The sequence below is a fragment of the Sphingomonas sp. 37zxx genome, from assembly GCF_000786205.1.
GTDB lineage: Bacteria > Pseudomonadota > Alphaproteobacteria > Sphingomonadales > Sphingomonadaceae > Sphingomonas.
In genome coordinates, this window is record NZ_JROH01000004.1 from 113,978 (window position 1) to 170,865 (window position 56,888).

Genomic DNA, 56,888 nt, shown 5'->3' on the forward strand with positions numbered 1-56,888 from the left:
AGCGCGCACCGGCGCTTCGCCCGACGACGACGACGTGCTGGTGGTCGAAGTGCTGCAGAAAATGGTGAAGCAGCGCCGCGAATCGATCGAGATGTTCGAAAAGGGCGACCGCCAGGAACTCGCCGACGCCGAAGCCGCCGAAGTGGTGGTGATCGAGCGCTTCCTGCCGCGCCAGATGGACGCAGCCGAGACCGCGGCCGCGGTCGAGGCGATCAAGGCGGAACTGAGCGCTACGGGCATGAAGGACATGGGCCGGGTGATGGCCGAGCTTAAGGCGCGGCACGCGATGACGCTGGACATGAGCAAGGCGAGCGGCGCGGTGAAGGCTGCGCTGGGCTGAAATGGCGGGCGGCACCCCCCTTCTTCCCCCCTCCCGCTTGCGGGAGGGGTCGGGGGGGGGGACGGTCGAAGGCATCCGCCGCCCCACTGCCCGCGCCCAGGAATTAAGGCGAACCGCCACCCCCGCCGAACGAATGCTGTGGCGCTACATCGGGGCCTCGCGCTTGGGCGTGAAGTTCAGCCGGCAAATGCCGGTTGGCCCATATATCTGCGATTTTCTCTCACGGTCGCATCGGCTGGTGATCGAACTCGACGGGTATAGCCACGATCTGACCATCGACGAGGACGCCGAGCGCGACGCATTTCTGCGTTCGCGCGGATTGCGGGTGCTGCGGTTTGCGAATGCGGATATTTTAGGGAATGTCGAGGGCGTGGTGGAAGCGATACGTGCTGCGTTGTTGATGGCCCCACCCCCGGCCCCTCCCGCAAGCGGGAGGGGGGAAGCGTGAGCGACGCACACCGGTGCGCGACAAAGACCCCCTCCCGCTTGCGGAAGGGGCTAGGGATGGGCATGTCCACCCACGATACGCCCGACGCCCCATGACCCTAACCCCAGCCTTTCTCGACGAACTTCGCGCGCGCACCACGCTGTCCACGCTGGTCGCGCGCACCGTCAAACTTCAGCGTGCGGGCCGCGAATTCCGGGCGTGCTGTCCGTTCCACAACGAAAAATCGCCCAGCTTCTACGTCAATGACGACAAGGGCTTTTACCATTGCTTCGGTTGCGGCGCGCATGGCGATGCGATCCGGTGGATGACCGATCATCAGGGCCTGCCGTTCATGGACGCGGTCAAGGAACTGGCGCAGGTCGCGGGGCTCGACGTGCCTGCCCCCGACAAGCGCTCGGCCGAACGTGCCGAGCGCGCCAAGGGGCTGCACGAGGTGATGGCCGATGCCGCCGCGTGGTTTACCGCGCAATTGCACGGCCAGGGCGGGGGCGAGGCGCGGGCGTTGCTCGAACGGCGCGGGATCAACGCCGCCACCGCCGCAACCTTTGGCCTTGGCTTCGCGCGCGACAGTCGCGGCAAGCTGCGCGCTGCGCTCAAGGACTATGGCGACGCGCTGCTGGTCGAGGCCGGGCTGCTGATCCAGGTCGAGGACAAGGAGCCTTATGACCGGTTTCGCGGGCGGCTGATGATCCCGATCCGCGATCCGCGCGGGCGGGTGATCGCGTTCGGCGGGCGCATCATCGGGGATGGCGAGCCGAAATATCTCAACTCCCCCGAAACCCCGCTCTTCGACAAGGGGCGCACGCTCTACAATCTCGACCTCGCCCAACCCGCCGCTCGAAAAAGCGGCCGGGTGATCGCGGTCGAGGGTTATATGGACGTCATCGCGCTGGCGCAGGCGGGGTTCGGCGAAGCGGTCGCCCCCTTGGGCACCGCGATGACCGAATCGCAGCTCGAACGGCTGTGGCGGATGACCGACGTGCCGCTGTTGTGCTTCGACGGCGATTCGGCGGGGCAGAAAGCGGCGATCCGCGCCGCGACCCGCGCGATGCCGATGCTCGCGCCTGGGCGCAGCCTGGCGTTCGTCACCTTGCCGCAGGGGCAGGATCCCGATGATCTGGTGCGCGCCGCCGGCCCCGCCGCGTTCGAGGCGCTGGTCGCCAAGGCACAGCCTTTGGTCGAGCGGCTATGGGCGCATGAGGTCGCCGCCGAGCCGCTGAACACGCCGGAACAGCGCGCCGGGCTCAAGCGGCGGCTGTCGGACCTGGCGGGCAGCATTGCCGATCCGGGGGTGCGCGACGAATATCATGCCGATTTCCGCAACCGCTTCGACGATATGTTCGCGCGCAAGCCGGCACCGCGCCGCGCGTTCCAGCCGCAGCGCCCCGGTGGCCGCTTCGACAAGGGGCGCGGCGGGTGGAAAATGCCCGATCCGCCCGCGACCGAGGGCACGCGCGACGTCAGCACCGGCGGCATCGATCCCGTTTTGGCACGCGCGGTGCTGGCCGGACTGATCCGCCATCCGACCCAGATTGCCAGACATATCGAGATCTTAGGCAGCCTGAAACTCGCCAATGCGGCGCTTGCCCGGCTGTTCGAGGCGGTGATTGATGTTGCACTGGAAGATCAGGCGCTTGATAGCGGACGGGTGCTCACCATATTAGCCAGATCGGGTTTCGATCAGGTGGCAAGCGACTTGTTGCGCGCCGATAGCCTGCCGTTCACGTTTACCCAGGGCCACGCCGACGAGGCGCAGGCGATGGCCGACCTGAACGAGGCGATCGCAGTGATGGTCGCGCGCCCCCGGGTGGACGCCGCATTGATGGAAGCGACACTGGCGGTACAGACGGGCTTCACCGACGAGGCCTATACGCGGCAGATAGCTTTGGTGCATGAGCGCGCCCGGCTGGAGGCGCGACTTGCAAATCTGATGCTGGCGGACGAAGACGACGAAACGCTTGGGTGATTGAGGGCAGTTAATGGCGAAAGCGAATATGGCGGAAGTTGCCGAAGGTCCTGAATCGGGTGACGCACCGCTGATCGACTTGAATGAAGGTTCGATCAAGAAGTTGGTCGCGCGCGCCAAGAAGCGCGGCTACATCACTGTGGATCAGCTCAACGAGATGCTGCCGCAGGATCAGATGACCAGCGAGCAGATCGAAGATGTGATGTCGGCGCTGAACGACATGGGCGTGAATGTCGTCGAGAATGAAGAAGGCGGCGAAGACGCCGAGGCCGAGGAGGACACACCCGACGAAGTCGAGGCGACCGACGGCCAGGACGATGCGGCTCCCGCCTTTGAAATGGTCAAGAAGAAAGAGACCATCGATCGCACCGACGATCCCGTCCGCATGTACCTGCGCGAGATGGGTGCAGTCGAGCTGCTCAGCCGCGAGGGCGAGATCGCCATCGCCAAGCGGATCGAAGCTGGCCGCGACACGATGATCTTTGGCCTGTGCGAATCGCCGATCACCTTCAACGCGATCATCGGCTGGTCGACTGCACTCAACGAAGGCACGATGCAGTTGCGCGAGATCCTCGATCTCGACGCGATGCTGTCGAAAGACCCGGCACCCGAATCGCTGTCTGAGGATGGCGAGGACGATGGCGAGATTTCGGCGAAAAATGCCGGGCCGACCTTCAAGGAAGAAGCCGAGCCTGAAGAGGCATCGGTCGACGATGATGATGAGTCGGGCGAACGCCGCACCCCGCGCGCATCGGATGACGAGGAGGAGGACAACACCCTCAGCCTCGCGCAGATGGAAGAGACGCTGAAGCCGCAGGCGCTTGAAAAATTCGCCTCGATCACCGCGCTCTACAAGAAATTTTCGAAGGTCCAGCAGAACCGGCTCGACGCGATGTCGGCCGGTGCCGATTTTTCGGCAGCCGACGAGCGCAAATATCACAAATTACGCGAGGAACTGACCGCCGAAGTCGAAAGCGTCCAGTTCCACAATGCCAAGATCGAATATCTGGTCGATCAGCTTTACAGCTTCAACCGGCGGCTGACCGCGCTTGGCGGCCAGATGCTGCGGCTGGCCGAGCGCCACAAGGTCAACCGCAAGTCGTTCCTCGACAGCTATGTCGACCACGAGCTTGACGAGAACTGGCTGACCTCGGTCGCCAAGATCGACAAGAAGTGGAAGGCGTTTGCCGAGAACGAGGTGGATTCGGTCGATCGTATCCGCAACGAAATCGCCGAAATCTCGCAAGCGACCGGCATGGCGCTCGGCGAATTCCGCCGAATCGTCAACATGGTGCAAAAGGCCGAGCGCGAGGCGCGCATCGCCAAGAAGGAAATGGTCGAGGCGAACCTGCGCCTCGTGATCTCGATCGCCAAGAAATACACCAATCGCGGGCTGCAGTTCCTGGATTTGATCCAGGAGGGCAATATCGGCCTGATGAAGGCGGTGGATAAGTTCGAATATCGCCGCGGCTACAAGTTCAGCACCTATGCGACCTGGTGGATTCGCCAGGCGATCACCCGCTCGATCGCCGATCAGGCGCGGACGATCCGTATCCCGGTGCATATGATCGAGACGATCAACAAGCTGGTGCGCACCAGCCGCCAGTTCCTCCACGAGCAAGGCCGCGAGCCCACGCCCGAGGAAATGGCCGAACGGCTGAGCATGCCGCTCGAAAAGGTCCGCAAGGTGATGAAGATCGCCAAGGAGCCGATCAGCCTCGAAACGCCGATCGGCGACGAGGAAGACAGCCATCTGGGCGACTTCATCGAGGACAAGAACGCGATCATCCCGGTCGATGCCGCGATCCAGGCGAACCTCAAGGAAACCGTCACGCGGGTGCTGGCGAGCCTCACCCCGCGCGAGGAGCGTGTGCTTCGGATGCGCTTCGGCATCGGCATGAACACCGATCACACGCTGGAAGAAGTCGGCCAGCAATTCTCGGTCACGCGCGAGCGTATTCGCCAGATCGAGGCTAAGGCACTGCGCAAGCTCAAGCATCCGAGCCGCAGCCGCAAGATGCGGTCGTTCCTCGACCAGTAACGACGTCCCCGGGCCTTCGCCGCACCGCGAGGCCCGGGCTTGTTGAAACACATATGATTGCTCCGAAACGGATTGAACCCGTTGCTCAATAGGGGCGGCATGTGGCGTTGTCGGGCGCATGGCCAACGAACCTCTGCCGATTGATCCGTCCGCTTGCGTCACCGCATCCCAGTTGGTGCGGCAGTTCGGCATGTGGCAACAGCGCGCGATCGAACAGCCGGTCTTCGTGATGCGCCGCGGCCAGCCTAGCCTGGTCATCACTTCGTTCAATCTGATGCGGCGGCTATGCAGCAGCGCCGCCGGCGACGATGCCGGCACCGTTCTTGCCCAATTGTTCAATTCGTTGCGCGAAGCGGTGCTGGTGATCGACCATGACGGCGGCATCATCGACACCAATCGTGCCGCGCAAAAGACGTTCGCAATCGGCGAGGCAGCAGCGCGCGGACGGCCCTTGTCTCGATTGCTGCCGCCCGCCATCGCGCGCGCGTTGATCGGCCATGTTGCAGTCGCAACGCGCAGCAATGTCGCGGGCCAGCTTGCATTGGCGATCCTGGGTCGACGGTTCGCGGTAGTGGTTGCGCCGCACCCCGCCGGCGCGCTGCTATTGTTCGAAGACCGGACGCATGATGCCATTGGCGAAACGCTGGCAGCGATGCTGGCCGCACTCGATGAGGCGTCACGATCGACCGGAGCGGTTGCTGCATTGCGGGTGGATTTGCACGGCTATGTCGATCCACCCTCGCCGTCGCTTGCCGCGTTGACCGGCAGTGCCGATGCCGCCGATGTTCCGCTGCGCTTCACGTCGCTGTTCGATACTGAATCCAAAGCGGCGGTAACCGATGCGATCGCCGCCACGCTGTGGGACGGCCAAAAGCGCACCATCGCGGCCAGGCTTCGCTGCGCCGATGGTGGCACATTGAAGGTCAGTCTGTGTATTGCCCCCGAATGCGCGGGTGCAAGCACGACAGCGGTCGCCGCCATAATGGTCGCAGATCGCCTTGCCGATCGGCACGACTGACCGCTCTCTACACTCCCTATTTACACTCTTGGGCTATCAGGAACCCTTGGGGATCGGATGTTCGCCGAAGCGACACCGTGGGCGCATCCCACCCACAGACTTTCGGAGACATGTATGCTGTTCGAAACCGCGCGAAAGATCGGCACCGACAGCGCGTCACGCGCGCTGTTTTCGCTGATCGGGAGCGAGGGTACCGCCGGGCATCGCTATGCGGCGACGCTGCGGCAAATTGCAGCGCCGACCCGCGACGTCACCGATATGCTGCACATCATCTGCATGCTGCACGGGACGTATCCCGGGATCATCGATCACGCTATCGATCACACCGACCATCCCGACGCCGATGCCTGGCTGGAACAGGCGGCATTGGGCTTTGCCGAAGAGCGGCGAATCCTGGCGATGCTGGTTGCGGCATCCGGCCCGCTGCCCAGCACGCCCGGCCAGGCCGAGACCGAAGCGGCGATCATCGCGCAGCATCACGCGCTAGCCATGTTGTCGCAATCCGATCGCGTCGGCTGCGCGTTCGGCACGGCGGCGGCGCTGGTGCTCGATTGGCACGCGGCGCGGATGATCCTCAATTTGGCGGCGTCGCGCATGGGGCTGGAGATCGAATCCGCTCCCCTGCCCACCCCAGTCGATACTGCCGCCGCGATTGACGTGTTTGCCGAAACTCCGGCGATCGAACGAGCGCTGCTGTTCGGCGCGCAGCAGTTCGTCGCGCAGCAACGCGGGCTGTGGAGTTTGCTCGAAGCGCGGGCGGTTGCGCGCAACCATAGCTGAAGCGCTGGGTTGCACGCCGCACTTGCTTGCCCCTAAGCCTGTTGCCGGTTCGATAATAAGAGGCGAGGATGGCGATGCGCTTTGAAGGCACCAGCGATTATGTCGCGACCGATGACCTGAAGGTGGCGGTGAACGCCGCGGTGACGCTTCGCCGACCCTTGCTAGTGAAGGGTGAGCCGGGCACCGGCAAGACCGTCCTGGCCTATGAGATCGCGCGGGCGGTTGGCGCGCCGCTGATCGAATGGAACGTCAAATCGACGACCAAGGCGCAGCAAGGGCTGTATGAATATGACGCGGTGGCGCGGCTGCGCGACGGGCAATTGGGCGATCCGCGCGTCAATGATATTTCGAACTATATCCGGCGCGGCAAATTGTGGGAGGCGTTCACGTCGCCGCAATTGCCGGTGCTGCTGATCGACGAGATCGACAAGGCCGACATCGAATTTCCCAACGATCTGTTGCAGGAACTCGATCGCATGGAATTCCATGTCTATGAAACCGGCGAAACGGTGAAGGCTGCCGAGCGTCCGATCGTCGTCATCACCTCGAACAACGAAAAGGATTTGCCCGACGCTTTCCTTCGCCGTTGTTTTTTCCATTACATCAAGTTTCCCGATCGCGCGACGATGCAGGCGATCATCGACGTGCATTTTCCCAACATTCAAAAGCTGTTGGTGAACAAGGCGATGGATATTTTTTACGACCTGCGCGACGTGCCGGGCCTGAAGAAAAAGCCGTCTACCAGTGAATTGCTCGATTGGCTCAAGCTGCTGCTGCACGAAGACATGCCGCTGGAAGTGCTCCAGTCGCGTGATCCGACCAAGGCGATCCCGCCGCTGCACGGCGCGCTGCTGAAGAACGAACAGGATGTGATGCTGTTCGAACGGCTCGCCTTCATGGCCCGGCGGCAGAACTGATGCCGACGAAGGCATGCCGGTCTTCGCCGAGTAACGCTTGATTAACCGGCTTCGGTAATAAGCTGGCAGGTGGCCGGGGGTGGCGTGCTACCGAAACAGGGAGTGAGCGATGCGAAGGTTCGCTGCAATCTCGATGCTGTTTGCATCTGTGCTAGCGGCTCCGGCTTTGCGGGCGCAGTCGATCATTCAGGACTATGTCGGCGAATGCGTGCCGTTCGCTCGCGCGGTTTCGGGTATCCAGATCTGGGGCAATGCCCACAGCTGGTGGGAGCAGGCCGCCGGCAAATATGATCGCGGCAATCGCCCGCGTATCGGCGCAGTGCTGGTGTTCGCGAGCACCGACCAGCTCAAATTCGGCCATGTCGCGGTGGTCAGCCGGATCATCGAGGATCGAACGGTGATGGTCACCCACGCCAATTGGTCGCGGATCGGCGGCAAGCGCGGACGCGCCGAACAGGATGTGACGCTGTTCGACGTGTCGTCGCGCGGCGACTGGAGCCGGGTAAAGGTCTGGTATCGCGACAGCGACGGCCTGGGTGGCAGCAGCTACCCGGTATATGGCTTCATCTATGGCAAGGGCGGAAAAGCCCCGCCTGCACGGCCAGCCCCCGAACTCACCAGCAACCGCCCCGATTATGTCGGATCGCTGATCGACGCCTATGCCCGGTAGCGGCGGGTTGGCGCGTCGATAATCACCGCTTGCGTGGGCTTGGCGGCACGGCCACACTTTCAACCATGTTTCACGGCTTCATCGACGCGCTGCGGAGCGCCGGCATTTCCGCCAGCCTGAAAGAGCATCTGGTGCTGCTCGAAGCGCTGGATCGCGACGTGATCGATTCCACGCCCGATGCCTTTTATTATCTCGCGCGCGCCACCTTCGTGAAGGACGAAGGGCTGCTCGATCGTTTCGACCAGGTTTTCGCACAGGTTTTTCGCGGGATCGCCGCTCCCGGCACCGACAGCGCCGCTGTGCCCGACGAATGGCTGCGGGCGATCGCCGAGAAATATCTGTCGCCCGAAGACATGGCCAAGATCGAATCGCTCGGCAGTTGGGATGAGATCATGGAGACGCTCAAGCGGCGGCTTCAGGAACAGAAAGAGCGGCACGAGGGCGGCAGCAAGTGGATCGGCACGGGCGGCACCAGCCCCTATGGCAATTCGGGCTATAATCCCGAAGGCGTTCGTATCGGCGGCGAATCAAAGCATAAGCGCGCGCTGAAACTGTGGGACCAGCGCGAGTTCCGCAATCTGGACAACACTCGCGAGCTTGGCACGCGCAACATCAAGGTGGCGATGCGCCGCCTGCGCCGCTTCGCCCGTACCGGGGCGGCGGACGAGCTCGATCTCGATGCCACGATCGAGGGCACCGCGAAGCAAGGCTGGCTCGACGTACAGATGCGTCCCGAGCGGCATAATGCGGTCAAATTGCTGCTGTTCCTCGACGTCGGCGGGTCGATGGACCCGTTTGTGAAGCTGTGCGAAGAATTGTTCTCCGCCGCGACCAGCGAGTTCAAGAACCTCGAATTCTTCTACTTCCACAACTGCCCCTATGAGGGCGTGTGGAAGGACAATCGCCGCCGCTCGACCGAGCGCACGCCGATGTGGGACGTGCTGCACAAATATGGCCATGATTATAAGTTGGTTATCGTCGGCGATGCCTCGATGAGTCCCTATGAGATCACCCACCCCGGCGGATCGGTCGAGCATTTCAACGAAGAATCGGGCGCGGTGTGGCTGCAACGGCTGACCAACACCTATGGCTCGGCGGTGTGGCTCAATCCGCTGCCAAAGGACCAATGGGGCTATACCCAATCGGTGCGGATCCTGCGCGAGCGGATGCGGGAGCGGATGTATCCGCTGACATTGGCCGGGCTGGACGAGGCGATGCGCGAACTGGGGCGCAAGGCCTGACTGCGGCGATTACAGCCGCTCGACCGCGCGCTTTAGCTTACGCAGCATCGCAAGATCGCCTGCCGGCATCGCCGCGGCTTCATCCGCCACCGCCATCAGCCGCACCGCGCCGAAGCTGGCGGCCAATCCCTTGAGGCGCCATGCCCCTGCGGTCCATGCATCACCGGTTTCAGCGAGCGTCAGGGCGGCCAGTGCGCGTTGCGTGCTGTCGAGAAACGCCTCGCGCAGTTCGGCGATCAGTGCAGGCTCATCGCCTACCGCAGCTGCCAACGTCGCATCGATTGCACCAGGATCATAAGCCATTGCGCCAAGACCTAGCCCAATCCGGTTAACGCATGGTTTCGCTATCGCGGGCGCAGAAACATGGTACACCAAGGCTATGAACGGGGGTTCTCGCATCATCGACCTGCGCCACGATCGCACCCATGAACCCGAGGAATCGGCGCTGCCGCCCGATCATGATTCGGTGGCAAGCGTCGAAGATCACGAAACGCCGCCCATGCGTGATTCTCGCTTGCCGGCGATCCTGGCTGCGGCGGCGCTGATCGGGTGGATCGGCTTTGCCGCATGGCTGCTGCTGCGATCGCCCGCCATGGCGCTGGAGCCTGTGGCGCTGGTCCAGTTGATTGCAGCGCTTTGCGTCCCGCCCGCGCTGATCGCTATCGTCTATTTGCTTTCGACCCGTAACGGGCGTGCCGAAGCGCGTCGTTTCGGTGCCACCGCGCAGGCGATGCGCGTGGAAGCCGCAACGCTCGAAGTGCGGATCGCCGCGCTGTCGGATCGGATCGAGGCCAATCGCGCGGCGCTGAACGAACAAGCGCACGCGCTGATCGCCGCCGGCGACGAGACGAGCGAGCGGTTGCAGCATGTCAGCAACGTCGTCGTCCGCGACGTCGCCTCGGTCCACGCCGCCGCGCGCACGCTGGGCGAATCGGCGGACACTGCCAGCAAGCGGCTGGCGGTGCTGATCGCCACGATGCCGCGCGCCAATGCCGAAGTGCAGACGATGACCGAAACGCTCGACCGGCTCGGGCTGGCAGCTGGACAACAGGTATCCGGGCTCGACGCACAATTGGCAGCGCTCGCCGAGCGTGGCCGGGTCGCCGACGAACTGACCGGCGGTGCGGCGCAGCGGCTGGCGGCACATATCGCGCGGATGGAGGCGACCAGCGAAAGCGCGGGCGCGCGGCTTGAGGCGGTGACCGCCGACACCTCCGCTGCGGTCGATGCGGTGCTCGATCGCGCGGCGCAGGCGATCGATGAGGCGCGACGCGGCATCGCGGCGCAGGGCGATGCGATGATGGCGATGCTCACCTCGAACCAGGCAACGCTCGACCGCGTGGGCCGCGAAGGGATGGATACGCTCGTAGCGCGGCTCGCCACGGTCGAGGAAGTGATCGCGCGGATCGCGGCGGTGCTCGAGCGCGAACGCGACCATGCCGACCTGTTGTTCGACACGCTCGACACCAATGTCGCCGGGGCGACGGCGCAGCTCGATCTGCTGCACGAAACCGGCGTTCAGCGCACCGGATCACTCGCCCAATCGGTGGCGGCGGTCACCATCGGCCTCGACGCGATGCGCGATTCGATGCGCGCGGGCGACACCGTCGCGGCATCGACGATCGACCGTGCCGAAGGGCTGTTGACCGCGCTCGACGCCGCCGTGCGCGAAATCGACGAAACCCTGCCCGAAGCGTTGGCGCGGCTCGACGCGCGCGTGGGGCAAAGCCGGTCGATCGTCGGCGCCGCCAAGCCCGAGTTGCTCGCGCTGGTGAACGCCGCCGAGAGCACGCACGACGCAATCGATGCGATCAACGCAACGGTTATCGCGCAGCGCGATACGCTGGTGGCGCTGTCTGCCGCATTGGTCGAGGCGCTCGGCACTGGCAGCGACCGAATCGACGGTATCCAGCAATCGATCGAAACGACGATCGCGCAAACCCGCGACTTCGCCCATGAATCCGCCCCGCAATTGGTCGAGGCGCTGATCAGGATCCGCGAAACCGCCGCTGCGGCGACCGAACATGCCCGCACGGCGTTGGCCAGCGTCATTCCCGAAGCCGCCACCCGCCTTGAAACCGCATCGGTGCAGGCGCTGGCCCGCGCGATCGACGAGGCCGTCACGCGGCAATTGGGGTTGCTGGGGCAAGCCGCCGACGATGCCGTGCGCGCCGCCACCCGCGCGTCGCAGCAAGTGGGCGCGCAGATGGAAAGCATCGCCGAGGCGACCGCGCGCATCGACGACCGGATCGACGAGGCACGCAGCGAACGCGAAGCCGCCGACCGCGACGGCTTTGGCAGGCGCGTATCGCTGTTGATCGAGGCGCTCAATTCGGCGTCGATCGACATTGCCCGCGCCTTGTCGTCGGATGTCTCGGACACCGCCTGGTCGGCCTATCTGAAAGGCGATCGCGGCGTATTCACCCGCCGCGCCGTAAAGCTGATCGAGCCCGGCCAGCTTCGCGAGATCACCCAGTTGTACGACACCGACGCCAATTTCCGCGACCAGGTGAACCGCTACATCCACGATTTCGAGGCTATGCTGCGCCAGGTACTGGCGCATCGCGATGGCTCCCCGCTGGGGGTGACCTTGCTATCGTCCGATGCTGGGAAGCTGTATGTGGCGCTGGCGCAGGCGATCGAGCGATTGCGGGCCTGACGAGAAAGCCCCTCCCTGGCAAGGAGGCAGCGCCTGGCTGCTGCGCGCCGAGCTTTACCGCCGGCGGGCGTTGACGAAGTCGAGCATCTCGGCGGTTACCCACCCGTTGACGTAATTCGCATAAAACGCGCCGAACAGCACCGCCGACACGATCGTCGTCAACAGCGCGACGCGGCCCATGTTGAAATGTGTCGGCGCGCTGTCGGCCTGGCCCGGCACGCGCTCAATCCCTGCTTCGTCGGTGGTCCGCACGCCGAACGGCAGCACGAAGAACACCGACAACGCCCAAAACAGGAAATAGATCGCCATTGCCGATTGCCAGGCCATCGCGTCAGCCCTCGATCAACAATACGTCGACCACCGGCTTCTTGCCGGTCCAACGGGTCGCCACCCGCCGCGTGGCAAGGCGGATCGCCTCGGTCCGCTTTTCGGCATTGCGCTCGCTGGTCGACAGCACCTTGATGATCGCGCCCTGCACTTCGGCGAGGAAGGGTTCGCGGTCTTCCTCGACCGGCACGCCCTGCACCTTCACCTGTGGCTGGCCGATAATGCGTCCGCCCTTGCCGATCGCCACCGCGACCGACATCTGACCATAGGTCGCAAGCCGCCGCCGCTCGTTGATCGTCGAACCATCGGCAGGCAGGATCACGTCACCGTCGAGCAACAGCCGGCCGACCGTAGCAAAACCGATCCGCTTGGGCTCACCCGGCGACAGCCGAAGCACATCGCCATTTTTTTGCACGACCGAGCGCTTGATGCCCTGTGCCGTTGCGAACTTGCCATGTTCGGTGAGGTGACGACCCTCGCCATGTACCGGCACCACTATTTGCGGGCGGATCCACTTGTACATCTTGGCGAGTTCGGGACGCCCCGGATGGCCCGATACATGCACATGCGCCTGCTTGTCGGTGATCAGTTCGATCCCGCGCTCAGCGAGCGTGTTCATGATCTTGCCGATCGCGACTTCGTTGCCCGGAATCTGCTTCGACGAGAAAATCACCCGATCGCCCGATTCGAGCTTGAGCTGATGGCTGCCCGACGAAATCCGCGACAGCGCAGCGCGATCCTCGCCCTGCCCGCCGGTGCCGATGATCAACAGCTTGCCGCGCGGCAGCCGCATCGCGGTGTCGAAGTCGACCGTCTCGGGGAAGTCCTTGAGATAGCCGGTCGCCTTGGCAACCTTCAGGATGCGGTCGAGCGAACGCCCGGCGACGCAGACCTGACGGCCATTGGCGATGGCGCAGCTTGCCAGCGTCTGCAGCCGCGCCGCGTTCGACGCGAAGCTGGTGACCAACACCCGCCGGCCCTCGGCCCGCGCGATTTCGGCGTGCAGCCCGGCGCGGACGTCTTCTTCCGAACCCGATGCGGTTTCGTTGAGCACGTTGGTCGAATCGCACATCATCGCCAGCACGCCCTTGTCGCCGATGGCGGTCAATTGCGCCGGGCTGGCCGGGGTGCCGACTTGCGGCGCATCGTCGAGCTTGAAATCGCCGGTGTGGAACACGCGGCCATATTTGGTCTCGATCACCAGCGCGCTTGGCTCGGGGATCGAATGCGCCATCGGTACGAAGGTAACGCCGAACGGCCCCACCTTCACGCTGCCGCCGATTTCGATGATCTTGAGCTTCACCTGCTTGGCAATGCCCTCTTCCTCGAGCTTGCCGCGGATCAGCCCCGCGGTAAACGGCGTGGCATAGATCGGCACGCCCAAGTCGGCGGCGAAATAGGGCAAGGCACCGATATGGTCCTCATGCCCATGCGTAATGACGATACCCGCCAGATCATCGACGCGATCTTCGATGAATTGCAGGTCGGGCAGGATGATGTCGATGCCCGGATAGGCAGGGTCGGCGAAAGTCACGCCGCAATCTACCATCAACCATTTACCGTCCGCGCCATACAGGCTGACATTCATGCCGATTTCGCCCGAGCCGCCAAGGGCGACATAGAGCAGTTCTTTTCCTGGAGTCACTTCGTTCCTGTTCTTACTTCTAGTGGAATGAAGGCCCCCGCCGCCGCCCGATTCCTGAGCTTGTCAAAACGCCGGAAAAACCGGCGGCGTTTTGACAAACGCATGAGGGGGAAGATGGCGGAGGCCGTTTCGGTGCTATACCGATCCTTGCGCTATATGGCGACGCGACCACAAAATCGCCAGCCCCTGAATGGTCAGGTCCGATTCAATCGTGTCGAATGCCTCAGTTTGTTTCTCGAACAACATCGCCAGGCCGCCGGTGGCGATCACTTTTACCGGCCGACCGATCTCGGCGCGCAGCCGTGCGACCAGCCCCTCGATCATCGCGATATAGCCCCAGTAGATGCCGATGTGCATTTGATCGACCGTGGTGCGGCCGATAACGCTGGCATTGCCCGGTGCCTCAATCGCGATACGCGGCAGTTTGGCGGTGGCGTTCACCAGCGCGTCGAGCGACAGGTTGATGCCCGGCGCGATGATCCCGCCCTTATATGCGCCGGTATAGTCGGCGACGTCGAACGTGGTCGCAGTGCCGAAATCGATGATGATCAGGTCGCCCGCATGGCTTTCATGCGCGGCAATCACGTTGAGCGCGCGATCGGCCCCCACCGCATCGGGTTCATCGACATCGAGCGAGATGCCCCATGGCGCATCGCCCTTGCCCGCGATCACCGCATCGGTCTTGAAATATTTCGATGCCAGCACTTGGAGGTTATGCAGCGCGCGCGGCACGACGGTGCCGACGATCACCCCGGTCACTTGGCTCCGCTCATAGCCTTCGAGCGCCAGCAACTGGCTCAGCCACACCGCATATTCATCAGCGGTGCGGCGCGGATCGGTGGCGATCCGCCAGCGCGCACGGATCACGCGGTCGGCATCGACCAGCGCAAAGACGATATTGGTATTCCCGGCATCGATCGCGAGCAGCATTGGCAGTCCCTTACGTCACGCTGGCGAGGTTTAGCGGCCAACCCCTACGCCGTTCGCCCCTGGCTTGTCGAAGTGCCGTCCTGTTTTTCGGGTCGCGAACATCGGGCGCAGCGCAGCGATCAGACAAGAAACACATCCCCCGCATGCATGACATGCAACCGCCCATCGGCCAACCGCAGCATCAATGCGCCGTCGCTGCTAAGCCCTTCGAACAGGCCGTCGACTACGCCGCCGTCGGGCAGCCGCACCTGCAACGCCGTGCCAACGCGGTGCGCGTGCGCGGTCCAACGATCGCGCACCGGCCCCAAGCCCTCGCCGCGCCAGCGTCGGAGCCAATGGCCAAAGCTGTCGGCCAGCGTTTCGATGAAGTCGGCAGGTGCCACCACCGCGCCATGCACGGCAAGGCTTGTCGTGGCCCGGTCGGCCAGATCGGGATGGTGCGCCAGATTGACGCCGATGCCGGCGACCACGGCGTTGTCGGCGCGCTCCAGCAGGATACCCGCCAGCTTCGCTCGCCCGACCAGCAAATCATTGGGCCATTTCAGCGCGACGCCGCATCCCGCCCCTACATAGGAGAGCACGACCTCGGCCAGCGCGACCCCTGCTACCAGCGAAAGCGTGGCAGCGGGCGGATCGGTGGGGCGCAGCCGAACGAGCGTGCTGGCGTATAAATTGCCGACCGGCGACTCCCACGCCCTGCCCTGCCGCCCGCGCCCGGCAGTCTGTCGCTCGGCGCGAAGCCAGCTCGCCTCGGGCGCGCCGCTGGCGGCCAAGGCGAGCAGGTCGACATTGGTCGACCCGGTTTCAGCGACGCAGCGTATTTGGCTCAGAACAATGCTCGCGCCGCCAGGACGCTCCACCCGCCCAGCAGCGGGATCGCGAAATAGCCAAGCGGTGAAATGAACGCAGCGGTCACCGCGATGATGCCGTTCTCGACGGTGCTGCAGCTGCGCGGGAAGGCCGGGGCCGGTGCATCGAAATACATCGTCTTGATCACGCGCAGGTAATAATAGGCACCGATCACCGAAGCCGCGATACCGATCACTGCCAGCGGAAACAGACCGGCGGAAACCGCAGCGTCGAACACCGCGAACTTGGCGTAGAAACCGAACAGCGGCGGGATACCGGCAAGGCTGAACATGAACATCGCCAGCGCCAGCGCAAGGCCGGGGCGCGTCTGCGACATGCCCGACAGGCTGCTGAGCGTTTCGACCGGCACACCGTCATCATCGCGCATCTGCAACACGATCACGAAGCTGCCAAGCGTCATCGCAACATAGATGGTCATATAGACCAGCACGCTCGCCACGCCCTGTTCGGTGCCGGCCGCAAGGCCGATCAGCGCGAAGCCAACATTGTTGATCGACGAATAGGCGAGCAGCCGCTTGATGTTGGTCTGGCCGATCGCCGCGACCGCACCGAAGATGATCGACGCCAGCGCGGCAAAGATCACGATCTGCCGCCATTCCAGCAGTGCCGGTCCCATCGCCTCGGTCGCGACGCGCACCGTCAGCGCGACCGCGGCAACCTTTTGCGCGGTGGCAAAGCTGATCGTCACTGGGGTGGGTGCGCCCTCATAGACGTCGGGGGTCCACATGTGGAACGGCACCGCAGCGATCTTGAACGCCAGGCCGGCGAACACGAACACCAGCCCGAACAGCAGCCCGGTCGACGTTCCGGCAGCATAGGCCGCCGCGATGTCGGCATAGATCGTCGTGCCGCTGAAGCCATAGACCAAGCTGATGCCGTACAGCAGGATGCCGCTGGCAAGCGCGCCGAGGATGAAATATTTGAGGCCCGCTTCGGCCGAACGCTGGTCGCGTCGCATGAAGCTGGCGAGGACATAAGCGGCAAGGCTTTGCAGCTCGAGCCCAACATACAGGCTGAGCAAATCGCCCGCCGACACCATCATGCCCATGCCAACTGCGCTCAGCAGGATAAGCACCGGATATTCGGGCCGCAAGTCATCGCCCGAGGTCTGCTGGAAAAAGCGCGGGGCAATGACGATCGCCGCCGCCGACGCGATATAGATCAGCACCTTGGCAAAGGTGCCGAACGCATCGGCGCGATACAGGCCGTCAAACGCTTCACCGCCGGTCGATGCCGGGCCGATCAGCGAGATGCCCGCGCCCAACAATACGGCAATCGCCGCCCAGCTTACCGCGCGCGTCGATGCCTGGCCGCCCCAGGCCCCCACCAGCATCAGCGCCAGCGCACCGACCGTCAGTACCAGCTCGGGCAGGATCATCAGGAATTGGCTAGCGTAAGACATCAATGCTCTCCGCCTTCGGCACCGGCCGAATGCGCATAGGCGCTCGCAACCGCCGCGCGCTCGGCAACAGCGGCGCGGGCTTCGGGAGTACCAGGGGTCGGTCGGGAATCACTCGGCGGCGCTGCGCGATCCAGTCGTGCCAGCAATGTCGTGACGTCGGCGCGCATCGGGGCCAGGAATGGCTCGGGATAGACACCCATCCACAGCACCGCGGCAGCGATCGGGGCAAGCAAGGCAATCTCACGCCTCGACAGATCGGGCATCGCGCGGACATCGTCCTTGGTCAGCTCACCCCACACCACGCGGCGGTACAGGTACAGCATATATGCCGCGCCCAGGATAATCCCGGTGGTGCAAAGCAGCGCGATCGTCGTCGACACCTGATAGGTGCCCGCAAGGCTCAGGAACTCACCGACAAAGCCCGAGGTGCCGGGCAAGCCGATCGACGCCATCGTGAACAGCAGGAAGAAGATCGCATAGCGCGGCATGTTGTTGGCAAGCCCGCCATATCGTCCGATCTCGCGGGTGTGCAGCCGGTCATAGATCACGCCGACGCACAGGAACAGCGCAGCCGACACCAGGCCATGCGACAGCATGACGATCATCGCGCCCTCGATCCCCTGCTGATTGAACGCGAACAGCCCGATCGTGACGATCGCCATATGCGCGACCGAGGAATAGGCGATCAGCTTCTTCATGTCCTGCTGCACCAGCGCCACCAGCGACGTATAAATCACCGCTACCGCCGACAGCCCGAACACCAGCCAGGTCAGTTGCCCCGATGCTTCGGGAAACATCGGCAGGCTGAAGCGAAGAAAGCCATAGCCGCCAAGCTTGAGCAGCACGCCCGCCAGGATCACCGAGCCTGCGGTCGGTGCCTGAACATGCGCGTCGGGCAGCCAGGTATGCACCGGCCACATCGGCATCTTCACCGCGAACGAGGCAAAGAATGCAAGCCACAGCCATGTCTGCACATCCGCCGGGAAATCATATTCCATCAACGCCGGGATCGACGACGTGCCCGCATTGACGCTCATATAGAGCATCGCAATGAACATCAGCACCGAGCCGAGCAGCGTGTAGAGGAAGAATTTGTAGCTGGCGTAAATCCGGTTTGCGCCGCCCCAGATGCCGATGATCAGATACATCGGGATCAGGCCACCTTCAAAGAAGATGTAGAACAGGAACAGATCCTGCGCCGCGAAGGTGCCGATCATCAGCACCTCTACCAGCAGGAACGCCGCCATATATTCTGGCACGCGCTGCGTAACCGCTGTCCAGCTCGCGCCGATGCAGATCGGCATCAGGAACACGCTGAGCATGATCAGCATCAACGCAAAGCCGTCGATCCCCAGCGCCCAGGAAAAGCGCCCGAACAGCGGCGCATATTCGACGAACTGCCATTGCGCGGCCGCACCGCCAATGTCGAAATTGGCCCACAAAATACAGCCGAGCGCAAAATCGATCAGCGTCGCGACCAATGCCGTCAGCCGCGCCGTCCTGGCATCGACGAACAGGCAGGCAATCGCCGCCAGCGCAGGAACCGCTAGCATTACCGAAAGAATGGGAAAGCCTTCCATCAGCCTTGCCCCGCAATGGCCCAGGTGACCGCGGCGGTAAGCCCGATCAGCATGACAAACGCATAGGAATACACATATCCCGATTGAATGCGGCCCGCGAGCCGACTGGAAAGCGCGACGACCGCCGCCGACCCGTTGGGACCGAACCGATCGATGGTCCCCTCGTCACCCGCCTTCCAAAACAATCGGCCGATGGCGAATGCAGGACGCACGAACAACAGGTCGTAAAGCTCGTCAAAATACCATTTGTTGAGCAGGAACCGGTAGAGCACGCGGAAGGTCTCGGCGAACTTCGCCGGGAAAGCGGGTGCCCAGATATAGGCGAGCCACGCCACCACCAGCCCGATGACCATCACGATCGTCGCCGCCAGTTTCACCAGCAACGGTACTTCGTGCATCTCGTGCGCCAGCGTCGAATCGAAGAAGATCGAACCCTTCCAGAAGGTCGCGCCCGCTTCGGGTTCGAGGAAATAATGGTGGAAGCCAAGGCCAGCGGCGACCGCGCCAACGGTGAGCACCAGCAAGGGGATCAACATCGCGATGCCACTCTCGTGCGGATGATAGCCACCAGTGCCGGTCTTCACCTCATGCGCGCCCGGAGCATGGGCATGCGGATCGGCACTCGCATGTTCGTCCGCAGGCTCGTCATGATGATCGTGCGAGTCATGCAGCGCGTGCTGGATATGCTCCGATGCTGCCCAGCGCGGCTTGCCCCAAAAGGTGAGGAACATCAGCCGCCACGAATAGAAGCTGGTGAGCAATGCCGCGAGCGTCCCGACCCAGAACGCGCCCTGCCCTTCGGCACCCGAAGCCCAGGCGGCCTCGAGGATCGCGTCCTTCGAATAAAAGCCCGCAAAGCCGCCGAACCCGTAGATACCGACACCGGTGATCGCGAGCGTTCCCGCCAGCATCGTCCAGAAGGTCACCGGGATCGATTTCCGCAGGCCGCCATAGAAACGCATATCCTGCTCATGGTGCATCGCATGGATGACCGAGCCCGCGCCCAGGAACAGCAACGCCTTGAAGAAAGCGTGGGTGAACAGGTGGAACATCGCCGCGCCATAGGCACCGACGCCAGCAGCGAAGAACATGTAGCCGAGCTGCGAGCAGGTCGAATAAGCGATCACGCGCTTGATGTCGGTCTGCACCGTGCCGATCGTCGCGGCGAAGATGCAGGTCGCAGCACCAACGCCGGTCACCACCGCCAGCGCCACCGGCGATGTCTCGAACATCGGCGACAGGCGGCAGACCATGAATACGCCAGCGGTGACCATCGTCGCGGCATGGATCAGCGCCGACACCGGGGTCGGCCCCTCCATCGCGTCGGGCAGCCAAGTGTGCAGGCCGAGCTGCGCCGACTTGCCCATCGCGCCGATGAACAGCAGCAGGCAAAGGATCGTCATGGTGTCGAGGCGATAGCCGAGGAAACCAATCGTCGAACCCGCCATTTCGGGCGCGGCGGCGAGGATCTCGGGGATCGAGATCGTGCCGAACACCAGATAGGTGCCGAAAATCCCCAGCATGAAGCCCAGATCGCCAACGCGGTTGACGACAAACGCCTTGATCGCAGCAGCTTGCGCCGATGGCTTTTTGTACCAGAAGCCGATCAGCAGATAGCTTGCAAGGCCAACGCCTTCCCAGCCGAAGAACATCTGCACCAGATTGTCGGCGGTCACGAGCATCAGCATCGCGAAGGTGAACAGCGAAAGATACGCGAAGAAGCGCGGCTGATCGGGATCTTCGTCCATATAGCCCCAGCTATACAGATGGACGAGCGCCGAGACGGTAGTGATGACGACCAGCATGATCGCGGTCAGCGTGTCGACGCGCAGCGACCAGTCGACCGTCATCGTGCCCGACTGCATCCACAGCAATACCGGGGTGACGGTCGCATCGGCGCTGCCCGCGACGAACGACAGGAAGATCGGCCAAGAAAGCGCGCACGAAATGAACAGCGCGCCGGTCGTCACCAGCTTGGCCGGAACATTGCCGATCGCGCGATTGCCGAGGCCCGCGACGATTGCCGCGAGCAGCGGCAGGAAAACGATGATGGAAATCATGCTCACGCATCCCCCTCCCGCTGGCGGGAGGGGTTAGGGGTGGGGCTATCCACGAAGGTTGAAGCCATCAAAGGGCCCACCCCCGACCCCTCCCGCGAGCGGGAGGGGGGAAGATCAAACAAGCGCACCATCACCCCTTCATCCGATTGGCATCGTCGACCGCGATCGAACCGCGCCCACGGAAATAAATCACCAGGATCGCCAGCCCGATCGCTGCCTCGCCGGCAGCGACGGTCAACACAAACATCGCAAACACCTGCCCGACCAGATCACCCAGATACGCCGAGAACGCGACCAGGTTCAGGTTCACCGCCAACAGGATCAGTTCGATCGCCATCAGGATGATGATCAGGTTCTTGCGATTGAGGAAAATCCCCATCACGCCCAGCGCGAAAAGTAGCGCGCCGACGACCAGATAATGGTTGAGGCCGATCACAATTCCACCCCCGTGCCAACCGGCTGGTTGATCTTGCGCACTGCATCCTTGGCCCGGCGATTCACCTGCGCCGAAATATTCTGCACGCGAACCCCGCCGCGCTCACGATGCGTCAGCACGATCGCGCCGATCATGGCGACCAGCAGAACCAGACCAGCACCTTCAAATACGAACAGATAGCGGGTGTAGAGCAGCCGCCCGATCGCCTCGATATTCGGCACCGCCGCGTCAATCGGCGCAATCCGCGTCGCAAGCTCGATGCCGCCGGCGCTCCAGGCACCGACACCGATGATGATCTCCGCCGCCAGCGCCACCGCCAGCGCAAAGCCGATCGGCAGATACCGAACGAAGCCCGCACGAAGCTCGGCAAAGTCGATGTCGAGCATCATCACCACGAACAGGAACAGCACCGCGACCGCGCCGACATATACCACGATCAGCAGCATCGCGATGAACTCGGCCCCGATCAGGATCATCAGCCCGGCGGCGTTCAGAAACGCCAGGATCAGCCACAACACCGAATGCACCGGGTTGCGCGCGGTGATCACCAGCGCGGCCGAAACCACCACGATCGATGCGAACAGATAAAAGGCGATTGCCTGGATCAACGAAGCGACTCCCGCACGCGAACCGTCGCCCCGGCAAAGGTCAGCAACGCGCGGCACAAGCGCGCGTTTCGAAGCCGGGAGGCCCCGGCTTTCGCCCGGGCAACGGTGAAACTCTTGGACATCTTGACCCCTCTGGCCGGTCGCTTAACGATACGGCGCGTCGGCGGCAAGGTTCGCGGCGATCGCGCGCTCCCAGCGATCGCCGTTCGCGAGCAGCTTATCCTTGTGATAGATCAACTCTTCGCGCGTTTCGGTCGAAAATTCGAAATTCGGCCCTTCGACGATGGCATCGACCGGGCACGCCTCGGCGCACAAGCCGCAGTAGATGCACTTGGTCATGTCGATGTCGTAGCGCGTCGTGCGGCGGCTGCCGTCGTCGCGCGGCTCGGCCTCGATCGTGATCGCCAGGGCCGGGCACACCGCCTCGCACAGCTTGCACGCGATGCAACGTTCTTCGCCATTGGGATAGCGACGCAGCGCGTGCTCGCCGCGGAAGCGGGGCGAGATCGGGTTCTTTTCATACGGATAGTTGATCGTCGCCTTGGGCTTGAAGAAATATTTCAGCGTCAGCGCGTGCGCCTTCAAAAACTCCCACAGCGTGAAAGAGCGGACGACCTGGGCGAAACTCATGCCGAAACTCCATAGCGCGTCAGCATCAGATAACCCGACACGAGAAAGACGAAAAACAGGCTGAGCGGCAGGAATATCTTCCAGCCAAGCCGCATCAACTGGTCGTAGCGATAGCGAGGCACCGTCGCCTTGATCCACGAAAACACGAAGAAGAAGAACAGCATCTTGGCAAACAGCCAGATGATCCCCGGTACTATATAGAGCGGTGCCCAATCGACCGGCGGCAGATAGCCACCCCAGAACAGCAGCGCGTTCAGCGTGCACATCAGGATTACATTGGCATATTCGCCAAGCCAGAACAGCGCGAACGCCATCGACGAATATTCAGTCTGATACCCCGCGACCAGTTCGCTCTCGGCCTCGGTCAGATCGAACGGCGCGCGCGCGGTTTCGGCGAGCGACGAGATCAGGAACACCACCGCCATCGGGAACAGCAGCGGATTGAAGCCGAACCCGTTGATGAAGCCGAAAATCGTGCCGCGCTGCGCCTCGACAATGCCCGACAGATTGAACGTCCCTGCCCACAAAACCACCGAAACCAGCACGAAACCGATCGCGACTTCATAGCTGACCATCTGCGCCGCCGCACGCAGCGCCGAGTAGAACGGATATTTGGAGTTCGACGCCCAGCCCGCCATGATCACGCCGTACACGCCAAGCGACGACGCCGCCAAAATGTACAGCAGACCGATATTGATGTCGGCCAGCACCACCCCGACCTGAAACGGTACCACCGCCCAGACGATCAGCGCCACGGTGAAGGTGATGATCGGCGCAAGCAGGAACAGCCCCTTGTTCGCGCTGGTCGGGATGATGGTTTCCTGCAGGAACACCTTCAGCCCGTCGGCGAACGACTGGAGCAGGCCGAACGGCCCGACGACGTTCGGCCCCTTGCGCAGCGCCATCGCCGCCCAGATCTTTCGGTCGGCATAGATGATCATCGCCACCGCCAGCATCAGCGGCAGCGAGATGACCAGGATGCCGACGATCGTTGCGGTGAACCACGCGCCCTCATAGCCAAGGCCGAGCGACTGGAAGAAACTGGTCATCGACGAACCCCTTCCCCCGCCCGGGCCGCGCGCAGGCCGGCCACGGTGAGGGAGCGTAACGGTGTTGAACTAAAACGGCTCATTCCGCCGCCTCGGCAAAATCCTGCCCATGCACCAATTCGGCCGAGCAACGCTGCATCGTCGGGCTGGCGCGGCAAATCGCGTTGGTGAGATAGAAATCGGCGATCGGATAGGTCACGCCGCCCTCTGCCTGACTGGCTAGCGCGGGTGGGTTCCAGTCATACCGGACCAGCCCTTCCTGCCCGAGCGCCGGCACATCGGCAGCCATCGCCGCGCGGAGAGCCTCCAGGCTATCGAACGGCAACCGCCGCCCGAGCACGTCCGAAAGCGCGCGGAAGATCGACCAGTCCTCACGCGCATCGCCCGGCGGGAACACCGCACGATCGCCGCGCTGCACGCGCCCCTCCAGATTGACATAAGTGCCCGGCTTCTCGGCATAGCTCGCCCCCGGCAGGATGACATCGGCATGCGCCGCACCCTTGTCGCCGTGATGGCCGACATAGACCTTGAAGCTATCGGCGAAGCTGGTGAAATCGACTTCGTCCGCGCCGAGGAAGAACACCAGCTTGGGTGCCGCCGCGACGATGTCGGCAATGCCGCCCGCCTGCGCATACCCGAGCATCAACCCGCCCATCCGCGCCGCCGCCGTGTGAACAACGTTGAAGCCGTTCCAACCATCCCGAACCAGATTGAGCGACCCGGCCAGCGCCAGCGCCGCGCCATGCCCGGCCTTCAGCGCGCCAGGCCCGACGATCACCGCCGGCCGTTCGGCCTTGCTAAATACTTCCGCCACCGCCTCGGGCAAATTGCCGAGCAACGACAAATCGTCGCCGAGCCACGTTGCGCGATAGGTCAAATCGACTTCGGGTCCGATCGCGAACACCTTGGCCCCGCGCTTCATCGCCTTGCGGATGCGGGTGTTCACCAGCGGCGCTTCGTGGCGCAGATTGCTGCCCACCAGCAGGATGGCGTCGGCATCCTCGATACCCGCAATCGTGGTGTTGAACGCGACCGCGCCCAGCGAGGTCACGTCATATGCCATGCCGGTCTGCCGCCCTTCGAGCAGCGACGAGCCAAAGCCCTCGACCAGCTTCTTGGCGGCGAACATCGTTTCGCAATCGAGCAGATCGCCAGCGATTGCCGCGACGCTCGATCCGGCACCGGTCGCAACCTGCGCGATAGCGGCGAACGCTTCGTCCCATGACACCGCAACCAGCTTCCCGTCGCGGCGGACATAGGGCTTGTCGAGCCGGCGACGCACCAAGCCATCCACTGCGTGGCGGGTCTTGTCGTGCGCCCACTCTTCGTTCACGTCCTCATTGATCCGCGGCAGCGCGCGCAGCACCTGACGGCCCCGGCTGTCGAGGCGGATATTGCTGCCGACCGCGTCCATGACGTCGATCGCCAGCGTCTTTTTCAGCTCCCAGGGTCGCGCCTCGAACGCATAGGGCTTCGACGTCAGCGCACCCACGGGGCACAGATCGACGACATTGCCGCTCAATTCGCTGGTCACCGCTTTTTCGAGATAGCTGGTGATCTGCATATTCTCGCCGCGATAGATCGCGCCAATCTCTTCGACGCCCGCGACTTCCTCGGCAAAGCGGACGCAGCGCGTGCACTGGATGCAGCGCGTCATCACCGTCTTGACGATCGGCCCCATATATTTCTCGGTCACCGCGCGCTTATGCTCGGTGTAGCGCGAATGGCCGCGTCCATAGGCCATCGTCTGGTCCTGCAGGTCGCATTCGCCGCCCTGGTCGCAGATCGGGCAATCGAGCGGGTGATTGATCAACAGGAATTCCATCACGCCTTCGCGCGCGGCCTTCACCATCGCACTGTCGGTGCGGATGTCCTGTCCTTCGGCGGCAGGCAGCGCGCACGAAGCCTGCGGCTTGGGCGGCCCCGGCTTCACTTCGACCAGGCACATCCGGCAATTGCCCGCGATGCTCAGCCGCTCGTGATAGCAGAAACGCGGGATTTCCTTGCCCGCGGCCTCACAGGCCTGCAGCACCGTAGCGCCCTGCGGCACCTCGACTTCGATTCCGTCGACTTTAAGCTTTGGCATCGTGTTTTAACTCAATGCGAGGTGTCGGTGAGACCGAGACGCTTCTCGATCAGATCGACACGATTTTTCAGGTCGGCAACATCCGACTGCAATTGGTAGATCGACGTCATCATCCCGCGAACATGATCCTCGATCGAAGACAATCGCATCCCTTGCGATAGCTGTTCGCGTTTGATCACTGATATGTCGGCCTGAATATTCTTCAGGATCTCCAGCATCACGTCAGCTCTTTCGTCGGTCACTCCGCCGCCTCCTGATACGACGCCGTCTCACCGCCCTGACGCTCGGTGATCCGCCGCTCCATTTCGGGGCGGAAATGCTTGATCAGCCCCTGGATCGGCCATGCGGCGGCATCGCCCAGCGCACAGATGGTGTGGCCCTCGACCTGCTTGGTCACCTGGTACAGCGTGTCGATCTCGGAGATGTCGGCATCGCCGGTCCGCATCCGCTCCATCACCCGCCACATCCAACCGGTGCCTTCGCGGCACGGCGTGCACTGGCCGCAGCTTTCGTGCTTGTAGAAATAGGACAGGCGCGAAATCGCGCGGACGATGTCGGTGGACTTATCCATGACGATCACCGCCGCCGTGCCAAGGCCCGACCCAAGCTCCTTGAGCCCGTCGAAATCCATCGGCGCGTCCATGATCTGCGCCGCCGGCACCAATGGCACCGACGATCCGCCGGGGATCACCGCGAGCAGATTGTCCCAACCACCGCGAATGCCGCCGCAATGCTTTTCGATCAGCTCGCGGAACGGGATGCCCATCTCCTCCTCGACGACACAGGGCGTGTTCACATGGCCGCTGATCTGGAACAGCTTGGTGCCCTTGTTGTTCTCACGCCCGAAGCTCGAGAACCATTCCGGCCCGCGCCGCAGGATCGTCGGCACCACCGCGATCGATTCGACATTGTTCACCGTCGTCGGGCAGCCATACAGACCCGCGCCTGCCGGGAAGGGCGGCTTCAGGCGCGGCTGACCCTTCTTGCCCTCAAGGCTTTCGAGCATCGCGGTCTCTTCGCCGCAGATATACGCCCCTGCCCCGCGATGCGCGAACACGTCGAAATCATAGCCCGACCCGCAGGCATTCTTGCCCAGAAAGCCGCGATCATAGGCCTCGGCGATCGCTGCAAACAGCGTCTCGGCCTCACGGATATACTCGCCGCGAATATAGATATACGCCGCCCGCGCGCGCATCGCGAACCCTGCGATCAGCGCGCCTTCGATCAGCTTGTGCGGATCGTGGCGGATGATCTCGCGATCCTTGCAGCTGCCAGGCTCGGATTCATCGGCGTTGATCACCAGGAAGTTGGGCCGGTCGGGCTTGGGCTCCTTGGGCATGAAGCCCCATTTCACGCCGGTGGGAAAACCAGCGCCGCCGCGCCCGCGCAGGCCCGATGCCTTGACGCGATCGATGATCGCATCCTGGCCGACGTCCATCAGCGCCTTGGTATTGTCCCAGTCCCCGCGTTTTTCGGCAGCGCCGATATTCCAGGGCTGAAACCCGTAAACGTTGGTGAAGATGCGGTCCTTATCGTGGAGCATTATCGGGCATCCGTTAGATCGAGCCGTCGCTCGATGCGGCCGACCCGCTCGTCGAGGCGATCCAGCCTATTATTAATTCCTGAAACCGACATCATGATGCCGCCCAGATGCTCGTCCGCCGACGTCATCCGCATTTTCAGGTCCACCACTTCGAGTTCGAACTTATCGAACCGAGCGTTGAGGCGGCGAAGTTGTTCAAGGACGAGATTTTCAACGTTTTCCACTATCGCCCCTTCCCAATTGCCCGTTCGGCGAAGAAATATACCCCGACCGCGATAGCGATCGCGATCAATATGCCGACCAGCTTGATCGCGCCGATCAGCAGTTCGACCGCCAGCCACAGCAGCACGATCCCGATGACGATCGCCAGCAGGACTGACGCGATCCCCTTCACGTGCCGATACCCCATTCGTTGCGATAATCATGGTTCGCATCGACCATCGCACGCAGGTTCGTCGTGCCGCCCTCGGCTTCACTGGTGTGGCGGCCATTCTGCGGCCCGGCCTTGGGGCTGTCGCCGCTGGCCAGCGCTTCGAGGATCGCGACCGTGCGATCATAATCGAGGTCTTCGAAATTGTCGTCGTTGATCTGGACCATCGGCGCGTTGGCGCAATTGCCCATGCATTCGACTTCGGTCAGCGTGAACAACCCATCGGGCGTGGTCTTGCCCTTGGCAAGCCCGCGATTCTTGCACGCCGCCAGCACATCGTCCGACCCGCGCAACATGCACGGCGTCGTCCCGCACACCTGCACATGATAGCGACCGACCGGGGCCAGATTATACATGGTGTAGAAGGTCGCGACCTCGAACACGCGCATATACGGCATGCCAAGGTACCCGGCGACATATTCGATCACCGGCACCGGCAGCCAGCCCTGGGTGTGCGTTTCCTCGCCCACCTGCCGCTGCGCCAGATCGAGCAACGGCAAGGTCGCCGATTGCTGCCGCCCGGCGGGATAGCGCGCGACGATTTCCTTGGCCTTGGCAGCGCTTGCCTCGTTCCAGGCAAAGTCGCCCCAGCGTGCGCGGGTTTCGGCTTCGTTGGGGATATGGGGTGCGTCGGCCATTAGCGGATAAACTCCACCCGATCGACCTTGTCGTCGGAGAACGTATAAATGGACATCACTTCAAAGGGTTCGGCCTGTGCCGAACGCGACACCCGCTCATGCAGCACGACGGTTTCGCCAAGGACATGGCTGGCGAGAATGTCGGCGCGATTTTCCGGAAACTCGGCGAACATCGCCTTCAATCCCGAACGCACGCCTTCGCGACCCTCGCGCAGCACCGCACCCCGATATGTCGCCTCGCAGGCATCATCGGTCATCAACGCCACATAGGCATCGGCATCCTGGGCGTTGTAATGCTCAATCATGGCATGTGCCGTCGCAATATGATCGACGCTCACCGATCACACTCCCCGAACACGATGTCCATCGAACCAAGGATCGCGGTCGTGTCGGCCAGCATATGGCCTCGGCTCATGAAATCCATCGCCTGCAAATGGCTGAACGCGGTCGGCCGGATCTTGCAGCGATACGGCTTGTTGGTGCCATCGGCGACCAGATAGATGCCGAACTCGCCCTTGGGGCTTTCGGTCGCGACATAGACTTCGCCCGCCGGAACGTGGAAGCCCTCGGTATACAGCTTGAAGTGATGGATCAGCGCTTCCATCGATCGCTTCATCTCGGCGCGCTTGGGCGGCACGACCTTGCGGTCGAGCGACGCGATCGGCCCTTCGGGCATTTCGGCCAGGCACTGCTTCATGATCCGCGCCGACTGATAGACCTCCTCGACGCGCACCATGAACCGGTCATAGCAATCGCCCTTGGTGCCCACCGGCACGTCGAACTCCATCCGGTCATACACGTCATAGGGCTGCGATTTCCGCAGATCCCACGGGATACCGGCGGCCCGGATCATAGGGCCGGAAAAGCCCCATTTGATGCAGTCCTCGCGGCTCATCGTGCCGATATCGACATTGCGCTGCTTGAAGATGCGGTTCTCGGCCACCAAGCTGATCGCGTCGCCGAACAGGCGCGGCAGGCGGGTGTCGAGCCAGTCGGCAATGTCGGTCAACAGCTTCAGCGGCACATCCTGATGCACGCCGCCGGGCCGGAAATAATTGGCGTGCATCCGCGCGCCGCTGGCCCGCTCGAAAAAGCCGAACGTGTCTTCGCGCAGTTCGAACATCCAAAGGTTCGGCGTCATCGCGCCGACGTCCATCACATGCGAACCAAGGTTCAGCATATGGTTCGAAATTCGCGTCAACTCGGCGAAGAACACCCGCAGATATTGCGCGCGCAGCGGCACTTCCAGATCGAGCAATTTCTCGACCGCCAGGACGAAGCTGTGCTCCATGCACATTGGCGAGCAATAATCGAGGCGGTCCATATAGGGGAGCGCCTGGGTATAGGTTTTATACTCGATCAGCTTTTCGGTGCCGCGATGCAGCAGCCCGACATGCGGATCGATCCGGTCGATGATCTCGCCGTCCAGCTCCATCACCAGTCGCAACACGCCGTGCGCCGCAGGATGCTGCGGCCCGAAATTAATCGTGTAATTCTGGATTTCGACGTCGCCGATCGTCGGATCGGCGGCATCGGTGCGATAGGCGATTTCGTCGAGATACTCGGCCATTACTGCTTTCCTTCCCCGCCATCGGGCGAGGGCACGTCGGGATCGACCGGCTTGTCCTTGGCCAGATTTCCCGAATCGGACCGGCCAGCGCCGGTATCAGCCCGGCTTTCGGTAACCTTCTTCTCGGCCGCTTGCGGTTCGACGTCCTTGGTCGATCCCGCCGGCGCCTTGGTCGCCTCGGCGGCGGTCACTGGCGAGGGCGCGCCCTTGGCCTGTGCCTGCGGTGCTGCGGCAGCCTTTTCGTCACCCGGCAGCACATATTGCGCGCCTTCCCACGGACTCATGAAATCAAAGCTGCGGAAATCCTGCGCCAGCTTCACCGGCTCATACACCACGCGCTTGGCTTCTTCCGAATAGCGAAGCTCGACGAAGCCCGACAACGGGAAATCCTTGCGGAACGGATGCCCGCGAAAGCCATAGTCGGTCAGGATGCGGCGAAGATCGGGATTGCCGTCGAACAGCACGCCGTACATGTCGTACACTTCGCGTTCGAGCCAACCCGCGACCGGCCAGATCGCGACGATCGACGGCACCGGCTTTTCCTCGTCGGTCGTCACGCGCACGCGCAGCCGGTGGTTCCGCGTCAGGCTGAGCAAATGATAGCAGACGTCGAACCGCTCGGGCCGCGAGGGATAATCGACGCCGGCGATTTCCATCAGCTGCTGATATTCCAGCCCCGGCGTGTCACGCAGCGCGATCATGGCGTCGTACAGCGATAGGCGGTCAACGGTGATCGTCACCTCACCGACCTTGTCCTGTGCGTCGACGACCATGCCGCCCAGTGCGGTCTGCACCAGGTCGAGCGTGTCGCCGGTCTCGGCATAACGGGGAGCGGGTGCCTTCATGTTCAACGCTCGATCGTGCCGATGCGGCGGATTTTCCGCTGCAACTGCATTACACCATATAGGAGAGCTTCGGCGGTCGGTGGGCAGCCGGGCACGTAAATGTCGACCGGCACGATCCGGTCGCAACCGCGAACGACGCTGTAGCTATAGTGATAATAGCCACCGCCATTGGCGCAGCTGCCCATCGAAATCACATATTTCGGCTCGGACATCTGATCGTACACGCGGCGAAGCGCCGGGGCCATCTTGTTGCACAAGGTGCCCGCGACGATCATCACGTCGGACTGGCGCGGCGATGCACGCGGCGCGGCCCCGAACCGCTCCATGTCATAGCGCGGCATGTTGACGTGGATCATCTCGACGGCGCAGCACGCAAGGCCGAACGTCATCCACCACAAGCTGCCGGTGCGCGCCCAGGTGAACAGATCCTCGGTCGACGTGACCAGAAAGCCCTTGTCGTTCAGCTCACCATTGAGGTCGCCGAAAAATTGCTGGTCGGGCGGCGTCACGACGCCTGCCCCACCGGTCAGACCAACGGCACCGCGCTGTGCGGGGTGCGCGGGGTTAAACTCTACTCCCAATCGAGAGCTCCCTTCTTCCAGGCGTAAATCAGGCCGAGCGCCAATTCGCCGATGAATACCATCATCGAAATCCAGGCGACCCAGCCCAGATCGAACACGGTCACTGCCCAAGGATATAGGAACGCCGCCTCGAGATCGAAGATGATGAAGAGGATTGCGACCAGATAAAAACGAACGTCGAACTGGCTGCGCGAATCCTCGAACGCGGGAAAGCCGCATTCATATTCGGTCAGCTTTTCCGGCGTCGGTTTATGCGAACCGGTGAAGCGCGACGCCACCATCGGCAAAAAGACGAATGCCGATGACAGGATCAGGGCAACGCCCAGAAACAGCAGGATCGGCAGATATTGCGACAGGTCGACCAAAACATCTTCTCGCAGTTGCGGTAGGAAGTTCGAGGGCTTCTAGGCGGATGGACACAGCGGAGCAATACCGCGACCGACTGAGAATCACTCGCAAAACTGCGGCTTTCCGCCCGCTGCTGCCCCGCGATGCAAGTTGATCAAACGTTCCGCAGCGATCCCGCCAGCAGCTTGTGCAGCTTGGAATGCATGCCGTCATTGGCGGCGAGCAATTGCTTGCGCTCGATCGGCGAATCGCCCCCCCGGAAATCGGTGACGAAGCCGCCTGCTTCCTTGATCAACAGGATACCAGCCGCACAGTCCCACGGCTCCAGCCCGCTCTCCCAAAAGCCGTCATAACGCCCAGCCGCCACCCAGGCGAGGTCGAGCGAAGCGGCTCCCAGGCGGCGGATACCCGCCACTTCAGGGGCAACCGCACCGAAGATCCGGCTCCATTCGGCGAAATTGCCATGTCCCATGAACGGGATGCCGGTGGCGATCAGCGCTTCGGACATGTCGCGCCGCGCCGACACGCGAAGCCGCGCATCCTGCAACCACGCCCCGCGGCCCTTTTCGGCCCAGAAGCTCTCATCGGTCAGCGGCTGATAGATCAGCGCATGGGTGATCTCGGGCCGACCCTGGGGTCCGCGCGGGTCTTCGACGGCGATCGAAATCGCGAAATGCGGCATGCCGTGCAGGAAGTTGGTGGTGCCATCGAGCGGATCGACGATCCAGCGCGGCTTGTCGGGGTCGCCCTTGATGTCTCCGCCTTCCTCCATCAGGAACCCCCAATCGGGGCGCGCCTTGAGCAATTCGTCGTACAAGGTCCGCTCGGCGCGCTGATCGGCCATCGACACGAAATCGGCGGGGCCTTTCTTCGACACTTGCAGATGCTGCACTTCGTTGAAGTCACGACGAAGCCGTGGTGCCGCCTTGCGAGCGGCGCGTTCCATGACGCTGAGAAGGCCGGATAGGGCTGCCATAATTTTCTTCTTCCCCCCTCCCGCCATGCGGGAGGGGTCAGGGGGAGGGCTTGTTTACAAATGAAGATGACGTCGCCCGCTGACACGCCCTCCCCTGGCCCCTCCCGCCAAGCGGGAGAGGAAGCAATTAATCGGCGCGCTTTACATAGGTGCGCTCATACACATCGACGACGATCTTCGTCCCCGCGCCGATATGCGGCGGCACCATTACGCGGACGCCGTTTTCGAGGATTGCGGGCTTGTACGACGACGACGCCGTCTGCCCCTTCACCACCGCATCGGCCTCGACGATCAGCGCTTCGATCGTGTCGGGCAATTGCACGCTGATCGGGCGCTCGTCATAACATTCCATCACCACGTCCATCCCGTCCTGCAGGAAGTCGGCGGCGTCGCCCAGCACGCCCTTGTCGAGCGTGATCTGTTCGTAATTGTCCTTGTCCATGAACGTCAGCGTGTCGCCCTCGGCGAACAGATACTGGAAATCCTTGGTATCGAGCCGAACCCGCTCAACCGACTCCGCCGAACGAAAGCGAACATTGTTCTTGCGCCCGTCGATCAGGTTCTTCAGCTCGACCTGCATATAGGCGCCGCCCTTGCCGGGCTGGGTGTGCTGAATCTTCACCGCGCGCCAGATGCCGGTTTCATATTCGATGATGTTGCCGGGACGAATGTCCACGCCGCTGATCTTCATGGGTCCTGCCTGGATTAGAAAGAGCTGAGCGCGGCGCTTTAGCGAGCGGCGGCTGTTCCGGCAAGCAGCGGCGTTGGATCGACCGCGCGGCCCTCGTGCCAGGCGTCGCCCGGCTGCATCAGGTGCATCCCGAAATGCAGGTGATAATTGCCAATGCCGGCATTGCCGGTGTCGCCGACGAACCCGATTTTTTCGCCGGCACGCACCGCAAGCCCCTCGCGCATGCCCGGCGCATAGCCGGCCAGATGCGCGTAATAATAGGACCATTGCCGGTCGGGCGAGCGAATATACAGCGTCGTGCCGCCCCCGCCGCCGCTGTCGAACAATTTTTCGACCGTCCCGTCAGCCGCGGCCAATACCGGCGTGCCCCGCGCCGCCATGATGTCGTTGCCCTGATGCGCGCGATCACCCTGCCCGCGCGGGTCGTTCCAGCTCGACCGGATCGAATCGCGCGAAACGCCCGCCACCGGCACCGTCAGTAGCGGCCCGCTCCAGCGAACCCGCCCCGGCGTCGCCGCCAGCGGATCGGCCGGCGTGACCACAGACACCGGCTGCTCGCGCCGGAACGACACTAGCGGTTCGCGCGTGGCGTTGCCGGGTCCGAACGACAGCATCGCCCCGAACAGCGCGACGCCGCCCAGGATCAGCAACAGGATCGTCCAGCCCAGCCGAGTCATTGTCTCAGCCGATCACCGCTGGAACACCGCTTTGGTGCCCGGCTTGACCATCATCGAAACCCTAGCCGCGTCCCAATTCATCAGGCGAATACAGCCATTGCTCTCGGTGCGGCCGATATTGGCGGGCTCGGGCGTGCCGTGGATGCCGTAATGCTCCTTCGACAGGTCGATCCACACGATGCCGACCGGGTTGTTCGGCCCCGGCGGCACGATCGCTTCTTTCGCGTCGGGCGCGGTGCCAGCGATCAGCTTGGGGTCGAACGACCAATCGGGATTGCGCGCGACGCCCTTGATCGTCCAGGTGCCGATCGGCAGCGGAAACTGGCTCGATCCCATCGTCGCGCTGAACTGCGCCACCAGCCGGTCGCTGGCATCATACACCTTCAGCACGCCTTCGGATTCGTCGACCACCACGCGCTCGGCCACCGGCTGGCGGGCATCGACGTTGAGATAGGCCAAAGTCCGCCGCCAGCCCTCATCATCGACATCATAGTCGCGTGACGTCGGCAGCGCGTTGGGGAAGATCACCTCCTGCCCGACCTTCAGCGGCGTCTGGCGGCTGTTGAGCGCCACCAGGGTTTCGGGCGTGGTGTGGAACATCTCGGCCAGCTTTTCGAGTGGCGAGCGATAGGGAATGCCCGGCAACTTTGCCTGCTCGGCATAGCCCTTGGGCGGGTTCGGCATGAACGGCCCGGCGAGCATGCCCGGCGTCAGCGCGATCACCTTGGTCGGTCGCCAATTTCGGTAGCGGCCCAACAGCTTCAGCGTCGCGCGATCGGCCTTGCCGGTCACCGGCAGCCCGCGACTGGTCTGAAACCCCCGTAGCGCCGCGGTCAGCGACTGGCCGCCCTTGCCGTCGAGCACACCAGGGCCGAACCCCAATTTGTCGAGGATGACCTGGACATGCAGCGTGCTTGCATCGACAGCAGCGACTGGCTGCGCTGTCACCTGGGCAGTCGCCGCGCCCACCGGCATCAGGCTGACCGCCGCTGCCGCGAGCACCGCGCTGCCGCCCAAACCAACCATCGCTCGAAACCGCATCTGCCTTGCCCCCGTTACGCCACTGCGTAACCAGACAAACGACGCGAACCGCCGATGTTTCCCCAGGCGTTACAAATCAGCGCGTTATGCGAGCAATTGTCCGAAGCGCGCCATCGCCGCTTCCTCGTCATGCCCCCACACCGCACCCGACACCGCCAGGAAATCGGCTCCGGCCTCGATCAACGGCGGCGCGTTGACCGGAGTGATCCCGCCGATGGCGACGCACGGCATTTCAAACACTGTCGCCCACCACGACAGGATCACCGGATGCGGGTGATGCTTGGCTTCCTTGGTGGTTGACGGATAAAAGGCACCAAAGGCGACATAGTCCGCCCCCGCCTCACCCGCTTCCATCGCCAGATGGCGGCTGTCGTGGCATGTCACGCCGATCTGCGCCGCCGGCCCCAGCACCGCGCGCGCCTCACGCGGATCGCCATCGTCCTGCCCCAGATGCACGCCGTCAGCGCCCAGCCGCTTGGCCAGGCTGATGCTGTCATTGACCAGAAACGCGACATCATGCTCGGCGCAGATGCGTTGCAACGGTTCGGCCAGCGTCGCGGCCTTGTGCTGATCGACGTCCTTCACCCGAAACTGGAACGCAGCCGCCGGCCCCGCCCCAAGCGCGCGCCGCAGCCGATCGGGAAAAGCGCCAGCCACGTCGAGGGGGGAGATCAGGTAGAGCTGGCATTTGGGCCGTCGGTCGTCGCGCTGGAATTGCACGGCGAAAGCGGGGTCTAGCGGGCCTAGCGGGTCTTCAAATTCGTTCATCGACGCGCTCTAGCCGCTTGCGGCGGTCGCGGGAAGGATGATGCACATCCCTCCCGCCGGCATTCAGGCCGCCACCTTCTGAATCGACGCGGCATGGATTTCGTCGATCGCGCTGCCCAGCACCGCGTCGAACTCGGCATCGCTCATGCCGTGGCGCAGATCGGCCAGCAACGCGCGGCTGAAGCTGGCGATCATGCCGCGATTCTTGGCAAGCTCGGTGCAGGCCTCCGGCCGCGCGAACCCACCCGACAGCGCCACGACGCGCAATACGCGGGGATGCTCGACCAATGCGTCGAACTGACAGGCTTCGGCCGGAATCGACAGCTTCAACATCACCTTGGCATCCCCCGGCATCGCATCGAGCGCCGCCAACAGCGAATCGCGAAGCAGCACATCGGCGGCGGCGCGCTCGGGGCTCTTGATGTTCACCTCGGGCTCGAGGATCGGCATTAGCCCGGCATCCAGCACCTGCCGCGCCACGGCCATCTGCTGCGCGACCACCGCGTCGATCCCGTCGGCATCGGCACGATGCACCACCGATCGCTCCTTGGTGCCGAACACACCCAGACCGCGCGCACGCGCCAGCAGCGAATCCAGGCCGGGTATCGGCTTCAGCAACTGGACGCCGTTCGCCTCGTCCTCCAGCCCCTTGTCGATCTTGAGGAACGGCACCACCCCGCGTTCGATCAGCGCCTGTGGGGCCGCCTTGCTGTCGACCAGGCCGTCCATCGTCCGTTCGAACAGGATCGCTCCGATCACCTTGTCGCCGGTAAACACCGACGACGTGATGATGCGGGCGCGCATCTGATGGATCAGCGCGAACATCTCGTCGTCGCTGCCCCAGCTACCCGCTTCGACGCCGTAGCCGGTCAATGCCTTGGGGGTCGATCCGCCCGACTGGTCGAGCGCTGCGATGAACCCGTTACCTTGTGCGATCTTGGCAGTCATTTCGGCGGTGTTCATCACATTTTCTCCCTGTGGCGGCTTTGCCGCGTCTATTTCAATCGGGCCTTAAAGAGCGCGCCGACAAGCCGCAACCATTGTGCCCGACCCGCTGACCTTCGCGCTGGATTTGGCTCAAATTGACACGGTGCCGGTCGCGGGGCAGCATCGCGGAAAGGGCGCATTTACCGGGGGCGGCAACGCGATGCACAGACGACCGATGATCGCCGCTGCGGCAATGCTGTGGCTGGGCCTTGGTGCCGCAATCCCCGCACCACCGCCGCCACCCAAGGTCGGCGACATTGCCCCGCCGTTTGAAATCAGGCTGATCGACGGCACCCGCATCCGTTCACAGGAGCTTGCCGGTCAGGTCGTCGTACTGAATTACTGGGCCACCTGGTGCGCGCCGTGCAAGGTCGAGCTGCCGCTGCTCGATCGCTACTACTCGATGCGCCGTGACGCGGGGCTTCGGGTATTTGCGATCACCACTGAGGATTCGCTGCCGGCGTCGCGCTTGAAGCAGCTATTCTCCGTGATGCACATCCCTGCGGTACGCAGCCTGCGCGGCAAATATGGCACGCTGGGCGCGGTGCCGACCAACTACATCATCGATCGTGCAGGACGGGTTCGCTATGCCAAGGCTGCGGCGCTCGAGCTTGAAGACCTCAACACCCTGCTGGTCCCACTGCTACGCGAACCCGCGCCTGCTTCCTAGCGCAGCGGTTTGTTTTCAGGGACCATGCCACGTCCAGAACGTCCTCCTCAGGGGTTCGCCCCCTGAGGAACGCGAGCGTTCGGTTCAGCTACGCGCCAGCGCCGCGACGCCGGGCAAATCCTTGCCCTCCATCCACTCGAGGAACGCGCCGCCTGCGGTGGATACGAAGCTCATCTCGCCCGCGACACCCGCCTGATTCAGCGCCGCGACGGTGTCCCCGCCGCCTGCGACCGATACCAGCGATCCATCGGTAGTAAGCGCGGCGGCAGTCCGTGCCAGCGCCATCGTGGCGGTATCGAACGGCGGCGTTTCGAACGCACCCAGCGGTCCGTTCCACACCAGGGTGCGACAGTTCTTGAGCACATCGCCCAGCGCCTCGGTCGCCGCCGGCCCGATGTCTAGGATCATTTCGTCGGCAGCCACTTCATGCACGTTGCACGTCCGCAGCGATGCCGGATTGGCGGCAAACTCCTTCGCCACCACCACGTCATAGGGCAGATGGATGGTGCAATTGGCCCGCTCGGCCTGCTCAAAGATCGCCTCGGCAGTGGCGGTCAGGTCATGCTCGGCCAGGCTCTTGCCGACCTTGACGCCGCGCGCCGCCAGGAAGGTATTCGCCATCCCGCCGCCGATGATCAGATGATCGACGCGGCCCACCAGATGCGTCAGCACGTCGAGCTTGGTCGAAACCTTCGCGCCGCCGACCACTGCCGCGACCGGATGCTCGGGATTGCCCAGCGCCTTGTCGAGTGCGTCGAGCTCGGCCTCCATCTGCCGCCCGGCAAAAGACGGCAGCTTGTGCGCCAGCCCTGCGGTAGAGGCATGCGCGCGATGCGCCGCCGAAAAGGCATCGTTCACATAGAGATCACCAAGCGCGGCAAAGCGATCGACGACGACCGGGTCATTCTTTTCCTCACCGCCAAAGAAACGGGTATTTTCGAGCAACGCGATGTCGCCCGGCGACAGCATCGCCACCGCCTCAACAGCGTTTTCCCAGTCGATATAGCGCACCTCGCGCCCCAGCACCGCCTCGAACGGCTTGGTCAGCAGCGCGGTCGAAAGCTCGGGGCTTGGCCCCTTGGGCCGTCCGAAATGCGCCAGCACCAGCACGATCGCGCCCTTGTCGGATAGCTCGCTCACCGTGTGAACTGCGGCGCGCAACCGTGTGTCGTCGCTGACCTTTCCGTCGGCCATCGGCACGTTCAAATCTTCGCGCACCAGCACGCGCTTGCCGGTGATGTCGCCCATGTCGTCGAGCGTCTTGAAATTGCGTGCCATCAATAATTCTCCCTGCCGCCCTGGGCAATTTCATCACCAACGCGGATTTCGCCGCCGGCGAGCACGCGCCCGAGCGCGCCGCCGCGCCAATCGGGCGTCAGCACCGCGCGCAATCCCGGCAGAATCTCTTCCATCCGGCTGCACGGATCGCACTCCTGGGTGATCTCGATCACCACATCGCCGATCCGCAGCAAACTGCCCGGAATGCGCGGCAATGCGATGCCATCGACCAGCAGATTGCAGCGCCGATGCCACCAGGGCAGGTCATGCCCAAGCTCAACCATCGCCGCCGCCCAATGATCCGCCTGCATCAACGAAACCTGTCGCCGCCCGCGACCACCGGGCTTCACCGCGCCGCGAAAATCGCCCGACAGCCCGCCTTCGACCGAAACCGATACATGGTCGAGCGTCTCCATCGGCCCGCGTGCCCGGCCATGACGGGCGATGCCCAGCAGCCGACCGGTCAATGCCTTGCACCACTCGATGCACCGCCAAATCCGTTGGTGTCGAGCGAAGTCGAGACACCGCCAGCCACGCAATGCGTGGTGACGGCTTCTCGACGACGCTCGAAGCGAACGGTTAGGAGCGCGTGCAAGTAGGTCAGCCCAGCTTCGCCATCGCGCTGGCGGTATCGACCATGCGGTTCGAGAAACCCCATTCATTGTCGTACCAGCTCACGACACGCACCAGCTTGCCGTCGATCACCGACGTTTCCAGGCTGTCGATCGTCGACGAGAATGGCGTGTGGACGATGTCGATCGAAACCAGCGGCTCGTCGCTATATTCGAGCACACCCTTCATCGGCCCCTCGGCGGCTGCCTTCAGCAGTGCGTTGACTTCTTCCTTGGTGGTGTCGCGCGACGGGGTGAAGGTCAGGTCGATCAGGCTGCCATCGGGCACCGGCACGCGGATCGCCGATCCGTCGAGCTTGCCCTTCAGTTCGGGCAACACTTCGGCCACCGCGCGCGCTGCGCCCGTCGTCGTCGGGATCATCGACATCGCCGCCGCACGCGCACGGCGAAGATCGGGGTGGATCTGGTCGAGGATCTTCTGGTCGTTGGTGTAGGCGTGGATCGTCGTCATCAGCCCGCGTTCGATGCCGATCGAATCGTTCAGCACCTTGGCGACCGGAGCCAGGCAGTTGGTGGTGCAGCTGGCGTTCGACACGATCACATGATCGGCGGTGAGCTTCTCATGGTTGACGCCGTACACCACCGTCAGGTCCACGCCCTTGCCAGGTGCCGAAATCAGCACCTTCTTGGCCCCTGCATCGATATGCTTCTGGCACGATGCCTTATCGGTGAAGAAGCCTGTGCATTCGAGCACCAGATCAATGCCCTGTTCGGCATGCGGCAGGTTCGCCGGATCGCGTTCGGCGGTGACGCGAATTCGCTTGCCGTCGATGACCAGATCATCGCCGTCAGCCGCGACCTCGCCCGGATAGCGGCCATGCACCGAATCGCGGCTGAACAGCCATGCGTTCGACTTGGCGTCGGCCAGGTCGTTGATCGTCACCAGTTCAAGCCCGCAATCGGGCCGCTCCATGATGGCGCGCGCCACCAGGCGGCCGATGCGTCCGAAGCCGTTGATCGCTACCTTCGTCATGCGCTTAATTCTCCGTGGCTTGCAGCCGGGTCTTGACGGCTTGCGTGATGGTTTCCGGCGTAAGGCCGAACTTTGCGTACAGCTCGGGCGCAGGCGCCGATGCACCGAAACGGTCGATCCCGAACCGAAGCCCGTCGACCATGGTGTAACGCTCCCAACCCATCGTGGTGCCCGCCTCGATCGACACGCGAAGCAGATCGTCGGGCTTGGCGTGCGGCAGCACGTCGTTGCGATATTCGGCAGGCTGCGCGTCGAAGCGCGACCAGCACGGCATCGACACCACATCGGCCCCGATCCCATCGGCCTCCAGCGCAGCCCGCACCGCAACCGCGATTTCAACTTCCGAGCCGGTAGCGATCAGGATCACCCGGCGCGGCGCGGATGCCGCCTGCAAGCGATAGGCACCGCGCGCCGAGCGGTTCTCGGCAGCTTCGGTCCGCAATTGCGGCAGGTTCTGGCGGCTAAGCGCCAGCAGCGACGGCCCGTCGCTTCGCTCGACCGACAATTGCCAGCATTCGGCGGTCTCGATCGTGTCGCATGGGCGATAAACGTCCAGTCCCGGGATCAACCGCAGGCTGGTGAGATGCTCGACCGGCTGGTGCGTCGGGCCATCCTCGCCCAATCCGATCGAATCATGCGTCATCACATAAACCACGCGCATATTTTGCAGCGCCGAAAGCCGGATCGCCGGGCGGCAATAATCCGCGAACACCAGGAAGGTGCCGCCATATGGGATCACGCCGCCATGCAGCGCCATGCCGTTCATCGCCGCCGCCATGCCGAATTCGCGAATGCCGTATGAGACATAGCGCCCGCCATAATTGTCGGCGTTCAGCGGCCCGGTCGCCTTGGTGCGCGTGTTGTTCGACCCGGTCAGGTCCGCCGATCCGCCGATCAGTTCGGGGATGCCGGCGGTCAGCGCCTCTAGCGCCATTTCCGAAGCCTTGCGCGTCGCGACCTTTTTGGGGTCGGCAAGCAGGCCCGCGATATACTCGTCGAGCGAGAAGCCTTCGGGCAAGGTACCCGCCATCCGGCGTTCGAATTCGACGCGATCCGAATGGCTTGCCAGCCGCTCCTTCCACGCTGAATGATCCGCGACCGAACGCTTGCCTGCGGCCAGCCATGTCGCGCGAATATCTTCGGGCACCACAAACGGTGCATGCGCCCAGCCCAATGCCTCGCGCGCGCCCTCAATCTCCTTGGCACCCAGCGGCGATCCGTGGCTGCCCGAGGTACCCGCCTTGGTCGGCGCGCCCTTGCCGATGATCGTGCGGCAACGGATCAACGACGGCAGGTCGCTGGCAAGCGCTTCGTCGATCGCGCGGGCGATATCGGCATAGTCATGGCCGTCGCACTCGGCGACATGCCAGCCGGTGGCGCGATAGCGCGCGGGAATATCCTCGCTCGACGACAGCGATACCGCGCCGTCGATCGTGATCCGGTTGTCATCCCACAGGACGTTCAGCCGGCCGAGCTTCAAATGCCCCGCCAGCCCGATCGCTTCATGGTTGATCCCTTCCATCAGGCAGCCGTCGCCGGCGATCACCCAGGTCTTGTGATCGACCAGATGATCGTCGAACGTCGCATTCAACTGCCGCTCGGCAATCGCAAAGCCCACCGCCATCGCCAGCCCCTGGCCCAGCGGCCCGGTGGTCGCCTCGACGCCGTCGAGCATGAAGTTTTCAGGGTGGCCGGCGCAGGGCGAACCCGATTGGCGGAAGTTCTTGAGGTCGTCGAGCGTCGGGCGCGCATAGCCGGTGAGATGGAGCAGGCTGTACACCAGCATCGATCCATGCCCCGCCGACAGGATGAAACGATCGCGATCGGGCCAGTGCGGATCGGCGGGATCGTGCTTCAGGTAACGCTGCCACAGCACCGTCGCGACATCGGCCATGCCCATCGGCATGCCGGGGTGCCCCGAATTGGCGGCCTCGACCGCGTCCATCGCCAGGGCGCGGATGGCGTTCGCGCAATCGCTATCGGTCGGATGCATCGGATTCCCCTCGGCCGGCCGGCTCGACACGATAGTCACGCAGCAAAGGCGCGCCGGCGATTCAAAACTCGCGCTGCCTTTGCGGCGCGCGGGCGTTCGCGTCAACCGGCGCGCCAATCACGACGAGCGCCCATCCCGGCGGCCCAGCGTCCTTGCCGCGCTGGCAGGCCATGCTATCCAAAGGCGATGGCTTCAGAACCCCCACATCCCGCGATCGAGCGGATCGAACGTGCTGTCGCGCGCATCGAAAAGGCCGCCGCCGCGCGCGCATTTGACGCCGATTCGATGGCACGCCGCCACGCCGCGCTGCGCGAGCGGATGGAAGAGGCGGTGGCCGCGCTCGATGAACTGATCGCGCGCGAAGGCGGGGACGCGGACCAGGGGAACAAGCGCTGATGGCCGAAGTCACGCTCACCATCGCCGGTCGCGACCACAAGGTCGCCTGCCGCGACGGCGAAGAAGGGCAGTTGCGCGCACTCGCCGGCAAGCTGGAGGCGCACGGTGCCGCCGCATTGCGCGCCTCGGGCGGGCTTAGCGGCGAGCGCACGATGTTGTTCATCGCGCTGATGCTGGCCGACCAGCTCGTCGAACAGGAAGTCGCTCCCCCCAGCGGCATTCCGCCGATGCTGCTCGATCGAATCGCCGATCGCCTCGAAGCCGTCGCATCGGCTCTTGAGGATGACGGCGCGGCGCACTAGATTGGCGTTGGCGGGTACTGCCCGGTGCGAGCTTTAGCGAAAATCCCTGAGGCGATAATCATCCTATGGGGGCTGTCCCTGCCCGGATCCTGGTCCGACGCACATGGTTCCCACCTGACGTACTTGGCGTCAGAGGATCTTCCAGCCAACGGCCACGGCGGGCCCGCCACCTGCCCCGATGATTGATCCCAAATCAGCGATGCGTGCGCGCATCCGCGCCGCGCGCGATGCGTTCATCGGCGCGATGGAGCTTGATGGGTCCCCCTCCCGCTTGCGGGAGGGGCAACATCAGTCCCCCTCCCGCAGGCGGGAGGGGCTAGGGGAGGGCCTGTCGGCGAGCACCGACGCTGTCGGCATACAACACCCCCTCCCCCGACCCCTCCCGCAGGCGGGAGGGGAGACGATAGCACCACCGCCTGCCTATCTCGCTCGCCTGACCCCCGGCACGATCGTCGCCAGCTACATCCCCCTGGGCAGCGAAGCCGACCCTACCGCGCTGGTCGCCGCAGCGCTCACAAATGGCTGCACGCTCGCCCTGCCCCATGTCATCAGCCGTCAAGCGCCCATGCGCTTCCTCGAATGGAACCCCGCGCGGCCCCTCGAACGCGGCATATACGGCCTCCAGCAGCCGCCAGCCGATGCGCGCGAACTCGCGCCCGACATCGTCCTGGTCCCGCTGGTAGCATTCGACAGCGCACTACACCGCCTTGGCCAGGGCGCAGGCTATTATGATCGCGCGCTGGCCAGCCTGCCCGCTGCATGGCGGCTGGGCGTCGCCTGGTCGGTGCAGCAGGTATCGCAGGTCCCGGTTGACCCCTGGGACGTGCCGCTGCACGGCGTCGTCACCGAACGATCGGTGAAATTTGCAGGAGATAGCTGAATGGACCCCAGTTGGCGCAAGCCCGCCGGCATGTTTGCCATCCTGGCACTGATCCTGGTGTGGGTCGTGCTGATCGCCAGCTTTGCCGGCCTGATCGGCCAATTGCACTGGACGTTGCAGGCGGTGGTCTATCTCGTCACCGGCATCATCTGGATCATGCCGCTCAAGCCGCTGCTGCGCTGGATGGAAGTCGGCACCTGGCGCTGAGGCCCTAACCCGCTTGTTTCGAGCGGGCGGGCCATGCCCCGGCACATCCCTGAAACGACGGAAGCCCGACCCTCTTGCGAGGGCCGGGCTTCCATAAATACTCACCGAGTGGCGCGAGTGACGGGGCTCGAACCCGCGACCTCCGGCGTGACAGGCCGGCACTCTAACCAACTGAGCTACACCCGCTAACTCGGTGAGGAGGCGCGTCTAACCGGGCCTCGCAGGGGTGTCAACTTGGTTGATCGCGTTTTTGCATAAAGGCTGTGGATGAACGCGGCGGTTCCTTTACCAACGTGCCGTGTTCGAACAGGAATCCGGCGATATCAGGCTTGCCTGCCGCTTTGAGCACCGTCTGAATGATGATGAGCAGCGGCACCGCCAGCAGCGCGCCGGTCGTGCCCCACACCCAGCCCCAGAAGCTGAGCGACACCAGAATCATGATCGGATTGATCGTCAGCCGGTGCCCGACGATCAGCGGCGTGATCGCATTCGCCTCGATCAGATGCGCCACAACCATGATGATCGCCGGCAGCGACGCCAGCCAGATGTCGTCATAGGTCATCAACCCGCCCAGCGCGAGCAACAGCGCCGCCATCACCGGCCCGAAATACGGGATGTAGTTCAGCAGCGCGACGATCCCGCCCCACATCAGCGGCGTCGGCATCCCGATCACATATAATGCCGCCGCGACGATCAGCCCCAGCAGCAGATTGATGACGGTGATCGTGCCGAGATAGGCCGAGGTATCGTCGACCACATCCTGGATCACCCGCGCGGTGGCGATCGCGCCGCCAAAGCTCGTTCGGCTGGTGATCGCGTTGCGCCGCAGCCGCGTCCAGCCGCTGAGGAAGAAATAGATGACCAGGATCGCAAAGAACATTTCGATGATCGCCGACGGGGCCGAGGTGCCGACCAGATCGAGCAGTCCGGTCGGCGGCGCGGCGGTCGCCACTTCGGCAGTCTTGCGCGCGGGTGCGGTCGCGAAATTCTCGATCGTCCGATTCACGAATCGCTCGGCGTTCGAATAGAAATCAATCAGCGGCGCAACGTTCGATTGAATCTGCTCGATTCGCTCAGGGAGAATGCGCACCCATTGCCACGCCGGCACGACGATCGACGCCAGCGCGGCGTTGGCGACCCCCAAAAACAGGATCACACAGGTCAGCGACGCCAGCGGCGCAGGCACCCGCCGTCGCTCCAGCCATTCGAGCAGCGGCACCAGCGCGATCGCGATCACGATCGCAGCGGTCAGCGGCATGAAAAACTCGGCCCCCGCCTTCAGCGCGAAGGGGATCGCCAGGAACAGCCCAACCCCCGCCATCAATGTCAGTGCCGCCAACAGCCGGTCACGGCGAAGCTGCTCTCCCGGGGTTTCGTCCTGCCCTGTCGCAGGGGGCGCGGCGGGCGGCGTCACCGGCGACGCAAGCGGCGACACGGCGGGTTGGTCAGACTGGTCCGACTGGGCTGGCTCGATGGGCGGAGAAAGATCGTTCACATCGCAACTCTAGCGCGATTGTGGACAAGTGTAATCCTGGTTCGATTGCGGATGGGGGTTCCCCCCACCCCAGCGGCCTTGCCTGCCATTGGCCCGCGCCGCGCGTGGAGCTACCCTGCCCTCATGTCCGAATACATCCTCGTCATCGACGCCGGCACTACCTCGACCCGCGCCATGCTGTTCACGCGCGATGGCCGCTGCCACGCGGCCACCGCCACCGCGCTGACCCAGCATTACCCCGAGCCCGGCCATGTCGAACACGACGCCGACGAAATCTGGACCAGTTCGCTCGGGGCCGCCCGTGCGATGATCGATCGCGCGGGCGGCCCCGACCACATCGCCGCGATCGGCATCGCCAACCAGCGCGAGACCGTGGTGTTCTGGGACCGCGACACCGGCGAAGCATTGGCCCCCGCGATCGTCTGGCAGGACCGCCGCACCGCGCCGATGTGCCGCGCCTGGCGCGAATCGGGCGAAGAACCCGGCGTTCAGGCGCGCACCGGACTGTTGCTCGATCCTTATTTTTCGGGGACCAAGATCGCCTGGGCGCTCGAACATTGGCCGCAGTTGCGCGCGGCGGGGTCTTCGCTGGCGATCGGCACCGTCGAAAGCTGGCTGGTGTGGAAGCTCACCGGCGGCGAACATATCACCGATGCCACCAACGCATCGCGCACCCTGTTAATGGCGCTGGGCAGTGGCAGTTGGGACGACGGGCTGATCGACCTGTTCGGCGTGCCGCGCGGCGCGCTGCCGCATATCGTCGACAATGCCGGCCACCTTGCCGACACCAGCATCTTCGGCGGGCGAATCGCGATCTGCGGCATGGCGGGCGATCAGCAGGCGGCAACGATCGGGCAGGCCTGCCTGGCCCCCGGCCAAAGCAAGGCGACCTTCGGCACCGGCGCATTCGTCCTTACCAATTGCGGCCACACCCCACCCACCTCGCGCCACCGCCTGCTTGCCACCGTCGGCTGGCAGATCGGCGGCAGGCGAACCTATGCACTCGAAGGATCGGTGTTTGTCGCGGGCAGCCTGATCCAATGGCTGCGCGATTCGCTGCAAATCATCGCCAGCGCCGACGAAACCGAAGCGCTGGCGCGATCGGTGCCCGACAATGGCGGCATCTATCTGGTGCCAGCGCTCGCCGGGATCGGCGCACCCTGGTGGGAGCCAGCCGCGCGCGCCGCGATCACCGGCCTCAGCTTCGCCACCGGCCGCGCGCATCTGGTCCGCGCCGCGCTCGAGGCGATGGCGCACCAGAGCCACGACCTGAAGACCGCCTTCGCCGCCGACGGTGCCGATTGGGCAACGCTGCGGATCGATGGCGGCATGGTCGCCAACGACTGGATGGCGCAGGATTTGGCCGACATGCTTGGGCTTCCCGTCGAGCGGCCGAATTTTACCGAAACCACCGCTTTGGGTGCGGCCATGCTCGCAGGCGTCGGCTGCGGCTGGTTTGCCTCGCTGGACGAAGCCGCAGCGATGCGCGGCGAGGTGGAAACCTTCCTGCCCGCCAGCGACGAACCGCGCCGCCAAGCCCGGCTGGACGGCTGGCAGGCGGCAATGCGCCAAGTGGTCGAATCAGCGCGCTAAGCTTTCAGTCACCATTTTATACTAATCTGCAGGTTCGGAGTCGGTACCCACCCGCGAAGGAGCGGATCATGCGCCAAGCCGCAACGAAGCCCAGCGAACAGCGCGCCTATTGCCGCATCTCGCTATCGGCCCCGGCTCGCGTCTCGGAACCCTATTACGGTCAACACGCCGTCGAGCTGCTCGATATTTCGCCGAGCGGCGCACGTATCGCCACGTTCCGGCAATTTCAGGTCGATCAAAATATCTATCTGACGATCGACACGATGCAGGCGATCAAATGCGATGTCCGCTGGGTCGTACCCGGCGAGATAGGCGTGAGCTTTTGCAATCGGTTACACCCATCGGTGGTCGACCACATCGCTGCCAACAACCCGGCAAGCCGCTGAAACGATGCTGCCGCCGGCGGCTTGGCCGCTCGGCCAAGTGGAACCGGGCGCCGGTTACTCTATGATAGCTATAGCCGGCTTTCTTCCCGCTAGCATGAGATCGAACGAATAAGGACGAAATGTGCAGGCAGGTTGTCAGGGATGCAGGTCGCCGGGTCAGGCCATGGACATCGCCATGGCATTCCAGCCGATCATCGATGCGCAGACCGGGCAAGTCTATGCCTATGAAGCGCTGGTGCGCGGGGCCAATGGCGAGCCGGCCGCCGAGGTAATCGCGCGGGTAACGCCCGAAAATCGCTATGCCTTTGACCAGCAATGCCGGGTCGCGGCGATCGAGGGCGCGGTGGCCGCAGGGATTCTGAAAACCGGCGCGCGGCTGTCGATCAATTTCCTGCCCAACGCCGTTTATTCACCCGCCGCCTGCATCCAGCTTACGCTCAAGACCGCGCAGGCGACCGGCTTTCCGCCTGACCGGCTGATCTTCGAATTCACCGAAGACGAAGAGATGGCCGACACCGACCATGTCAAACATATCGTCGAAACCTATCAGAAAATGGGCTTCGCCACCGCGATCGACGATTTCGGCGCGGGTCATGCCGGGCTTGGGCTGTTGGCCAAGTTCCAGACCGACATCATCAAGATCGACATGGAGTTGGTCCGCAATCTTGACGCCAGCCTGCCGCGCCGGCTGATCCTGGACGGCGTGGTCCGCATCGCCGCCTCGCTCAATATCCTGGTGATCGCCGAGGGGATCGAAACCGAGGGCGAATATGCCGCGATCCGCACGCTCGGCATTCGTTATGTCCAGGGCTATCTATTTGCGCGCCCCGGCTTTCGTGAATTGCCTCAGGTGGTGATGCCCGGCCAGGATTTCGCCGCCGTCGCCTGAGGCATATCGCCGCGGTTCAAGCCACCGCCGGCTCGAACATCGCGCGCAATTCCTTTTTCAATATCTTGCCATTGGCGTTGCGCGGCAGCACCGCATCGACGAACTTCACCGCCACCGGTACCTTGAACCCTGCCAGATGCTTGCCGACCCAGGCTTGCAGCTCGGCCTCGGTCGCCGAACAGCCGGGGCATAGATGCACCACCGCCGCCGGCTCTTCGCCCAGCGTCCGGTGCGGCACCCCCACCAGCGCGGCGTCGGTCACCGCCGGATGCGCATAGAGGACATTCTCTACCTCGATCGAATAGATGTTCTCACCGCCGCGGATGATGATGTCCTTGGCGCGATCGACGATGTAGCAAAATCCTTCGTCGTCGAGCTTGGCGAGGTCGCCGGTGCGCACCCAGCCGTCGATAAAGGTTTCGGCGGTCGCTTCGGGCTTGTTCCAATATCCCTTCACCACCATCGGCCCGCGCGCCCATAATTCGCCGACTTCGCCGATCGCCAGCTGGGCCGCGCCATCGGGCGACATGATCTTTAGTTCAGCAACCGGCACCGGCGGGCCGCAGCTATCGGGGCGGTTGAGATAATCCTCGCCCTGATGGCTGGTCACCGTCGCCATCGTTTCGGTCATGCCCCAGCCATTGCCGGGCAGCGCGCCGAACTCCTGGTAAATGCGCCGCACCAGTTCGGGGGCCGAGGGTGCCCCACCATAGGAGATATTCTCCAGGCTCGACAGGTCGTATTTGGCGCGATCGGGATGTTCGAGCAATTGCCAGGCGATCGTCGGCACCCCGCCGGTGGCATGGATATGCTCGCGCTCGATCAGCTTATACGCCTCTATCGTGTCCCATTTCCGCATCAGCACGATCGTGCCGCCGGCCACGATGTTACCCATCAGGAACGCGCTGCACGCCGTGACGTGGAAGAAGGGAATGACGATCAAATTGATCTTGGGCTCGGGCATGGGCGGGGGCACTTCGCCGCGCCGCAGCAGCATCCGCGCCGCGCCGTAACCGGTCGAAAAAATGTTCGACAGCATGTTGCGATGGGTGCCCAATGCGCCCTTGGGATGGCCGGTGGTGCCGCTGGTGTAAAAGATCGCGACCTCGTCATCGGCGCGGATCGTCATCGCGATTTCGGGCAGGCCGATTTCATCGAGCGATGCCCAGGTCGTCGGCGGCCCGACCAATGTTTCAAACGCTTCGGCCTTGCCCTCCAGCGGCCCCTTGGCGCGGGTGACCAGGATATGCGCGACGCCGGGCATCGCAGGGTAATGCTCGGCCAGCCGCACATGGCGCTCGCCATCGAGGATCAGCAGCTTCGCGCCCGAATCATTGACGCCATATTCAAGCTCGGCCCCGGTCCACCAGGCGTTCAGCGGCACCGCGATCGCGCCGATCGCGGTCACCGCGAAGAATATCTGCGTCCATTCGGGCAGGTTACGCATTGCAAACGCCACCCGGTCGCCCCGGCCGATCCCCATTGCGATCAGCTTATGCGCCAGATGCGCGACCGCGCGGAAATGCGAATCATAGCTGATCCGTTCCTCCTCATGGATCAGGAACAACCGGTCGCCATGACTGCGCGAGAACATCGTCAACAGCGCCAGGCTGGCGGGGGCATGTTTCCACACCCGCGTCAGCACGCCGCGAATATCGACCGTCTCATATTCGAATCGCTGTCCAGGCGCGGTCAGCAGCGCCTCGATCTGCGCCAGCGTCATCTTGGGCCATGCAGGGTCGAGCGCGACGAGCGGGTCTTGGGCCAAGGCATGTCTCTCCGATAGTTGAATGTCGGGTTTGGGCTTTTGCCCTTGGGCGTAAGGTTAGTATTGATTCGCGATACACTCAAGGCAATAGAGGAACCGCACGCTTCTGCGGTGCCCCGTTGCGCTGGTTTCGAATGGAAGGTACGCATTTCCCATGATGACCGTCGCGCCTGCCCCGACGCCGATGACGACGGCACCGCTCTTCACCCCGGCCACCGCGCCGTAACGCCACCCCGTTCGCCCGACTATCGGAGAAACGACACCCATGACCTCGCCCATCACCACCGCCCGCCACGGCGACATACTTGTCGTCACCTCAAACAATCCGCCGGTCAACGCGCTGGGGGCTGCCGTCCGCACCGGCCTCGACGCGGCGCTGAAGGAAGCCGCCGACGAATCGATCACCGCCGTCATCATCACCTGCGCCGGCAAGACTTTTTTCGCAGGGGCCGACATCACCGAATTCGGCAAGCCGCCGGTCGAGCCGTTGCTCCCGACGTTGGTCGACTCGATCGAGGCGCTCGACAAGCCGGTGATCGCGGCGATCCACGGCACCGCACTTGGCGGCGGGTGCGAGGTCGCGCTTGCCTGCCATTATCGCATCGCCGTCCCTTCGGCGAAATTGGGCGTGCCCGAGGTGAAGCTGGGCCTGCTGCCCGGCGCTGGCGGTACGCAGCGGCTGCCGCGAGTCGCTGGCGTCGAACTTGCGCTCGAAATGACCGCCAAGGGCGATCCGATCTCAGCGAAGAAGGCGCACGACGCCGGGCTGGTCGATCGGCTGGCGGGTGAAGCCAGCCTGCTCGACGACGCGCTCGCCTTCGCCGCCGAAGTCGCCGCCGCGCGTCCGCTGCCGCGCGCCAGCGAAAAGACCGCCACCGCCGATGCCCAGGTCTTTGCCGATTTCCGCAAGGCCAATGCCCGCCGCTTTCGCGGCTTCGACGCGCCCGAGGCCAATATCGCCTGCGTCGAAAAGGCGACGCAGGTACCGTTTGTCGAAGGGATCCAGTTCGAACGCGAAAGCTTCATGAAGCTGATGTTCGGCGTGCAATCGGCAGCGCAGCGGCACATTTTCTTTTCCGAACGCAAGGCATCGAAGATCGACGGCATCGCACCCGACATCGCGCTTCGCGACATCAAGCGTGTCGGCGTCATCGGCGCTGGCACGATGGGCGGCGGCATCGCGATGAACTTCCTGTCGGCGGGCATCCCGGTGACGATCGTCGAGATGCAGCAGGAAGCGCTCGATCGCGGCACCGGCGTCGTCCGCAAGAATTACGAGGCATCGGCGGCCAAGGGCCGGATCAAGCCCGAACAGGTCGAACAGGCGATGGGCGCGCTGAGCCCCACGCTTTCGCTCGACGACCTTGCCGATTGCGACCTGATTATCGAGGCGGTCTATGAGAATATGGACGTCAAGAAGGAGCTGTTCGGCAAGCTCGACAAGATCGCCAAACCCGGCGCGATCCTCGCCTCGAACACCTCCTATCTCAACGTCGACGAAATCGCTGCAGCTACCTCCCGTCCGCAAGACGTGCTTGGCATGCACTTCTTCTCGCCCGCCAATGTGATGAAATTGCTCGAAGTCGTGCGCGGGGCCAAGACCGCCGACGATGTGCTCGCCACCGTGATGGCGCTGGGCAAGACGATCCGCAAAGTCGCGGTCGTCTCGGGCGTCTGCCACGGTTTCATCGGCAACCGCATGCTGATGCCGCGTCAGGTAGAGGCGATGAAGCTGCTGATGGAGGGAGCCACCCCCGAACAGATCGACAAGGTCCATGTCGCCTTCGGCATGCCGATGGGGCCGTTCCAGATGAGCGACCTGGCCGGCGTCGACATCGGCTGGCACCGCGATCCCACCCGCATCGAAAATATCCGCGACGCGCTGGCCGCCGAAAAGCGCTGGGGGCAAAAGACCCAGGCGGGCTTTTATGACTATGACGAAAAGCGGAACCCCTCGCCCAGCCCGCGCGTCGCCGAGATCATCGAGGAATTCCGGGCGAAAACGGGTGCCGTGCAGCACGACATCACCGATGAGGAAATCGTCGAACGCACGCTCTACACGATGGTCAACGAAGGCTCGCTGATCCTTGAGGAAGGCATGGCACAGCGCGCGAGCGACATCGATGTCGTGTGGATCTATGGCTATGGCTGGCCGGTCTATCGCGGTGGCCCGATGTTCTGGGCCGATACCGAGGGGCTGAAGAAGATCGTCGCCGGGCTGGAGAAGCACGGCTTCGAGGTCGCAAAGCTGCTGCGCGACAAGGCCGACAAGGGCGAGCGCTTCAATTGAGCGCTGACCGGTCGAAGCTCCTCCCCGGCACGGGGAGGGGGACCGCCAAAGGCGGTGGAGGGGGCTCGCCGCAAGCGCATCGTTCGTGGAGCGCCCCCTCCGTCAGCGCTTCGCGCCGCCACCTCCCCGTACCGGGGAGGATTGGATGAACCCGCCCCTCACCGCCCACGCCACCGCCGCCGCGATCCGCGCGGGCACCACCAGCGCGCGCGAGCAAGCGCTCGCCGCGATCGCGCGGATCGAGGCGCTCGATCCGGCGATCAACGCGGTGCCGGTGCGCGATTTCGAGCGGGCGCTTGCCGCCGCCGACGCCGCCGATGCGCGCCTTGCCGCGGGCGATACCGCGCCGCTGCTCGGCGTGCCGATGACGGTGAAAGAGGCGTTCGACATCGCCGGCCTGCCCACCCATTGGGGCTTTGCCGAGCATCGCAACAATATCGCGACCACCGACGCGCATGCCGTCGCTCGCCTGAAGGCGGCGGGTGCGATCATCCTGGGCAAATCTAACGTGCCCAAGGGGCTGGGCGACTGGCAATCGGTCAATTCGATTCACGGCCGCACCAATCATCCGCTCGATCCCGCGCGCACCCCCGGCGGCAGCTCAGGCGGCGGCGCGGCGGCGGTGGCGGCGGGGATGGTGCCGATCGAGCTTGGCAGCGACGTCGGCGGCTCGATCCGGGTGCCCGCGCATTTCTGCGGCATTTGGGGGCACAAGCCGAGCTGGAACGCGATTTCGTCCGACGGCCATCGCTATCCCGGCACCGACGGGGCCGAAACGGTACTGGGGGTCATCGGCCCGCTCGCGCGTGATCCGCAGGATCTGGCGCTAATGACCGACCTGCTCGCCACGCTGCCGCTGCCGCGCCCGGCGGCGCGCGCCAGGCGCGTCCTGGTCCTGACCCAGCATCCCGAAACCCGCACCGCGCATGCGGTAACCGAGGGGGTCGAGCGCGCCGCAGCAGCGCTTGCCCGCGCCGGTGTCGAAGTCGTTCGCGACAGCGATCTGCTCCCCGATCTCACGCGCCAGCATGCCGCTTATGGCGATCTGCTGAACGTCACCTTCGCGCGCAGCAATCCCGCGCTGCACCACACGCTGCCGTCGTTGCTGAAATGGCTCAGCATGCTCGATGCACAGGCACGCAGCACCCGCGCCTGGGGCGTGTTGTTCGGCGAGTTCGACGCGGTGATCGCGCCGCCCGCCGCGACCCAGGCGTTCGCGCATGACCACAGCCCGCTTGCCGACCGCACGCTCGACATTGATGGCACCCCCGGCCCTTATGACGCGCATCTCGCCTGGGCCGGCCTCGCCACTTATCCCGGCCTGCCCGCGACCTGCATGCCGGTCGGGCTGATCGATGGGCTGCCCACCGGGGTGCAGGTCATCACCAACCTTCACCAGGATCATCGCGCGATCGAAATTGCCGCGCTGATCGCCGAGCATCTTTCCCCGTCTCCACAAGGAGCAATCGCATGACCGATCTGGCCACCTTCCGCAGCGAAACCCGCGCCTGGCTCGAAGCCAATTGCCCGCCCGAAATGCGGGCACCCGTGCGATCGGACAAGGACATTTGCTGGGGCGGGCGCAATCCCGATTTTCAGCCGGGCCAGCGCGAATGGCTCGATGTGATGGCCTCGCGCGGCTGGACCGTGCCCGATTGGCCAACCCAATATGGCGGCGGCGGCCTCAGCCCCGCCGAAACCAAGGCACTGCGCGAGGAAATGGCGGCGCTGCATTGCCGTAACCCGCTCAACAGCTTCGGCATCTCGATGCTCGGGCCGGCGCTGCTCAAATACGGCACCGAAGCGCAAAAGCTCGACCATCTGCCCAAGATCGCGCGCGGCGAAATCCGCTGGTGCCAGGGCTATAGCGAACCCAATGCCGGATCCGATCTCGCCAGCCTCGCCGCCTCGGCCGAGGACGCGGGCGATCATTATATCGTCAACGGGCAAAAGGTGTGGACCAGCTATGCCGACAAGGCCGACTGGATCTTCTGCCTCGTCCGCACATCGAAGGAATCGAAGCAGGGCGGCATCAGCTTCGTGCTGTTCGACATGGCGAGCGAAGGCGTTTCGACCAAGCCGATCCTGCTGATCTCGGGCTATTCGCCCTTTTGCGAAACCTTCATGGACAATGTCCGCGTCCCCAAGGCCAATCGCATCCATGACGAGAATAAGGGCTGGGACGTCGCCAAATATCTGCTGGGGCATGAGCGCGAGATGATCTCGGGCATGGGCCTGGCCAGTGCCGGCGGCGGCAACCCGCTGATCGAGGGTGCGATCGCTGCGGTTGGGCTGGACGCGCAAGGGCGGCTCGCCGATCCGTTGCTACGCGCCTCGATCGCCATGTTCGAAGTCCGCGCGCGCGCCTTCGGGGCGATGTCCGAACGCTTCATCGACGAACTCAAGGCGGGCCGCGCGCACCCGGCACAGCCGAGCATGATGAAATATTACGGCACCGAACTGAACAAGGCACGCCACGAGCTGCAAATGGCGGCGGGCGGATCGGACGCACTCGAATGGGAAAGCGGCGCGTCAAATGGCGGCGCGGCGGCGCGTGCATGGCTTCGCACCAAGGCCAATTCGATCGAGGGCGGAACGAGCGAGATCCAGCTCAACATCGTCGCGAAACGGATTTTGGACTTGCCGGCATAACTACCCTCCCCCGCCTGCGGGAGAGGCGCGAGACTTGGAGCGCGAATCGAACCTAGTCGCAGCGGTGAGGGTCTTCTCGTCCGCTGCGACAGGAAACAGGCTCTCACCCAACCCTCTCCCGCACGCGGGAGAGGGCTTTGAGAAGAAAAGAGAAGAATATGCCCCTGTATCTCGACGATCAGCAGACGATGCTGCGCGACACCGCGCGTGATTTCATCGCCGAACACGCGCCGCCTTCGCACCTGCGCGCACTGCGCGACGCAAACGACGCGACCGGCTTCAGCCGCGACCTGTGGAAGCAGTTCGCCGATATGGGCTTCACCGGCATCCTGATCCCGGAGGCGCAAAGCGGCATGGGGCTTGGTCATGTCGAGGCGGGGGTGGTGCTCGAGGAAATCGGCCGCAACCTGTCGCCCTCGCCCTTCCTGACCACGGCGGTCGCGGCGGTGGAGGCACTGCGCGGCACCGCGCATGCCGATCGCTATTATCCCGGCATCCTGGCGGGCGACACGATCGCCGCGCTGGCGATCGACGAGCGCGCGAAATTCGGCGACGGCATTTCGCTCACCGCGCAGCGATCGGGCAATGGTTTCCGGCTTTCGGGCACCAAGCAATTCGTCGCGCACGCGCATGTCGCCGACCTGATCCTGGTCGCCGCGCGCACCTCGGGAGCCGAGTCCGACCAGGACGGCGTGACGCTGTTCGCGGTCGATCCCAAAACCGCCGCACCCGACATCCGGCCCGAACGCCTTGCCGATTCGAGCCTGGCGTCGCGGATCACCTTCGCCGATCTGCAACTCGATGCCGATTCGGTCGTCGGCGAGGTGGACAATGGCCGCGAAGTGCTGAACCGTCTGCTGGCGGCAGGGCGCAGCGGCGCTTCGGCCGAGCTGCTGGGTGTCGGCGGCGGTGCGATGGACCTGACCGTCGCGTACCTCAAGGAACGCAAGCAGTTCGGCCAGACAATCGGCAGCTTCCAGGCGCTCCAGCACCGCGCCGCACACCTATATGCCGAAATGGAAGTCGCGCGTGCTGCGGTGCTCAAGGCGCAGCAATTGCTCGATGCGGGCAGCCCAAATGCGAGCGAGGCCGTCGCGGTCGCCAAGGCGATGACCGGCCTTGCCACCACCCTTAGCGTACAGGAAAGCATCCAGATGCACGGCGGCATCGGTATGACCGACGAATATGATGTCGGTTTCTATATGAAGCGCGCGCGCGTGCTCGCCGAAATGTTCGGCGACGCGAATTATCACGCCGACGCGCTGGCGCGCGAAAACGGCTATTGAGCGCGCACCGCATGACCGAACCCCATGAACGCGCCACCACCCCGCAAGCATTGGTCGCACAACTGATCGACCTGCTTGATGTCGAGGAAATCGACACCGACCTGTATCGCGGTGCTCGCCAGCCCGGCGGCACCGGGCGGGTGTTTGGCGGGCAGGTGATCGGCCAGGCGCTGCAGGCGGCGCAGCGATCGGTCGACTCGCCCAAGGTCGCGCACTCGCTCCACGCCTATTTCATGCGTCCGGGCAGCGAGGATCATCCGATAATCTACCGCGTCGTGCGTGATTTCGACGGGCGCAGCTTCGCCAATCGCCGGATCATCGCGATTCAGCGCGGCGCGCCGATTCTCAACATGATCGCGTCGTTCCATGTGCCCGAGGAAGGGTTGCACCATCAGGACGC

58 protein-coding genes and 1 tRNA gene (2 of these 59 running past the window's edge) are annotated in these 56,888 nt (G+C 63.9%); 23 read left to right on the forward strand and 36 right to left on the reverse strand.

Going from position 1 to position 56,888, the window contains the following annotated elements; translation table 11 throughout:
- From QU44_RS02610 to QU44_RS02650, 9 genes are all read left to right on the forward strand, one after another.
- Positions 1-340: the 3' portion of a GatB/YqeY domain-containing protein gene (locus QU44_RS02610; protein WP_033919910.1), read on the forward strand. Its footprint begins 113 nt before the window's first position; 340 of the gene's 453 nt are visible here — the last part of the coding sequence; the start codon falls outside the window, past its left edge; the stop codon is at positions 338-340.
- Positions 341-473: 133 nt separating this feature from the next.
- Complete coding sequence (locus tag QU44_RS02615; protein WP_231621584.1) at positions 474-788, forward strand: endonuclease domain-containing protein; 315 nt, start codon at positions 474-476, stop codon at positions 786-788.
- A 91-nt stretch (positions 789-879) separates the two neighbouring features.
- Entirely contained in the window at positions 880-2,754 is a 1,875-nt protein-coding gene (dnaG, locus tag QU44_RS02620; RefSeq protein ID WP_033919911.1) for a DNA primase, read from the forward strand.
- A 13-nt stretch (positions 2,755-2,767) separates the two neighbouring features.
- The gene (rpoD, locus tag QU44_RS02625) at positions 2,768-4,795 is read left to right on the forward strand and encodes an RNA polymerase sigma factor RpoD (protein WP_033919912.1); all 2,028 of its coding nucleotides are present in this window, start codon (positions 2,768-2,770) and stop codon (positions 4,793-4,795) included.
- Between the two features lie 118 nt (positions 4,796-4,913).
- Positions 4,914-5,813, forward strand: a complete 900-nt coding sequence (locus tag QU44_RS02630) for a PAS domain-containing protein (protein WP_081987820.1) — start codon at positions 4,914-4,916, stop codon at positions 5,811-5,813.
- 114 nt (positions 5,814-5,927) lie between these two features.
- Positions 5,928-6,593, forward strand: coding sequence for a DUF6975 family protein (locus QU44_RS02635; protein WP_033919916.1), 666 nt, complete (start codon positions 5,928-5,930; stop codon positions 6,591-6,593).
- A 74-nt stretch (positions 6,594-6,667) separates the two neighbouring features.
- Complete coding sequence (locus QU44_RS02640; protein WP_033920024.1) at positions 6,668-7,510, forward strand: AAA family ATPase; 843 nt, start codon at positions 6,668-6,670, stop codon at positions 7,508-7,510.
- A gap of 109 nt (positions 7,511-7,619) precedes the next feature.
- A complete protein-coding gene (locus QU44_RS02645) occupies positions 7,620-8,180 on the forward strand; it encodes a CHAP domain-containing protein (protein ID WP_033919918.1) in 561 nt (186 codons plus the stop codon).
- A gap of 65 nt (positions 8,181-8,245) precedes the next feature.
- Entirely contained in the window at positions 8,246-9,421 is a 1,176-nt protein-coding gene (locus QU44_RS02650) for a vWA domain-containing protein (protein ID WP_033919920.1), read from the forward strand.
- Between the two features lie 9 nt (positions 9,422-9,430).
- On the opposite strand, the gene QU44_RS02655 is transcribed toward QU44_RS02650, so the two are convergent.
- Positions 9,431-9,724 (reverse strand): hypothetical protein, encoded by a 294-nt coding sequence (locus QU44_RS02655; RefSeq protein WP_033919921.1) that lies wholly within the window; start codon positions 9,722-9,724, stop codon positions 9,431-9,433.
- 76 nt (positions 9,725-9,800) lie between these two features.
- Between QU44_RS02655 and QU44_RS02660 the strand changes: the two genes are divergently transcribed.
- Complete coding sequence (locus QU44_RS02660; protein WP_033919922.1) at positions 9,801-12,080, forward strand: hypothetical protein; 2,280 nt, start codon at positions 9,801-9,803, stop codon at positions 12,078-12,080.
- Between the two features lie 54 nt (positions 12,081-12,134).
- Here QU44_RS02660 and QU44_RS02665 read toward each other — a convergent pair whose 3' ends face one another.
- The 28 genes from QU44_RS02665 to QU44_RS02795 form a co-directional block, all read right to left on the reverse strand.
- Positions 12,135-12,407 (reverse strand): DUF1467 family protein, encoded by a 273-nt coding sequence (locus QU44_RS02665; protein ID WP_033919923.1) that lies wholly within the window; start codon positions 12,405-12,407, stop codon positions 12,135-12,137.
- 4 nt (positions 12,408-12,411) lie between these two features.
- Entirely contained in the window at positions 12,412-14,052 is a 1,641-nt protein-coding gene (locus QU44_RS02670; RefSeq protein ID WP_033919925.1) for a ribonuclease J, read from the reverse strand.
- Between the two features lie 135 nt (positions 14,053-14,187).
- On the reverse strand, positions 14,188-14,982 hold the full coding sequence (locus QU44_RS02675; protein WP_033919926.1) for a type III pantothenate kinase: 795 nt from the start codon (positions 14,980-14,982) through the stop codon (positions 14,188-14,190).
- A gap of 119 nt (positions 14,983-15,101) precedes the next feature.
- The gene (locus QU44_RS02680) at positions 15,102-15,842 is read right to left on the reverse strand and encodes a biotin--[acetyl-CoA-carboxylase] ligase (RefSeq protein ID WP_231621585.1); all 741 of its coding nucleotides are present in this window, start codon (positions 15,840-15,842) and stop codon (positions 15,102-15,104) included.
- Entirely contained in the window at positions 15,809-17,254 is a 1,446-nt protein-coding gene (gene nuoN / locus QU44_RS02685) for an NADH-quinone oxidoreductase subunit NuoN (RefSeq protein WP_033919927.1), read from the reverse strand. Before nuoN ends, QU44_RS02680 begins: the two co-directional genes overlap by 34 nt.
- Positions 17,254-18,834 (reverse strand): NADH-quinone oxidoreductase subunit M, encoded by a 1,581-nt coding sequence (locus QU44_RS02690; RefSeq protein ID WP_033919928.1) that lies wholly within the window; start codon positions 18,832-18,834, stop codon positions 17,254-17,256. Before QU44_RS02690 ends, nuoN begins: the two co-directional genes overlap by 1 nt.
- Entirely contained in the window at positions 18,834-20,894 is a 2,061-nt protein-coding gene (gene nuoL, locus QU44_RS02695; RefSeq protein WP_033919930.1) for an NADH-quinone oxidoreductase subunit L, read from the reverse strand. Before nuoL ends, QU44_RS02690 begins: the two co-directional genes overlap by 1 nt.
- Before the next feature lie 130 nt (positions 20,895-21,024).
- Complete coding sequence (gene nuoK, locus QU44_RS02700) at positions 21,025-21,330, reverse strand: NADH-quinone oxidoreductase subunit NuoK (RefSeq protein ID WP_033919931.1); 306 nt, start codon at positions 21,328-21,330, stop codon at positions 21,025-21,027.
- Positions 21,327-21,938, reverse strand: a complete 612-nt coding sequence (locus QU44_RS02705; protein ID WP_033919933.1) for an NADH-quinone oxidoreductase subunit J — start codon at positions 21,936-21,938, stop codon at positions 21,327-21,329. Before QU44_RS02705 ends, nuoK begins: the two co-directional genes overlap by 4 nt.
- Before the next feature lie 144 nt (positions 21,939-22,082).
- Positions 22,083-22,568, reverse strand: a complete 486-nt coding sequence (gene nuoI, locus QU44_RS02710) for an NADH-quinone oxidoreductase subunit NuoI (RefSeq protein WP_033919935.1) — start codon at positions 22,566-22,568, stop codon at positions 22,083-22,085.
- The gene (nuoH, locus tag QU44_RS02715) at positions 22,565-23,617 is read right to left on the reverse strand and encodes an NADH-quinone oxidoreductase subunit NuoH (protein WP_033919937.1); all 1,053 of its coding nucleotides are present in this window, start codon (positions 23,615-23,617) and stop codon (positions 22,565-22,567) included. The genes nuoI and nuoH overlap by 4 nt, the downstream gene beginning before the upstream one ends.
- Positions 23,618-23,696: 79 nt before the next feature.
- A complete protein-coding gene (nuoG, locus tag QU44_RS02720; protein ID WP_033919939.1) occupies positions 23,697-25,703 on the reverse strand; it encodes an NADH-quinone oxidoreductase subunit NuoG in 2,007 nt (668 codons plus the stop codon).
- An 11-nt stretch (positions 25,704-25,714) separates the two neighbouring features.
- Positions 25,715-25,945 carry a hypothetical protein gene (locus QU44_RS02725; RefSeq protein WP_131601515.1) on the reverse strand — a complete coding sequence of 77 codons (231 nt, stop codon included), beginning with the start codon at positions 25,943-25,945 and terminating at the stop codon, positions 25,715-25,717.
- Positions 25,942-27,246 carry an NADH-quinone oxidoreductase subunit NuoF gene (nuoF, locus tag QU44_RS02730; protein WP_033919941.1) on the reverse strand — a complete coding sequence of 435 codons (1,305 nt, stop codon included), beginning with the start codon at positions 27,244-27,246 and terminating at the stop codon, positions 25,942-25,944. The genes QU44_RS02725 and nuoF overlap by 4 nt, the downstream gene beginning before the upstream one ends.
- Positions 27,246-27,470, reverse strand: a complete 225-nt coding sequence (locus QU44_RS02735) for a hypothetical protein (RefSeq protein WP_231621586.1) — start codon at positions 27,468-27,470, stop codon at positions 27,246-27,248. The genes nuoF and QU44_RS02735 overlap by 1 nt, the downstream gene beginning before the upstream one ends.
- Positions 27,470-27,640 carry a hypothetical protein gene (locus QU44_RS18100; protein WP_156140887.1) on the reverse strand — a complete coding sequence of 57 codons (171 nt, stop codon included), beginning with the start codon at positions 27,638-27,640 and terminating at the stop codon, positions 27,470-27,472. The genes QU44_RS02735 and QU44_RS18100 overlap by 1 nt, the downstream gene beginning before the upstream one ends.
- Entirely contained in the window at positions 27,637-28,314 is a 678-nt protein-coding gene (locus QU44_RS02740; RefSeq protein ID WP_033919942.1) for a complex I 24 kDa subunit family protein, read from the reverse strand. The genes QU44_RS18100 and QU44_RS02740 overlap by 4 nt, the downstream gene beginning before the upstream one ends.
- Complete coding sequence (locus QU44_RS02745) at positions 28,314-28,652, reverse strand: nuclear transport factor 2 family protein (RefSeq protein ID WP_033919943.1); 339 nt, start codon at positions 28,650-28,652, stop codon at positions 28,314-28,316. Before QU44_RS02745 ends, QU44_RS02740 begins: the two co-directional genes overlap by 1 nt.
- Positions 28,649-29,884, reverse strand: coding sequence for an NADH-quinone oxidoreductase subunit D (locus QU44_RS02750; protein WP_033919944.1), 1,236 nt, complete (start codon positions 29,882-29,884; stop codon positions 28,649-28,651). The genes QU44_RS02745 and QU44_RS02750 overlap by 4 nt, the downstream gene beginning before the upstream one ends.
- Complete coding sequence (locus QU44_RS02755) at positions 29,884-30,729, reverse strand: NADH-quinone oxidoreductase subunit C (protein WP_033919945.1); 846 nt, start codon at positions 30,727-30,729, stop codon at positions 29,884-29,886. Before QU44_RS02755 ends, QU44_RS02750 begins: the two co-directional genes overlap by 1 nt.
- Before the next feature lie 2 nt (positions 30,730-30,731).
- The gene (locus tag QU44_RS02760; RefSeq protein WP_443018064.1) at positions 30,732-31,310 is read right to left on the reverse strand and encodes a NuoB/complex I 20 kDa subunit family protein; all 579 of its coding nucleotides are present in this window, start codon (positions 31,308-31,310) and stop codon (positions 30,732-30,734) included.
- On the reverse strand, positions 31,301-31,675 hold the full coding sequence (locus tag QU44_RS02765) for an NADH-quinone oxidoreductase subunit A (protein WP_033919946.1): 375 nt from the start codon (positions 31,673-31,675) through the stop codon (positions 31,301-31,303). The genes QU44_RS02760 and QU44_RS02765 overlap by 10 nt, the downstream gene beginning before the upstream one ends.
- 137 nt (positions 31,676-31,812) lie before the next feature.
- On the reverse strand, positions 31,813-32,634 hold the full coding sequence (locus tag QU44_RS02770) for an inositol monophosphatase family protein (protein WP_033919947.1): 822 nt from the start codon (positions 32,632-32,634) through the stop codon (positions 31,813-31,815).
- Between the two features lie 127 nt (positions 32,635-32,761).
- Entirely contained in the window at positions 32,762-33,325 is a 564-nt protein-coding gene (gene efp, locus QU44_RS02775) for an elongation factor P (RefSeq protein ID WP_033919948.1), read from the reverse strand.
- 38 nt (positions 33,326-33,363) lie between these two features.
- Positions 33,364-34,002 carry a M23 family metallopeptidase gene (locus QU44_RS02780; RefSeq protein WP_033919949.1) on the reverse strand — a complete coding sequence of 213 codons (639 nt, stop codon included), beginning with the start codon at positions 34,000-34,002 and terminating at the stop codon, positions 33,364-33,366.
- Positions 34,003-34,014: 12 nt separating this feature from the next.
- Positions 34,015-35,028: a L,D-transpeptidase family protein gene (locus QU44_RS02785; RefSeq protein WP_231621587.1), complete on the reverse strand. Its 1,014-nt coding sequence runs from the start codon at positions 35,026-35,028 to the stop codon at positions 34,015-34,017.
- A 99-nt stretch (positions 35,029-35,127) separates the two neighbouring features.
- Positions 35,128-35,811, reverse strand: coding sequence for a thiamine phosphate synthase (thiE, locus tag QU44_RS02790; protein WP_033919950.1), 684 nt, complete (start codon positions 35,809-35,811; stop codon positions 35,128-35,130).
- 63 nt (positions 35,812-35,874) lie between these two features.
- Complete coding sequence (locus QU44_RS02795; RefSeq protein WP_033920029.1) at positions 35,875-36,774, reverse strand: fructose bisphosphate aldolase; 900 nt, start codon at positions 36,772-36,774, stop codon at positions 35,875-35,877.
- Between the two features lie 109 nt (positions 36,775-36,883).
- Here QU44_RS02795 and QU44_RS02800 point away from each other — a divergent pair, with 109 nt between their 5' ends.
- A complete protein-coding gene (locus tag QU44_RS02800; RefSeq protein ID WP_443018065.1) occupies positions 36,884-37,468 on the forward strand; it encodes a TlpA family protein disulfide reductase in 585 nt (194 codons plus the stop codon).
- Between the two features lie 84 nt (positions 37,469-37,552).
- Here the strand turns inward: QU44_RS02800 and QU44_RS02805 are convergent, their stop codons facing one another.
- From QU44_RS02805 to tkt, 4 genes are all read right to left on the reverse strand, one after another.
- Complete coding sequence (locus tag QU44_RS02805; RefSeq protein WP_033919951.1) at positions 37,553-38,746, reverse strand: phosphoglycerate kinase; 1,194 nt, start codon at positions 38,744-38,746, stop codon at positions 37,553-37,555.
- Positions 38,746-39,213: an MOSC domain-containing protein gene (locus QU44_RS02810; protein ID WP_033919952.1), complete on the reverse strand. Its 468-nt coding sequence runs from the start codon at positions 39,211-39,213 to the stop codon at positions 38,746-38,748. Before QU44_RS02810 ends, QU44_RS02805 begins: the two co-directional genes overlap by 1 nt.
- Before the next feature lie 133 nt (positions 39,214-39,346).
- Positions 39,347-40,351, reverse strand: coding sequence for a type I glyceraldehyde-3-phosphate dehydrogenase (gap, locus tag QU44_RS02815; protein ID WP_033919953.1), 1,005 nt, complete (start codon positions 40,349-40,351; stop codon positions 39,347-39,349).
- Positions 40,352-40,355: 4 nt separating this feature from the next.
- Positions 40,356-42,344: a transketolase gene (gene tkt / locus QU44_RS02820; protein WP_052134275.1), complete on the reverse strand. Its 1,989-nt coding sequence runs from the start codon at positions 42,342-42,344 to the stop codon at positions 40,356-40,358.
- 186 nt (positions 42,345-42,530) lie between these two features.
- On the opposite strand from tkt, the gene QU44_RS02825 reads away from it, so the two are divergent.
- The 4 genes from QU44_RS02825 to QU44_RS02840 all read left to right on the forward strand — a co-directional run bounded on the left by QU44_RS02825 (position 42,531) and on the right by QU44_RS02840 (position 44,129).
- Positions 42,531-42,740 carry a hypothetical protein gene (locus QU44_RS02825; RefSeq protein WP_033919954.1) on the forward strand — a complete coding sequence of 70 codons (210 nt, stop codon included), beginning with the start codon at positions 42,531-42,533 and terminating at the stop codon, positions 42,738-42,740.
- Positions 42,740-43,042 carry a cell division protein ZapA gene (locus QU44_RS02830; RefSeq protein ID WP_033919955.1) on the forward strand — a complete coding sequence of 101 codons (303 nt, stop codon included), beginning with the start codon at positions 42,740-42,742 and terminating at the stop codon, positions 43,040-43,042. Before QU44_RS02825 ends, QU44_RS02830 begins: the two co-directional genes overlap by 1 nt.
- A gap of 199 nt (positions 43,043-43,241) precedes the next feature.
- Positions 43,242-43,922, forward strand: a complete 681-nt coding sequence (locus QU44_RS17670; protein ID WP_231621588.1) for a 5-formyltetrahydrofolate cyclo-ligase — start codon at positions 43,242-43,244, stop codon at positions 43,920-43,922.
- Positions 43,923-44,129 (forward strand): DUF2842 domain-containing protein, encoded by a 207-nt coding sequence (locus QU44_RS02840; protein WP_033919956.1) that lies wholly within the window; start codon positions 43,923-43,925, stop codon positions 44,127-44,129.
- A gap of 109 nt (positions 44,130-44,238) precedes the next feature.
- Here QU44_RS02840 and QU44_RS02845 read toward each other — a convergent pair.
- Both QU44_RS02845 and QU44_RS02850 read right to left on the reverse strand, forming a co-directional pair.
- Positions 44,239-44,315, reverse strand: a tRNA-Asp gene (locus QU44_RS02845).
- Positions 44,316-44,358: 43 nt separating this feature from the next.
- Entirely contained in the window at positions 44,359-45,543 is a 1,185-nt protein-coding gene (locus QU44_RS02850; protein ID WP_052134276.1) for an AI-2E family transporter, read from the reverse strand.
- Positions 45,544-45,747: 204 nt separating this feature from the next.
- Here QU44_RS02850 and QU44_RS02855 point away from each other — a divergent pair, with 204 nt between their 5' ends.
- The 3 genes from QU44_RS02855 to QU44_RS02865 all read left to right on the forward strand — a co-directional run bounded on the left by QU44_RS02855 (position 45,748) and on the right by QU44_RS02865 (position 48,492).
- Positions 45,748-47,217, forward strand: a complete 1,470-nt coding sequence (locus tag QU44_RS02855; protein ID WP_033919957.1) for a glycerol kinase — start codon at positions 45,748-45,750, stop codon at positions 47,215-47,217.
- Between the two features lie 68 nt (positions 47,218-47,285).
- Positions 47,286-47,603, forward strand: coding sequence for a PilZ domain-containing protein (locus QU44_RS02860; RefSeq protein ID WP_033919958.1), 318 nt, complete (start codon positions 47,286-47,288; stop codon positions 47,601-47,603).
- 175 nt (positions 47,604-47,778) lie between these two features.
- Positions 47,779-48,492: an EAL domain-containing protein gene (locus tag QU44_RS02865; RefSeq protein WP_033920034.1), complete on the forward strand. Its 714-nt coding sequence runs from the start codon at positions 47,779-47,781 to the stop codon at positions 48,490-48,492.
- Positions 48,493-48,508: 16 nt separating this feature from the next.
- On the opposite strand, the gene QU44_RS02870 is transcribed toward QU44_RS02865, so the two are convergent.
- Positions 48,509-50,215, reverse strand: a complete 1,707-nt coding sequence (locus tag QU44_RS02870) for a class I adenylate-forming enzyme family protein (RefSeq protein WP_052134277.1) — start codon at positions 50,213-50,215, stop codon at positions 48,509-48,511.
- 310 nt (positions 50,216-50,525) lie between these two features.
- Here QU44_RS02870 and QU44_RS02880 point away from each other — a divergent pair, with 310 nt between their 5' ends.
- The 5 genes from QU44_RS02880 to QU44_RS02900 form a co-directional block, all read left to right on the forward strand.
- Positions 50,526-52,550: a 3-hydroxyacyl-CoA dehydrogenase NAD-binding domain-containing protein gene (locus QU44_RS02880; RefSeq protein ID WP_033919961.1), complete on the forward strand. Its 2,025-nt coding sequence runs from the start codon at positions 50,526-50,528 to the stop codon at positions 52,548-52,550.
- A 145-nt stretch (positions 52,551-52,695) separates the two neighbouring features.
- On the forward strand, positions 52,696-54,024 hold the full coding sequence (locus tag QU44_RS02885) for an amidase family protein (RefSeq protein ID WP_033919962.1): 1,329 nt from the start codon (positions 52,696-52,698) through the stop codon (positions 54,022-54,024).
- Positions 54,021-55,202, forward strand: coding sequence for an acyl-CoA dehydrogenase family protein (locus QU44_RS02890; RefSeq protein ID WP_033919963.1), 1,182 nt, complete (start codon positions 54,021-54,023; stop codon positions 55,200-55,202). The genes QU44_RS02885 and QU44_RS02890 overlap by 4 nt, the downstream gene beginning before the upstream one ends.
- Before the next feature lie 158 nt (positions 55,203-55,360).
- Complete coding sequence (locus QU44_RS02895; RefSeq protein ID WP_033919964.1) at positions 55,361-56,488, forward strand: acyl-CoA dehydrogenase family protein; 1,128 nt, start codon at positions 55,361-55,363, stop codon at positions 56,486-56,488.
- An 11-nt stretch (positions 56,489-56,499) separates the two neighbouring features.
- Positions 56,500-56,888, forward strand: partial view of an acyl-CoA thioesterase gene (locus tag QU44_RS02900; protein ID WP_033919966.1) — the 5' end (the start) only. It continues 502 nt past the right edge of the window; the window shows 389 of its 891 coding nt (coding positions 1-389); the start codon lies at positions 56,500-56,502; the stop codon falls past the right edge of the window.

What these genes read in the sequence shown, in the direction of transcription:
- nuoI (WP_033919935.1), bottom strand. Translation starts at nt 22,568, where the DNA reads ATGAGTTTCGCCCAGGTCGTCCGCTCTTTCACGCTGTGGGAGTTTTTG.
- QU44_RS02885 (WP_033919962.1), top strand. Translation starts at nt 52,696, where the DNA reads ATGAACCCGCCCCTCACCGCCCACGCCACCGCCGCCGCGATCCGCGCG.
- QU44_RS02660 (WP_033919922.1), top strand. Translation starts at nt 9,801, where the DNA reads ATGAACGGGGGTTCTCGCATCATCGACCTGCGCCACGATCGCACCCAT.
- QU44_RS02805 (WP_033919951.1), bottom strand. Translation starts at nt 38,746, where the DNA reads ATGGCACGCAATTTCAAGACGCTCGACGACATGGGCGACATCACCGGC.
- QU44_RS02665 (WP_033919923.1), bottom strand. Translation starts at nt 12,407, where the DNA reads ATGGCCTGGCAATCGGCAATGGCGATCTATTTCCTGTTTTGGGCGTTG.
- QU44_RS02855 (WP_033919957.1), top strand. Translation starts at nt 45,748, where the DNA reads ATGTCCGAATACATCCTCGTCATCGACGCCGGCACTACCTCGACCCGC.
- QU44_RS02785 (WP_231621587.1), bottom strand. Translation starts at nt 35,028, where the DNA reads ATGGTTGGTTTGGGCGGCAGCGCGGTGCTCGCGGCAGCGGCGGTCAGC.
- dnaG (WP_033919911.1), top strand. Translation starts at nt 880, where the DNA reads ATGACCCTAACCCCAGCCTTTCTCGACGAACTTCGCGCGCGCACCACG.
- nuoN (WP_033919927.1), bottom strand. Translation starts at nt 17,254, where the DNA reads ATGTCTTACGCTAGCCAATTCCTGATGATCCTGCCCGAGCTGGTACTG.
- QU44_RS02770 (WP_033919947.1), bottom strand. Translation starts at nt 32,634, where the DNA reads ATGGCAGCCCTATCCGGCCTTCTCAGCGTCATGGAACGCGCCGCTCGC.
- nuoL (WP_033919930.1), bottom strand. Translation starts at nt 20,894, where the DNA reads ATGATTTCCATCATCGTTTTCCTGCCGCTGCTCGCGGCAATCGTCGCG.
- rpoD (WP_033919912.1), top strand. Translation starts at nt 2,768, where the DNA reads ATGGCGAAAGCGAATATGGCGGAAGTTGCCGAAGGTCCTGAATCGGGT.
- efp (WP_033919948.1), bottom strand. Translation starts at nt 33,325, where the DNA reads ATGAAGATCAGCGGCGTGGACATTCGTCCCGGCAACATCATCGAATAT.
- QU44_RS02830 (WP_033919955.1), top strand. Translation starts at nt 42,740, where the DNA reads ATGGCCGAAGTCACGCTCACCATCGCCGGTCGCGACCACAAGGTCGCC.
- nuoH (WP_033919937.1), bottom strand. Translation starts at nt 23,617, where the DNA reads ATGACCAGTTTCTTCCAGTCGCTCGGCCTTGGCTATGAGGGCGCGTGG.
- QU44_RS02795 (WP_033920029.1), bottom strand. Translation starts at nt 36,774, where the DNA reads ATGAACACCGCCGAAATGACTGCCAAGATCGCACAAGGTAACGGGTTC.
- QU44_RS02650 (WP_033919920.1), top strand. Translation starts at nt 8,246, where the DNA reads ATGTTTCACGGCTTCATCGACGCGCTGCGGAGCGCCGGCATTTCCGCC.
- QU44_RS02645 (WP_033919918.1), top strand. Translation starts at nt 7,620, where the DNA reads ATGCGAAGGTTCGCTGCAATCTCGATGCTGTTTGCATCTGTGCTAGCG.
- thiE (WP_033919950.1), bottom strand. Translation starts at nt 35,811, where the DNA reads ATGAACGAATTTGAAGACCCGCTAGGCCCGCTAGACCCCGCTTTCGCC.
- QU44_RS02630 (WP_081987820.1), top strand. Translation starts at nt 4,914, where the DNA reads ATGGCCAACGAACCTCTGCCGATTGATCCGTCCGCTTGCGTCACCGCA.
- QU44_RS02740 (WP_033919942.1), bottom strand. Translation starts at nt 28,314, where the DNA reads ATGGCCGACGCACCCCATATCCCCAACGAAGCCGAAACCCGCGCACGC.
- QU44_RS02690 (WP_033919928.1), bottom strand. Translation starts at nt 18,834, where the DNA reads ATGGAAGGCTTTCCCATTCTTTCGGTAATGCTAGCGGTTCCTGCGCTG.
- QU44_RS02750 (WP_033919944.1), bottom strand. Translation starts at nt 29,884, where the DNA reads ATGGCCGAGTATCTCGACGAAATCGCCTATCGCACCGATGCCGCCGAT.
- tkt (WP_052134275.1), bottom strand. Translation starts at nt 42,344, where the DNA reads ATGCATCCGACCGATAGCGATTGCGCGAACGCCATCCGCGCCCTGGCG.
- QU44_RS02780 (WP_033919949.1), bottom strand. Translation starts at nt 34,002, where the DNA reads ATGACTCGGCTGGGCTGGACGATCCTGTTGCTGATCCTGGGCGGCGTC.
- QU44_RS02615 (WP_231621584.1), top strand. Translation starts at nt 474, where the DNA reads ATGCTGTGGCGCTACATCGGGGCCTCGCGCTTGGGCGTGAAGTTCAGC.
- QU44_RS02860 (WP_033919958.1), top strand. Translation starts at nt 47,286, where the DNA reads ATGCGCCAAGCCGCAACGAAGCCCAGCGAACAGCGCGCCTATTGCCGC.
- QU44_RS02675 (WP_033919926.1), bottom strand. Translation starts at nt 14,982, where the DNA reads ATGCTGCTCGCGATCGATGCCGGGAATACCAATATCGTCTTTGCGCTG.
- QU44_RS02640 (WP_033920024.1), top strand. Translation starts at nt 6,668, where the DNA reads ATGCGCTTTGAAGGCACCAGCGATTATGTCGCGACCGATGACCTGAAG.
- QU44_RS02825 (WP_033919954.1), top strand. Translation starts at nt 42,531, where the DNA reads ATGGCTTCAGAACCCCCACATCCCGCGATCGAGCGGATCGAACGTGCT.
- nuoF (WP_033919941.1), bottom strand. Translation starts at nt 27,246, where the DNA reads ATGCTCCACGATAAGGACCGCATCTTCACCAACGTTTACGGGTTTCAG.
- QU44_RS17670 (WP_231621588.1), top strand. Translation starts at nt 43,242, where the DNA reads ATGCGTGCGCGCATCCGCGCCGCGCGCGATGCGTTCATCGGCGCGATG.
- QU44_RS02655 (WP_033919921.1), bottom strand. Translation starts at nt 9,724, where the DNA reads ATGGCTTATGATCCTGGTGCAATCGATGCGACGTTGGCAGCTGCGGTA.
- nuoG (WP_033919939.1), bottom strand. Translation starts at nt 25,703, where the DNA reads ATGCCAAAGCTTAAAGTCGACGGAATCGAAGTCGAGGTGCCGCAGGGC.
- QU44_RS02880 (WP_033919961.1), top strand. Translation starts at nt 50,526, where the DNA reads ATGACCTCGCCCATCACCACCGCCCGCCACGGCGACATACTTGTCGTC.
- QU44_RS02755 (WP_033919945.1), bottom strand. Translation starts at nt 30,729, where the DNA reads ATGAAGGCACCCGCTCCCCGTTATGCCGAGACCGGCGACACGCTCGAC.
- gap (WP_033919953.1), bottom strand. Translation starts at nt 40,351, where the DNA reads ATGACGAAGGTAGCGATCAACGGCTTCGGACGCATCGGCCGCCTGGTG.
- QU44_RS02635 (WP_033919916.1), top strand. Translation starts at nt 5,928, where the DNA reads ATGCTGTTCGAAACCGCGCGAAAGATCGGCACCGACAGCGCGTCACGC.
- QU44_RS02840 (WP_033919956.1), top strand. Translation starts at nt 43,923, where the DNA reads ATGGACCCCAGTTGGCGCAAGCCCGCCGGCATGTTTGCCATCCTGGCA.
- QU44_RS02890 (WP_033919963.1), top strand. Translation starts at nt 54,021, where the DNA reads ATGACCGATCTGGCCACCTTCCGCAGCGAAACCCGCGCCTGGCTCGAA.
- QU44_RS02870 (WP_052134277.1), bottom strand. Translation starts at nt 50,215, where the DNA reads ATGACGCTGGCGCAGATCGAGGCGCTGCTGACCGCGCCTGGACAGCGA.
- QU44_RS02865 (WP_033920034.1), top strand. Translation starts at nt 47,779, where the DNA reads ATGGCATTCCAGCCGATCATCGATGCGCAGACCGGGCAAGTCTATGCC.
- QU44_RS02895 (WP_033919964.1), top strand. Translation starts at nt 55,361, where the DNA reads ATGCCCCTGTATCTCGACGATCAGCAGACGATGCTGCGCGACACCGCG.